The sequence below is a fragment of the Cronobacter malonaticus LMG 23826 genome (assembly GCF_001277215.2).
GTDB classification, from domain to species: Bacteria; Pseudomonadota; Gammaproteobacteria; order Enterobacterales; family Enterobacteriaceae; genus Cronobacter; species Cronobacter malonaticus.
Map to the genome: position 1 here is coordinate 3,827,177 of NZ_CP013940.1, position 57,671 is coordinate 3,884,847.

At 58.1% G+C, this 57,671-nt stretch carries 49 protein-coding genes, 4 tRNA genes and 1 pseudogene (1 of these 54 cut by a window edge); 16 read left to right on the top strand and 38 right to left on the bottom strand.

The window, feature by feature from the left end:
* The 4 genes in view from hemG to pepQ are tightly spaced (at most 39 nt apart) and all read right to left on the bottom strand, a layout consistent with a single transcriptional unit that may run on beyond the window.
* A protein-coding gene (gene hemG, locus AFK66_RS17955; RefSeq protein ID WP_007780208.1) for a menaquinone-dependent protoporphyrinogen IX dehydrogenase crosses the window boundary here: on the bottom strand, window positions 1-364 show its 5' portion. Its footprint begins 170 nt before the window's first position; 364 of the gene's 534 nt are visible here — the first part of the coding sequence; it begins with the start codon at window positions 362-364; the stop codon falls past the left edge of the window.
* Between the two features lie 10 nt (window positions 365-374).
* On the bottom strand, window positions 375-1,826 hold the full coding sequence (trkH, locus tag AFK66_RS17960) for a Trk system potassium transporter TrkH (protein ID WP_007704604.1): 1,452 nt from the start codon (window positions 1,824-1,826) through the stop codon (window positions 375-377).
* Between the two features lie 39 nt (window positions 1,827-1,865).
* A complete protein-coding gene (locus AFK66_RS17965; protein WP_032983049.1) occupies window positions 1,866-2,477 on the bottom strand; it encodes an IMPACT family protein in 612 nt (203 codons plus the stop codon).
* Window positions 2,477-3,808 carry a Xaa-Pro dipeptidase gene (pepQ, locus tag AFK66_RS17970; protein WP_023899610.1) on the bottom strand — a complete coding sequence of 444 codons (1,332 nt, stop codon included), beginning with the start codon at window positions 3,806-3,808 and terminating at the stop codon, window positions 2,477-2,479. The genes AFK66_RS17965 and pepQ overlap by 1 nt, the downstream gene beginning before the upstream one ends.
* A 189-nt stretch (window positions 3,809-3,997) precedes the next feature.
* On the opposite strand from pepQ, the gene fadB reads away from it, so the two are divergent.
* The 3 genes and pseudogenes from fadB to AFK66_RS17985 all read left to right on the top strand — a co-directional run bounded on the left by fadB (window position 3,998) and on the right by AFK66_RS17985 (window position 7,844).
* Window positions 3,998-6,187, top strand: coding sequence for a fatty acid oxidation complex subunit alpha FadB (gene fadB, locus AFK66_RS17975; RefSeq protein ID WP_023899611.1), 2,190 nt, complete (start codon window positions 3,998-4,000; stop codon window positions 6,185-6,187).
* 10 nt (window positions 6,188-6,197) lie between these two features.
* Complete coding sequence (gene fadA, locus AFK66_RS17980; RefSeq protein ID WP_007780194.1) at window positions 6,198-7,361, top strand: acetyl-CoA C-acyltransferase FadA; 1,164 nt, start codon at window positions 6,198-6,200, stop codon at window positions 7,359-7,361.
* Window positions 7,362-7,496: 135 nt separating this feature from the next.
* Window positions 7,497-7,844, top strand: a pseudogene (locus tag AFK66_RS17985) (hypothetical protein).
* A 27-nt stretch (window positions 7,845-7,871) separates the two neighbouring features.
* Here the strand turns inward: AFK66_RS17985 and fre are convergent.
* Together fre and ubiD are read right to left on the bottom strand one after the other, a co-directional pair.
* The gene (gene fre / locus AFK66_RS17990; protein WP_007780189.1) at window positions 7,872-8,573 is read right to left on the bottom strand and encodes an NAD(P)H-flavin reductase; all 702 of its coding nucleotides are present in this window, start codon (window positions 8,571-8,573) and stop codon (window positions 7,872-7,874) included.
* Between the two features lie 45 nt (window positions 8,574-8,618).
* The gene (gene ubiD, locus AFK66_RS17995) at window positions 8,619-10,103 is read right to left on the bottom strand and encodes a 4-hydroxy-3-polyprenylbenzoate decarboxylase (protein WP_014729800.1); all 1,485 of its coding nucleotides are present in this window, start codon (window positions 10,101-10,103) and stop codon (window positions 8,619-8,621) included.
* A gap of 183 nt (window positions 10,104-10,286) precedes the next feature.
* Here ubiD and rfaH point away from each other — a divergent pair, with 183 nt between their 5' ends.
* The gene (gene rfaH, locus AFK66_RS18000; protein ID WP_007766492.1) at window positions 10,287-10,775 is read left to right on the top strand and encodes a transcription/translation regulatory transformer protein RfaH; all 489 of its coding nucleotides are present in this window, start codon (window positions 10,287-10,289) and stop codon (window positions 10,773-10,775) included.
* Window positions 10,776-10,822: 47 nt separating this feature from the next.
* Here rfaH and AFK66_RS18005 read toward each other — a convergent pair whose 3' ends face one another.
* From AFK66_RS18005 to udp, 10 genes are all read right to left on the bottom strand, one after another.
* A complete protein-coding gene (locus tag AFK66_RS18005; protein ID WP_007780184.1) occupies window positions 10,823-11,155 on the bottom strand; it encodes a glycine zipper family protein in 333 nt (110 codons plus the stop codon).
* A 124-nt stretch (window positions 11,156-11,279) separates the two neighbouring features.
* Complete coding sequence (gene tatD / locus AFK66_RS18010; protein WP_032969103.1) at window positions 11,280-12,071, bottom strand: 3'-5' ssDNA/RNA exonuclease TatD; 792 nt, start codon at window positions 12,069-12,071, stop codon at window positions 11,280-11,282.
* 40 nt (window positions 12,072-12,111) lie between these two features.
* Window positions 12,112-12,873, bottom strand: a complete 762-nt coding sequence (tatC, locus tag AFK66_RS18015; RefSeq protein ID WP_007780179.1) for a Sec-independent protein translocase subunit TatC — start codon at window positions 12,871-12,873, stop codon at window positions 12,112-12,114.
* Between the two features lies 1 nt (window position 12,874).
* Entirely contained in the window at window positions 12,875-13,447 is a 573-nt protein-coding gene (gene tatB / locus AFK66_RS18020) for a Sec-independent protein translocase protein TatB (RefSeq protein ID WP_007780176.1), read from the bottom strand.
* A 3-nt stretch (window positions 13,448-13,450) separates the two neighbouring features.
* Entirely contained in the window at window positions 13,451-13,714 is a 264-nt protein-coding gene (tatA, locus tag AFK66_RS18025; RefSeq protein ID WP_007780174.1) for a Sec-independent protein translocase subunit TatA, read from the bottom strand.
* 78 nt (window positions 13,715-13,792) lie between these two features.
* The gene (gene ubiB, locus AFK66_RS18030) at window positions 13,793-15,433 is read right to left on the bottom strand and encodes a ubiquinone biosynthesis regulatory protein kinase UbiB (protein ID WP_007780172.1); all 1,641 of its coding nucleotides are present in this window, start codon (window positions 15,431-15,433) and stop codon (window positions 13,793-13,795) included.
* Window positions 15,430-16,035: a ubiquinone biosynthesis protein UbiJ gene (gene ubiJ, locus AFK66_RS18035; RefSeq protein ID WP_032983050.1), complete on the bottom strand. Its 606-nt coding sequence runs from the start codon at window positions 16,033-16,035 to the stop codon at window positions 15,430-15,432. The genes ubiB and ubiJ overlap by 4 nt, the downstream gene beginning before the upstream one ends.
* Before the next feature lie 11 nt (window positions 16,036-16,046).
* Window positions 16,047-16,802, bottom strand: coding sequence for a bifunctional demethylmenaquinone methyltransferase/2-methoxy-6-polyprenyl-1,4-benzoquinol methylase UbiE (gene ubiE / locus AFK66_RS18040; RefSeq protein ID WP_007704556.1), 756 nt, complete (start codon window positions 16,800-16,802; stop codon window positions 16,047-16,049).
* A gap of 89 nt (window positions 16,803-16,891) precedes the next feature.
* The gene (rmuC, locus tag AFK66_RS18045) at window positions 16,892-18,325 is read right to left on the bottom strand and encodes a DNA recombination protein RmuC (protein WP_007780169.1); all 1,434 of its coding nucleotides are present in this window, start codon (window positions 18,323-18,325) and stop codon (window positions 16,892-16,894) included.
* A gap of 146 nt (window positions 18,326-18,471) precedes the next feature.
* Window positions 18,472-19,227 (bottom strand): uridine phosphorylase, encoded by a 756-nt coding sequence (gene udp / locus AFK66_RS18050; RefSeq protein WP_007717145.1) that lies wholly within the window; start codon window positions 19,225-19,227, stop codon window positions 18,472-18,474.
* 259 nt (window positions 19,228-19,486) lie between these two features.
* Between udp and AFK66_RS18055 the strand changes: the two genes are divergently transcribed.
* Entirely contained in the window at window positions 19,487-20,305 is an 819-nt protein-coding gene (locus AFK66_RS18055; protein ID WP_007780167.1) for a dienelactone hydrolase family protein, read from the top strand.
* A gap of 442 nt (window positions 20,306-20,747) precedes the next feature.
* Here AFK66_RS18055 and metE read toward each other — a convergent pair whose 3' ends face one another.
* Window positions 20,748-23,009: a 5-methyltetrahydropteroyltriglutamate--homocysteine S-methyltransferase gene (gene metE / locus AFK66_RS18060; protein ID WP_007780164.1), complete on the bottom strand. Its 2,262-nt coding sequence runs from the start codon at window positions 23,007-23,009 to the stop codon at window positions 20,748-20,750.
* Window positions 23,010-23,284: 275 nt separating this feature from the next.
* On the opposite strand from metE, the gene metR reads away from it, so the two are divergent.
* Window positions 23,285-24,238: an HTH-type transcriptional regulator MetR gene (metR, locus tag AFK66_RS18065; protein WP_007780161.1), complete on the top strand. Its 954-nt coding sequence runs from the start codon at window positions 23,285-23,287 to the stop codon at window positions 24,236-24,238.
* On the opposite strand, the gene AFK66_RS21790 is transcribed toward metR, so the two are convergent.
* The 3 genes from AFK66_RS21790 to pldB all read right to left on the bottom strand — a co-directional run bounded on the left by AFK66_RS21790 (window position 24,126) and on the right by pldB (window position 26,979).
* Complete coding sequence (locus tag AFK66_RS21790; protein WP_032969099.1) at window positions 24,126-25,025, bottom strand: carboxylate/amino acid/amine transporter; 900 nt, start codon at window positions 25,023-25,025, stop codon at window positions 24,126-24,128. The genes metR and AFK66_RS21790 overlap by 113 nt on opposite strands.
* Window positions 25,026-25,136: 111 nt before the next feature.
* Window positions 25,137-25,937 (bottom strand): sugar/pyridoxal phosphate phosphatase YigL, encoded by an 801-nt coding sequence (gene yigL / locus AFK66_RS18075; RefSeq protein ID WP_004388405.1) that lies wholly within the window; start codon window positions 25,935-25,937, stop codon window positions 25,137-25,139.
* A gap of 49 nt (window positions 25,938-25,986) precedes the next feature.
* Complete coding sequence (gene pldB, locus AFK66_RS18080) at window positions 25,987-26,979, bottom strand: lysophospholipase L2 (RefSeq protein ID WP_032968542.1); 993 nt, start codon at window positions 26,977-26,979, stop codon at window positions 25,987-25,989.
* A gap of 109 nt (window positions 26,980-27,088) precedes the next feature.
* On the opposite strand from pldB, the gene rhtB reads away from it, so the two are divergent.
* Window positions 27,089-27,709, top strand: a complete 621-nt coding sequence (rhtB, locus tag AFK66_RS18085) for a homoserine/homoserine lactone efflux protein (RefSeq protein WP_007780156.1) — start codon at window positions 27,089-27,091, stop codon at window positions 27,707-27,709.
* Here rhtB and rhtC read toward each other — a convergent pair whose 3' ends face one another.
* The 3 genes from rhtC to pldA form a co-directional block, all read right to left on the bottom strand.
* Window positions 27,710-28,330, bottom strand: a complete 621-nt coding sequence (gene rhtC / locus AFK66_RS18090) for a threonine export protein RhtC (protein ID WP_023899619.1) — start codon at window positions 28,328-28,330, stop codon at window positions 27,710-27,712.
* 59 nt (window positions 28,331-28,389) lie between these two features.
* Window positions 28,390-30,219 (bottom strand): ATP-dependent DNA helicase RecQ, encoded by a 1,830-nt coding sequence (recQ, locus tag AFK66_RS18095; RefSeq protein ID WP_007780143.1) that lies wholly within the window; start codon window positions 30,217-30,219, stop codon window positions 28,390-28,392.
* Between the two features lie 67 nt (window positions 30,220-30,286).
* Window positions 30,287-31,156, bottom strand: a complete 870-nt coding sequence (gene pldA, locus AFK66_RS18100; RefSeq protein ID WP_007780141.1) for a phospholipase A — start codon at window positions 31,154-31,156, stop codon at window positions 30,287-30,289.
* 180 nt (window positions 31,157-31,336) lie between these two features.
* On the opposite strand from pldA, the gene yigI reads away from it, so the two are divergent.
* From yigI to AFK66_RS18120, 4 genes are all read left to right on the top strand, one after another.
* Entirely contained in the window at window positions 31,337-31,807 is a 471-nt protein-coding gene (yigI, locus tag AFK66_RS18105) for an acyl-CoA thioesterase YigI (protein ID WP_007780139.1), read from the top strand.
* Window positions 31,808-31,859: 52 nt separating this feature from the next.
* Window positions 31,860-32,753, top strand: coding sequence for an EamA family transporter RarD (gene rarD / locus AFK66_RS18110; RefSeq protein WP_007780137.1), 894 nt, complete (start codon window positions 31,860-31,862; stop codon window positions 32,751-32,753).
* A gap of 189 nt (window positions 32,754-32,942) precedes the next feature.
* Window positions 32,943-33,329, top strand: a complete 387-nt coding sequence (locus tag AFK66_RS18115) for a hypothetical protein (RefSeq protein WP_007780136.1) — start codon at window positions 32,943-32,945, stop codon at window positions 33,327-33,329.
* Window positions 33,330-33,388: 59 nt separating this feature from the next.
* Window positions 33,389-33,793: a DUF2628 domain-containing protein gene (locus AFK66_RS18120; protein ID WP_007780134.1), complete on the top strand. Its 405-nt coding sequence runs from the start codon at window positions 33,389-33,391 to the stop codon at window positions 33,791-33,793.
* A gap of 56 nt (window positions 33,794-33,849) precedes the next feature.
* Here the strand turns inward: AFK66_RS18120 and corA are convergent, their stop codons facing one another.
* From corA to lptM, 8 genes are all read right to left on the bottom strand, one after another.
* Window positions 33,850-34,800, bottom strand: coding sequence for a magnesium/cobalt transporter CorA (gene corA / locus AFK66_RS18125; RefSeq protein ID WP_023899622.1), 951 nt, complete (start codon window positions 34,798-34,800; stop codon window positions 33,850-33,852).
* A 152-nt stretch (window positions 34,801-34,952) separates the two neighbouring features.
* The gene (gene ysgD, locus AFK66_RS23265; protein ID WP_350338730.1) at window positions 34,953-35,009 is read right to left on the bottom strand and encodes a YsgD/CorL family protein; all 57 of its coding nucleotides are present in this window, start codon (window positions 35,007-35,009) and stop codon (window positions 34,953-34,955) included.
* Window positions 35,010-35,280: 271 nt separating this feature from the next.
* Window positions 35,281-37,443, bottom strand: coding sequence for a DNA helicase II (gene uvrD / locus AFK66_RS18130; protein WP_004388416.1), 2,163 nt, complete (start codon window positions 37,441-37,443; stop codon window positions 35,281-35,283).
* A gap of 139 nt (window positions 37,444-37,582) precedes the next feature.
* The gene (yigB, locus tag AFK66_RS18135) at window positions 37,583-38,299 is read right to left on the bottom strand and encodes a 5-amino-6-(5-phospho-D-ribitylamino)uracil phosphatase YigB (RefSeq protein ID WP_007780127.1); all 717 of its coding nucleotides are present in this window, start codon (window positions 38,297-38,299) and stop codon (window positions 37,583-37,585) included.
* Window positions 38,299-39,204: a tyrosine recombinase XerC gene (gene xerC / locus AFK66_RS18140; protein WP_007780124.1), complete on the bottom strand. Its 906-nt coding sequence runs from the start codon at window positions 39,202-39,204 to the stop codon at window positions 38,299-38,301. The genes yigB and xerC overlap by 1 nt, the downstream gene beginning before the upstream one ends.
* Window positions 39,201-39,905, bottom strand: coding sequence for a DUF484 domain-containing protein (locus AFK66_RS18145; protein ID WP_023899623.1), 705 nt, complete (start codon window positions 39,903-39,905; stop codon window positions 39,201-39,203). Before AFK66_RS18145 ends, xerC begins: the two co-directional genes overlap by 4 nt.
* Window positions 39,902-40,726 (bottom strand): diaminopimelate epimerase, encoded by an 825-nt coding sequence (gene dapF / locus AFK66_RS18150; protein WP_007780118.1) that lies wholly within the window; start codon window positions 40,724-40,726, stop codon window positions 39,902-39,904. Before dapF ends, AFK66_RS18145 begins: the two co-directional genes overlap by 4 nt.
* A 32-nt stretch (window positions 40,727-40,758) precedes the next feature.
* Window positions 40,759-40,962 (bottom strand): LPS translocon maturation chaperone LptM, encoded by a 204-nt coding sequence (gene lptM / locus AFK66_RS18155; RefSeq protein ID WP_004388423.1) that lies wholly within the window; start codon window positions 40,960-40,962, stop codon window positions 40,759-40,761.
* Between the two features lie 166 nt (window positions 40,963-41,128).
* On the opposite strand from lptM, the gene cyaY reads away from it, so the two are divergent.
* Window positions 41,129-41,449, top strand: a complete 321-nt coding sequence (gene cyaY / locus AFK66_RS18160) for an iron donor protein CyaY (protein ID WP_007704482.1) — start codon at window positions 41,129-41,131, stop codon at window positions 41,447-41,449.
* Here the strand turns inward: cyaY and cyaA are convergent, their stop codons facing one another.
* A complete protein-coding gene (gene cyaA, locus AFK66_RS18165) occupies window positions 41,450-43,996 on the bottom strand; it encodes a class I adenylate cyclase (RefSeq protein ID WP_007780112.1) in 2,547 nt (848 codons plus the stop codon). It abuts the gene before it with no gap.
* A 282-nt stretch (window positions 43,997-44,278) separates the two neighbouring features.
* Here cyaA and hemC point away from each other — a divergent pair, with 282 nt between their 5' ends.
* Genes hemC through hemY form a run of 4 tightly spaced genes read left to right on the top strand, consistent with a single transcriptional unit; the run spans window position 44,279 to window position 48,370 of the window.
* Complete coding sequence (gene hemC, locus AFK66_RS18170) at window positions 44,279-45,220, top strand: hydroxymethylbilane synthase (protein WP_007780110.1); 942 nt, start codon at window positions 44,279-44,281, stop codon at window positions 45,218-45,220.
* Complete coding sequence (gene hemD / locus AFK66_RS18175; RefSeq protein WP_032983052.1) at window positions 45,217-45,957, top strand: uroporphyrinogen-III synthase; 741 nt, start codon at window positions 45,217-45,219, stop codon at window positions 45,955-45,957. Before hemC ends, hemD begins: the two co-directional genes overlap by 4 nt.
* A 20-nt stretch (window positions 45,958-45,977) precedes the next feature.
* Window positions 45,978-47,174 carry a uroporphyrinogen-III C-methyltransferase gene (hemX, locus tag AFK66_RS18180; RefSeq protein WP_023899626.1) on the top strand — a complete coding sequence of 399 codons (1,197 nt, stop codon included), beginning with the start codon at window positions 45,978-45,980 and terminating at the stop codon, window positions 47,172-47,174.
* Window positions 47,174-48,370 (top strand): protoheme IX biogenesis protein HemY, encoded by a 1,197-nt coding sequence (gene hemY / locus AFK66_RS18185; RefSeq protein ID WP_023899628.1) that lies wholly within the window; start codon window positions 47,174-47,176, stop codon window positions 48,368-48,370. Before hemX ends, hemY begins: the two co-directional genes overlap by 1 nt.
* Before the next feature lie 941 nt (window positions 48,371-49,311).
* Here hemY and AFK66_RS18190 read toward each other — a convergent pair.
* From AFK66_RS18190 to thrP, 6 genes are all read right to left on the bottom strand, one after another.
* Window positions 49,312-54,909 (bottom strand): Ig-like domain-containing protein, encoded by a 5,598-nt coding sequence (locus AFK66_RS18190; RefSeq protein WP_023899629.1) that lies wholly within the window; start codon window positions 54,907-54,909, stop codon window positions 49,312-49,314.
* 630 nt (window positions 54,910-55,539) lie between these two features.
* Window positions 55,540-55,616: transfer RNA gene (locus AFK66_RS18195), tRNA-Pro, on the bottom strand.
* A gap of 36 nt (window positions 55,617-55,652) precedes the next feature.
* Window positions 55,653-55,738, bottom strand: a tRNA-Leu gene (locus tag AFK66_RS18200).
* A gap of 22 nt (window positions 55,739-55,760) precedes the next feature.
* Window positions 55,761-55,836: transfer RNA gene (locus AFK66_RS18205), tRNA-His, on the bottom strand.
* Window positions 55,837-55,890: 54 nt separating this feature from the next.
* A tRNA-Arg gene (locus tag AFK66_RS18210) sits at window positions 55,891-55,967 on the bottom strand.
* 102 nt (window positions 55,968-56,069) lie between these two features.
* Entirely contained in the window at window positions 56,070-57,455 is a 1,386-nt protein-coding gene (gene thrP / locus AFK66_RS18215; protein WP_007780079.1) for a bifunctional threonine/serine APC transporter ThrP, read from the bottom strand.
* Window positions 57,456-57,671 lie beyond the last annotated feature (216 nt).

Here is a 57,671-nt window from a genome sequence, read left to right on the forward strand (position 1 = left end):
AAACGGCGCAGCGATCGGGCTGCCAGGGCGAGTTCATCAGAAACTTGCGCGTATAGCTGTTGGTCTGCGGCGTTCGCTTCTCTGGCTTACGCGCCACAAGGTTCACCGAGAAGAACGCACCCGGCAGCGCGTTAAGCGCCTGCTGATGTTGTTTTACAAACGCGTCCAGCGTCGGGTGAAAATGGCCGTAGCGAATCGATGCGCCTATCACCACCTTCTTATATTGCGTCCAGTCTGGCGCTTCAGCGCGATGCAGGTTGACCACATCCACCGCTTCGCCCATTTCCTGTAGCTGAGACGCGATATAAAAAGCGATTTCGCGCGTTTGTCCATCACGGGTGGAAAACAGAATTAAGGTTTTCACGTTTATCTCCTTATTCGCGCCAGAACGTCGGGGTGAACAGCACCAGAAGCGTAAACACTTCCAGACGCCCGAAAAGCATATTGGCAATGAGTATCCACTTAGCGATGGGGTTCATACTGGCGAAGTTATCCGCCACAACGCCAAGGCCAGGCCCAAGGTTATTAAGCGTCGCCACCACAGAGGCGAATGCCGAGAAGTCGTCCACGCCGGTCGCGATAATCGCCAGCATGCTGACCAGGAACACCAGCGCATACGCCGAGAAGAATCCCCACACCGCTTCGAGGATACGCTCCGGCAACGCGCGGTTGCCAAGCTTAATACTGTAGACCGCGTTCGGGTGCACCAGCCTTTTCAGCTCGCGGTTGCCCTGTTTAAAGAGCAGCAAAATGCGAATAACTTTAAGACCGCCGCCGGTTGAACCGGCGCAGCCGCCAATAAATGCCGAGCAGAGCAACAGCACCGGCAGGAAAAGCGGCCACTTCGCGATACTGTCCGTCGTGAAGCCCGCCGTCGTCGCCATCGACACCACCTGGAAAAACGCCTGGTTAAGCGTCGTTATCGCCGAGTCGTACGTGTCATGGAACCAGAGCACCAGCGTACAGATAAAGACCAGCGTCAGTTGCACGCCGATAAACATACGAAATTCCGGATCGCGGGAATAGACTTTAAGGCTACGCCCGCTGAGCAGAGAAAAGTGCAGGCCGTAGTTACAGCCGGAGATCAGCAGAAAGATAGCAATAATAGTGTTAATGGTCGGGCTGGCGAAATACCCGACGCTGGCATCGTGAGTAGAAAATCCGCCGATAGCGATAGTGGCAAAGCTGTGGCCAATCGCGTCAAAGGCGGGCATTCCCGCAAACCACAGCGCCAGCGCGCACGCCACCGTCAACAAAACATAAATCAGCCACAGCGTTTTCGCCGTTTCGGCAATACGCGGGCGCATTTTATTGTCTTTGAGCGGCCCTGGCATTTCAGCGCGGTACAGCTGCATCCCACCGACGCCGAGAATGGGCAGAATCGCCACCGCCAGCACAATGATCCCCATCCCGCCGAACCATTGCAGCATCTGGCGATAGAAAAGGATGGCATGCGGCAGAGAATCAAGCCCCACCAGCGTGGTCGCGCCCGTGGTCGTCAGCCCGGAAAAGGATTCGAAAAAGGCGTCAGTAATCGTGAGGTTAGGCCGCTCGGAGAAGATAAACGGCAGGGCCCCGACGCTGCCCAGCACCGTCCAGAAGAGCACGACAATAAGAAACCCTTCGCGCGATTTCAGCTCGCGCTTCTGGTGACGGTTCGGCCACCAGAGCGCCGCGCCGATAGCCAGCGCGACAAAAAAGGTTTGAGTGAAAGCGCGTCCCGCGCCGTCGCGGTATAGCAGGGCCACCAGGCCGGGAATGATCATTGTCCCGGAAAACAGGATAACCAGTAGACCAACGATTCGGGTAATGGCGCGAAAATGCATCTGCCGTTTCCTTTGGAATCAAAATGAAGGAGAGGATTATTATTCAACCGACAACAAATGCAATGCACCACGGCTAAAGTCGGCAAGCTTTGCCGAAAAAGCCGCCACCTGCGTATACGGAAGCGCCACGCGCAACGCCACATTGGCCTGAAACGCGCTCTCCACCACCCTGCCGTTAAACTGACCGAGCAGCGTTTCCACACCTGCGAGCTGCGCGTAATCGCACAGCAAAGTATATTCCGTCAGCGGCACTTTGAGTGTGGTTTCAAGCTGCGTTAACGCCTGTTGAACACCGCCGCCGTAGGCTTTCACCAGCCCGCCGGTGCCAAGCTTAACGCCGCCGAAATAGCGCACCACCACGGCAGTAATCTCGCCGACGCCGCTGCCCATCAGCTGCGCCAGCATCGGTTTTCCGGCCGTGCCCGCCGGTTCACCGTCGTCCGAGAACCCGAGCTGCTGCGAATCATCGGGCGCGCCCGCCACCCATGCCTGGCAATAATGCCTGGCATCCGGGTAATCGGCGCGCGCCTGCACAACGAACGCTTTGGCCGCTTCCACGCCCTCGGTATGGCCGAGCAACGTAATAAAGCGGCTCTTTTTGATCTCTTCTGTAAAGATCACCGGCAAGGCCGGAACTAGCCAGCTCTCCATCAGGCGAGCTTCAGATCCCGGGTCATGTTTTCCACACCGTGTTCGTGAATGACCACGTTATCCTCAATGCGGATACCGCCGAACGGCTTCAGCGCCTCGATTTTCTGCCAGTTGAAGTGCTTACTGAACGGGCCTTCGCGCCACGGCGCCAGCAGCGACTCAATAAAGTAAATCCCCGGCTCAATCGTCAGCACCATACGCGGCTGCAATACGCGCGTGCAGCGCAGATAAGGATATTTCGCCGGTGCAGCCAGATGCGTGCCACTGTCGTCCTGCATAAAGCCCGCGACATCATGCACCTGTAAGCCCAGTGGATGCCCGATACCGTGCGGCATAAACGGCCCGGTAATGTCGGCTTCCACCATCGCTTCTTCGCTGATGTCCGTGACAATCTGATGACGGCGCAGCAGCTTCGCGATGCGCTGATGGAACTGAATGTGGTAATCGATATAACTGACGCCCGCTTTCATGGTGCCAATCAGCGCCAGCTGTTCTTCATTCACGTCTTTAATCAAAGCTGCGAAATCGCTGTCGCTGTCAGCTGCCCAAGTGCGGGTTAAATCGGCCGCATAACCGTTATATTCTGCACCCGCGTCCAGCAGGAAGCTGCGCATCTCAGACGGCGCGCGGTGATCGAGACGGGTGTAATGCAGCACAGCGGCGTGTTCATTGAGCGCCACGATATTGCTGTAAGGCACATCGGTATCGCGATGGCCGGTTGCGGTCAGGTAGGCAAGGTTTATATCGAATTCGCTCATGCCGGACAGAAACGCTTCATGTGCGGCGCGGTGGCCGTTAACCGCCGTCTTCTGCGCTTCGCGCATGCAGGCCAGCTCGTAATCCGTCTTATACGCGCGGTAGAAGTGCAGATAATCAATCACGCCTTTCGGGTTAATTTTATCAGCTGGCAATTCCAGTTTCAGCGCGCGCTCCGGCACCGGGCCGATATACGCGATATTGCCGCGCGCGGCAGGCAGCTGGCCGCCGATGTCGTCAGCTTTCGGCAGCGCGATAATGTCTATCTCGTCTGTCCAGAACGCACTCGGCAGCGGCTCGACGTTATGCCAGTAATCCACCGGCAGATAAAACCACAGCTTCGGCTTGTTCACGCCATCCACCAGCAACCAGCAGTTTGGCACCTGCGTCACCGGCACCCACGCTTTGAACTGCGGATTCACCTTAAACGGATAGGGATGATCGTCTAAAAAGACGTTAAACAGTTCCCCGGAGTGGATAAGCAGCGCGTCCAGATTAAAGCGGGCAAGGACGTTGCGGGTACGCTCCTGGAGCGTATCCAGATGATTTTTATAGAGGGTGGTCAGCGAATCCATACTTTACCTTTAAAGTTTGAGCTCTCAACTCCGGCATCTTAGCACACCGGTTTATTCCCTGAGCGTTTTCCACCATCCGTGATCGCGTTTGCAAATATTTAAACAGTAATTTGCATTTCATTAACATCAACTCCACACTCCGCTTCATCTGGTACGACCAGATCCCCTTGCTGGATTCAGGAGACCGACATGCTCTACAAAGGCGACACCCTGTACCTTAACTGGCTGGAAGACGGCATTGCCGAACTGGTGTTCGATGCCCCCGGCTCGGTGAATAAGCTTGATACCGCGACCGTAGCAAGCCTTGGCCATGCGCTCGACGTGCTGGAAAAACAGCACGATCTCAAAGCCCTGCTGCTGCGTTCGGAAAAAGCCGCGTTTATCGTCGGCGCCGACATTACCGAATTCCTCTCGCTGTTCCAGGTGCCTGCTGAGCAATTAAGCCAGTGGCTGCACTTTGCCAACAGCGTGTTTAACCGCCTTGAAGATCTGCCGGTGCCTACACTTTGCGCCATCAACGGCTACGCGTTAGGCGGCGGCTGCGAGTGCGTGCTGGCGACCGATTTCCGTCTCGCCACGCCGGATGCCCGTATCGGCCTGCCGGAAACGAAACTTGGCATCATGCCGGGCTTTGGCGGCTCGGTACGCCTGCCGCGTCTGTTGGGCGCCGACAGCGCGCTGGAAATCATCGCGGCCGGTAAAGACATCACCGCCGACGCGGCGCTGAAAGTGGGCCTGGTTGATGCGGTCGTGAAACCGGAAAAACTGATCGAGGGCACGCTGCGTATGCTGCGCCAGGCCATCGACGGCGAGCTCGACTGGAAAGCCCGCCGCCAGCCAAAACTTGAACCGCTGCGCTTAAGTAAAATCGAAGCCACTATGAGCTTTACCATCGCCAAAGGCATGGTGATGCAGACCGCGGGCAAACACTACCCGGCGCCGATGACGGCGGTGAAAACCATCGAAGCGGCCGCAGGGCTGGGCCGTGATGAAGCGCTGGCGCTGGAGAACAAAAGCTTTGTGCCGCTGGCGCGCTCCAGCGAAGCGCGCGCGCTGGTCGGCATCTTCTTAAACGACCAGTACGTCAAAGGCCTCGCGAAAAAACTGACCAAAGAGACCGAGACGCCGAAACAGGCCGCGGTACTGGGCGCAGGCATTATGGGCGGCGGCATCGCCTACCAGTCAGCCTGGAAAGGCGTGCCGGTCATCATGAAAGATATCAACGAGAAATCACTGACGCTCGGCATCAGCGAAGCCAGCAAGCTGCTGAATAAACAGCTGGAGCGCGGCAAAATCGACGGGCTGAAGCTTGCAGGCGTTATCGCCACCATCCATCCGACGCTGGATTACGCCGGCTTTGAGCGCGCTGACGTGGTCGTCGAGGCGGTGGTCGAAAACCCGAAAGTGAAAAAAGCGGTGCTGGCGGAAACCGAACAAAAAGTTCGCCCGGATACCGTGATTGCCTCCAATACCTCGACGATCCCTATCAGCGAGCTGGCAAGCGTGCTGAAACGCCCGGAAAACTTCTGCGGCATGCACTTCTTTAACCCGGTGCACCGTATGCCGCTGGTTGAAGTGATCCGCGGCGAGAAAACCTCCGACGCCACGATAGCCAAAGTGGTGGCCTGGGCCAGCAAAATGGGCAAAACGCCGATTGTGGTGAATGACTGCCCCGGCTTCTTCGTCAACCGCGTGCTGTTCCCCTATTTCGCCGGGTTCAGCCAGCTGCTGCGCGACGGCGCTGATTTCCGCCAGATAGACAAAGTGATGGAGAAACAGTTCGGCTGGCCGATGGGCCCGGCGTATCTGCTGGATGTCGTCGGCATCGATACCGCGCACCATGCACAGGCCGTGATGGCGGCGGGTTTCCCGCAGCGCATGCAAAAAGATTACCGCGATGCTATCGACGCGCTGTTTGACGCCGGTCGCTTCGGGCAGAAAAACGGTAAAGGTTTCTATGCCTATCAGGAAGACAGCAAAGGCAAACCGCGCAAAGTGCCGGATAACGCGGTGGACAGCCTGCTTGCGGAGGTGAGCCAGCCGAAGCGCGCGTTCAGCGATGAAGAGATCGTCGCGCGCATGATGATCCCGATGGTCAACGAAGTGGTGCGCTGCCTGGAAGAAGGCATTATCGCCAGCCCCGCCGAGGCGGATATGGCGCTGGTTTACGGTCTCGGCTTCCCGCCGTTCCACGGCGGCGCGTTCCGCTGGCTGGATACGCAGGGCAGCGCGAAATACCTCGATATGGCGCAGCACTATCAGCATCTCGGCCCGCTTTATGAAGCGCCGGCGGGGCTTCGCGACAAAGCGAGCCACAACGCGCCTTATTATCCCCAGGTTGAACCCGCCCAACCGGTGGGCGAACTGCAAACGGCTTAAGGAGTGACGAATGGAAAAGGTTGTAATTGTTGATGCTATCCGCACCCCGATGGGCCGTTCCAAAGGCGGCGCGTTCCGTCAGGTGCGGGCAGAAGATCTCTCCGCACACCTGATGCGCAGCCTGCTGTCGCGTAATCCGCAGCTCGAAGCCAGCGCCATCGACGACATCTACTGGGGCTGCGTGCAGCAGACGCTGGAGCAGGGTTTTAACATCGCCCGCAACGCCGCGCTGCTGGCGGAAATTCCGCACAGCGTTCCCGCGGTGACGGTCAACCGCCTGTGCGGTTCGTCAATGCAGGCGCTGCACGATGCCGCACGCATGATCATGACCGGCGATGCCAGCGTATGTCTGGTGGGCGGCGTGGAACACATGGGCCATGTGCCGATGAACCACGGTGTCGATTTTCATCCGGGCTTAAGCCGTAACGTCGCGAAAGCCGCGGGCATGATGGGGCTGACGGCGGAAATGCTTTCGCGTATGCACGGCATCAGCCGTGAAATGCAGGACGCTTTCGCCGCTCGCTCGCACCAGCGCGCCTGGGCCGCCACACAGGCCGGGCATTTTAAACAGGAAATCATTCCGACCAGCGGCCACGACGCCGACGGCGTGCTTAAGCGCTACGACTTTGACGAAGTGATCCGCCCGGAAACCACCGTTGAAGGGCTGTCGCAGCTGAAACCCGCGTTCGACCCGGCAAACGGTACAGTCACGGCGGGCACCTCGTCAGCGCTCTCCGACGGCGCGGCGGCGATGCTGGTCATGAGCGAATCGCGCGCCCGTGAACTCGGCCTGACCCCGCGCGCGCGTATCCGTTCTATGGCGGTAGTAGGCTGCGATCCGTCGATTATGGGTTACGGCCCGGTGCCGGCCTCGAAGCTGGCGCTGAAAAAAGCCGGTCTGACCGCGAGCGATATCGATCTGTTTGAAATGAACGAAGCCTTTGCCGCACAGATCCTGCCGTGCATTAAAGATCTGGGCCTGATGGAGCAGATCGACGAGAAGATCAACCTCAACGGCGGCGCGATAGCGCTCGGCCACCCGCTCGGTTGCTCCGGCGCGCGTATCAGCACCACGCTGATTAACCTGATGGAGCGCCGCGACGCGGAGCTTGGCCTTGCCACGATGTGTATCGGCCTGGGCCAGGGCATCGCGACGGTCTTTGAGCGAGTGTGAGTCAGACAACGCGCCTGGCATCAGGCGCGTTGGCGAAAAGTTTAGTTGCCGTTCTTCCCGCCTGTCAGGGGCGGGTTTTTTATTTTCCACATTTGTGCCAGGCTTTTTTAACGACTCTACACTTCAGGGAAAACCATGAAGGGATGCTTTATCTTCGCGCCGCTTGCCGCTGCGCTTTTTTGCACTACTTCTGCACGGGCAGAGCTGTCAGAGGAGACGCTGGCGCAGCGCTGCCTGACCTCGCTTATCAGCACATGGCAGGATCACGCGTATATGCAAAAAGTCCTGAATGAATCGCGCGTTGTGCCGGAGAGCGTGGTTGTGGAACGGTATGACGAAAACGTGGGGCAGCAGCATATCGCGACCTAGCTCACCGCCAAACTGGATCATCCAGTGCGCAAAAATATTACGCTGCTTTGCCTGCTGGAAAACGATAGACCGTTATATGTCTGGTCAGGAAGGGAGATTGCCGCCAGCCCGTAATCAGGGCTGGCGTTATGCGGGCACGACTCAGATAAACGCAAAGGCGTCGCCGAACAGGCGGTCTTCGCGCGCGCTGCGCTCGTTGCAGAACAGGTCGCGGGCGATCTTCGCCATCTCGAAACGTCCGGCGATGTAGATATCGTGTCCGGCAAGCGTACCGAAATCCTGCATCACTGCCGTCAGTACCGTGCCGCTGCGGCCGCGCCACGTCTCATCCGGCTGCTCAACCACCGGCACAATCTTCAGATTCGGGTGGTCAACCGACAGCGCTTCCAGCTCTGACAGATCGTAAAGATGCTTCTCTTCGCGGCCGCCCCAGTAAATCGTGATATCGCGATTCGGGTTGCGCGCCAGCGCCGTCAGCAGAATCGAACGCGCGTAGGAGAACCCCGTACCGCCGGCAATCAGGATCAGTGGACGCTCTTCGTCATCGCGCAGCCAGGCGTCGCCATGCGGAATATCGACCACAATTTCACGCTCTTTGAGAATGCGATCCATCACCGCCATCGCGTAGAGGTTAAGTTCCGACGCGCCGATATGCAGTTCGATAAAGCCCTGCTCATCCGGCGTGGAGGCCATAGAAAAAGGGCGCTTGTCCCGCTCATCCATTACCACCATCAGGTACTGACCTGCGCGAAACGAAAAGGCCGCTTCCGGCACTAAACGAACGCGATAAACGGTATCCGTGATGGCTTCTACCGAGGTCACTTTACAGCTTAAGGTTGTCATGCGTTCCCTCTGTCGGGTCAATAATGCAACTGCAACGGCGGCGCGTCAGGCGCCTTTTCCGTCATGAAAAATCGCGAGCTCATCCCAGATAGCATCGATACGCGCCGTCACGCTGGGATCTTTCTTGATGGGCGTTCCCCACTCGCGCTGCGTCTCGCCCGGCCATTTGTTGGTCGCGTCGAGGCCCATTTTGGAGCCAAGTCCCGACACCGGCGAGGCGAAATCCAGATAATCGATCGGCGTGTTCTCCACCATCACCGTGTCGCGCGCCGGATCCATGCGTGTGGTGATCGCCCAGATCACATCGTTCCAGTCGCGCGCGTTAATGTCATCATCACAAACGATCACGAACTTGGTGTACATAAACTGGCGCAGGAATGACCAGACGCCCATCATCACGCGCTTCGCGTGGCCCGCGTACTGCTTGCGCATTGTGACCACAGCAAGCCGATACGAGCACCCTTCCGGCGGAAGATAAAAATCCACGATCTCCGGGAACTGTTTTTGCAGGATGGGCACCAGCACTTCATTGAGCGCCACGCCCAGCACCGCGGGTTCATCAGGCGGGCGTCCCGTATACGTCGAGTGATAAATCGCGTTTTCACGCTGCGTCACGTGCGTCACGGTAAAGACCGGGAAATTATCTATCTCATTATAGTAACCGGTGTGATCGCCATACGGGCCTTCCGGTGCCATTTCGCCGGGTTCAATATAGCCTTCCAGCACGATTTCGGCGCTGGCCGGGATCTCAAGGTCGTTAGAAAGACACTTCACCACTTCGGTTTTTGTGCCTCGCAGCAGGCCCGCGAACGCGTATTCGGAGAGCGTATCCGGCACCGGCGTCACCGCGCCCAGAATCGTCGCCGGGTCAGCGCCCAGCGCGACGGCAACCGGGAAGCGTTCGCCCGGATGCGCCTGGCACCACTCCTGGAAGTCAAGCGCGCCGCCGCGGTGCGACAGCCAGCGCATAATGAGTTTATTTTTGCCGATTAACTGCTGGCGGTAGATGCCCAGATTCTGGCGCTCTTTATGCGGGCCGCGAGTGACCGTCAGGCCCCACGTAATAAGCGGCGCCGCGTCATCCGGCCAGCACTGCATGATGGGAATGCGGTTCAGGTCGACCTCATCGCCCTGCCACACTTTCTCCTGACAAGGCGCGTTACGCAGCCGCTTCGTCGGCATGTTCAGCACTTGCTTAAACTGCGGCAGCTTGTCGAAGAGATCGCGGAAACCGCGCGGCGGCTCCGGCTCTTTCAGAAACGCCAGCAGCTTGCCGACTTCACGCAGCGCGGAGATATCCTCCTGGCCCATGCCCATCGCCACGCGTTTCGGCGTGCCAAACAGGTTGCAGAGCACCGGCATGGTATGGCCTTTCGGGTTTTCAAACAGCAGCGCCGGGCCACCCGCGCGCAATGTGCGGTCGGCAATTTCCGTCATCTCCAGGTAAGGATCGACGGGCAATGTAATGCGCTTGAGTTCGCCTTGCTGCTCCAGCAGCGCCAGAAAATCGCGTAGGTCGTGGTATTTCATGCAGTTATTCGTGGCTTTAAAATAAGCTTTTTATTATACGGTGTTCGCCGAAGGCATGCCGTAATTTTGTTAAATTAACGTGAATCATCACCACAGGCTATAGCACTGCGCGGTATAATGCCCTTAGCGATCCTGAGGTGGTTTTGTTATGCTGGCGCGTCCGGCCATGTAAGAAGAGTCATTATGCAATCCTGGTATTTACTGTACTGTAAACGCGGGCAGCTTCAGCGCGCTAAAGAGCACCTTGAACGACAGTCGGTGAACTGCCTTACGCCAATGATTACGCTTGAAAAAATGGTACGAGGCAGACGCACCTCCGTCAGCGAGCCGCTGTTTCCGAACTACCTTTTCGTCCGCTTTGACCCGGAAGATATTCATACCACGACGATAAGCTCCACCCGCGGCGTCAGCCATTTCGTTCGCTTTGGATCGCACCCGGCCGTGGTGCCGCAGACGGTCATCGAGCAGTTGCTCGACTGGCACCCGGAAAACGTGACTGACCCGGATACGCCACATACCGGCGATATGGTGGTGATTACCGAAGGCGCGTTTGAAGGATTGCAGGCGATTTTTACCGAGCCAGATGGCGAAGCTCGTTCTATGCTGCTACTGAATTTGCTGAACAAGCAGGTGCTGCAAAGCGTGAAGAATACCGAATTCCGTAAAGTCTGACGCGAAAGGCAGAAAGTAAAACGGCGGCTCAGTGCCGCCGTTTGTCATTAATGCGTCGCTTCGCCGATAACGCCGCCCGCGCCTGCGCCAACCGCCGCGCCTTTCAGCACGCTTTTCCCGGTTGCCGCGGCAACGCCCGCGCCCACGACCGCACCGGCGACACCGCCTTTACGCGCGGCTTTGCCTTTATCGCCTTTTTTCAGCATCGCGCCGGTGCCCGCGCCAATGACCGCCCCGCCCACCGCGCTTTTGACATCTTTGCCTGCAATGGCACCCGCCGTCGCGCCAAGCACCGCGCCGGTCGCCGTTTTATCCATCGCTATCACCGGCGCGCTGGTGAGCAGCATCAGCACCACAATGCCCGTAATTGTCTTTTTCATCATCGTCCCTCAACTGTGTAAATCCGGGATAACTTCCCGGCGGGAAGGATATCACCGGGCTTTGAGAGGGAAAGGCACCAGCAGCGTGCAAAAATCCACACTCTGCCGGTTTCAGCAGGCAGCGTTACGCAGGCGACGCGTTTTTCAGAAACAGCCGTGCGGCATTGGCATCCGTCGTGGCCTCAAGCCAGGCGGGATCTTCACCACGCCACTGCGCGACTTGCTTAAGAATATGCGGCAGCCAGCATGGCTCGTTGCGACGCGATTTGGGCTTTGGTGAGAGATCGCGCGGCAACAGATAAGGCGCGTCTGTTTCCAGCAGCAGGCGATCGGCGGGAATGACCGGCAGAAGCGCACGCAGTTCGAGCCCGCGGCGCTCGTCGCAAACCCAGCCGGTAATACCGAGGTACAGACCGCGCTCAAGGACTTCACGCGCCTCCTGTTCGGTGCCGGTAAAACAGTGCAGCACCGCGCCTGGCAGTTTATCGAGCCACGGGTCGAGCAGCGCAAGAAAGCGCGCATGGGCATCGCGGCAATGCAAAAACACCGGTAGCGCCAGCTCTGCCGCCAGCCGCAACTGTTCGGTAAAAGCGTGCTCCTGCTCCGCGGGCGTTGAAAAATTCCGGTTGAAATCAAGACCGCATTCGCCAATAGCCACCACCTGCGGCTCGCCCGCCAGCGCACGCAGCCGCGCCGCGCTCTCATCATTCCAGGAACTGGCGTCGTGCGGGTGAACGCCCGCGGTCGACCAGCAGCCCTCGTAACGCCTGGCGAACGCGCAAGCCTGTACGCTTTCCTCAAGCGACGTGCCGGTAAAGAGCATATTGCTGACGCCTGCCGCACGGGCGCGGGCAATCATTTCATCCCTGTCATGGTCAAACTGAGAACTGGTTATATTTAGGCCAATATCAAACATCGCGCTTTCCATATGAAAACCGCCCTGACGGGCGGTTACGTTATTCTTCTGTTTCTTCTTCGGTATCCTGCTCTCGCGGACGTCGTTTACCGACGTAAAAGCGCGAGAAGAAAATGCCGACTTCAAACAGGCAGTACATCGGTATCGCCAGCAGTGTTTGCGAAAACACATCCGGCGGAGTAAGCAGCATCCCGACGACAAACGCGCCGACCAGCACATACGGGCGTTTGGCACGCAGATCTTCCGGTGTGGTCACGCCCATCCAGCACAGTAAGACGATAGCGACCGGCACTTCAAACGACACGCCGAAGGCCATAAACAGCGCCATGACGAAATCGAGATAGCTGGTGATATCGGTCGACACCACTACGCCAACAGGCGCGGTTTTCGTTAAGAAGCCGAATGCCAGCGGGAACACCACGAAATAGGCGAAGGCCATACCGATATAAAACAGCAGCGTACTGGAGACCAGCAGTGGGATAATCAGGCGTCGCTCATGCTTGTACAGCGCCGGAGCGACAAACGCCCAGACCTGATACAAAATCACCGGTGCGGAGAGGATCACCGACACCATCATGGTCAGCTTGATAGGCGTGAAAAACGGCGACGCCACGTCGGTAGCAATCATGCTGGCGCCGTGTGGCATCTGGCTTATCAGCGGGGCTGCGACCAGTTGATAGATGTCATTGGCGAAGTAGACCAGCGCCAGAAAAATCACCAGGACCGCGACGATGCAGTTCAGCAGCCGCTTACGCAGTTCAATCAGATGACTGATTAGGGGTTGGGTATCTTCAACAGCCATGTCAGGGTTTATCACTCACGGTGGATGCGGCTTCAGGTTTGCGCGTGCTGGCGGGCGCGTCCGGCGACGCTTCAACGTTCGTTGCAGGCTCAGCGTTTGCAGAGGCCGTTGATTGCGGGGCGGCGGTTTCTGCCGCTGGCGACACTTCCGGTTTCTGCGCAGGTGCCTGTGCCTGATGCTCAGCTTTCGCTGGCGTAACGCCTTCGTGCTGAGCCTCGTTGCCTTTCACCAGCGGGTTATGAATGGTGTGGGCGTCGTCGCTCGCTTTTTCCGGATCGTTAACGCTGTAAGAGCGCTTCATTGATTCCGCCGCTTCGCGCAGTTCGTCCATCGACGCTTTCAGCTCTGGCGTCAGATTATCGATGCTCGCTTTTTCCACTTTCTTCAGGCTTTCCTGAAACTCCTGCAGCTTCAGCTCCTGGGTCAGTTCATTCTGCACCGTGGTCGCAAGCGAACGCAGCGCGCGAACCCAGCCTGCGACAGTGCGGACAGCCACAGGTAAACGCTGCGGCCCCAGCACGATAAGCCCGATAACAAAAACCAGCAGCAGTTCGCCAAAACCAATATCAAACACGGATTACACCTGCTCTTTATCACGTTTTTTGGCGTCGTCAGCGTTGACGTCGCTTTTGGTTTCGCCGATTTGTTTATCCTGCGCGGAAGGCGCAGTGAAATCCGCATCCTGGTGATGCTTTTGCTTGTCGTCATCACCCATCGCTTTTTTAAAGCCTTTGATGGATTCGCCAAGGTCAGAGCCCAGCGAGCGTAACTTTTTGGTGCCGAAAAGCAGAACAACCAGAACCGCGATAATCAATAACTGCCAGATACTGATGCCACCCATACATTTCCTCAGTTACCAGTGATAATGGTATTCATCAGGCCACAGTATACCCGTGGCCATTACATAACAATGCCTGCGCTAGTCGGTACGTCGCCAGCCGATAAGCCAGACGAGAATACCGCCTGCCATCAGCCATCCGGGCGACATGCCCCAGTCAGGACGGTTGATAAAGAGCAGCGTGCCGCTCAGCATCAGCGTGGCGCCAATGCCGAACAGATAGCGCGACTGCCCCTGCTTCACACGATGCTCCTGCAGCTCATGGGCAATCTTATCAACACTTTGTTGCAGTTGTTTGCCTTGCCGCAGGCTGTTGTAGACCAGTTCAGGAATTTCCGGGATTTTCTCCGCCCAGAATGGCGCTTTCTCTTTAAAGGAGCGCACCAGCGCCGGGAAGCCCACCTGATCTTTGATCCAGGTTTCCAGAAAAGGTTTCGCCGTTTTCCATAAATCGAGTTGCGGATAGAGCTGACGCCCCACGCCCTCAATGTACAACAGCGTTTTTTGCAGCAGCACGAGTTGCGGCTGCACTTCCATATTAAAGCGGCGCGCGGTGTTAAAAAGGTTCAGCAGCACATGGCCAAACGAGATCTCCGCAAGCGGCTTTTCAAAAATCGGCTCGCAGACAGTACGAATGGCGGATTCGAACTCTTCCACGTTGGTATCCGGCGGCACCCAGCCCGAATCCACATGCAGCTCCGCCACTCGGCGATAGTCGCGGTTGAAGAAAGCGATAAAGTTTTCCGCCAGATAACGCTTATCTTCTTTATTCAGCGACCCCACGATACCGCAGTCGATGCCGATGTATTGCGGATCGTGCGGATGATCGTGGCTGACGAAAATATTCCCCGGATGCATATCGCCGTGGAAAAAGCTGTCGCGGAAGACCTGGGTGAAGAACACCTGGACGCCGCGTTCAGCCAGCAGTTTCATGTCTGTACCGTTGGCTTCCAGCGCCGCGACATCATTGACCGGGATGCCATAGATGCGCTCCATCACCATCATCGTCGGGCTGCAATAGTCCGAATAGACTTCCGGCACGTAGAGCATCGGGCTGTTTTCGAAATTACGGCGCAGCTGAATGGCGTTCGCCGCTTCGCGCAGCAGATCGAGTTCATCCAGCAGCGTTTTTTCATATTCGCGCACCACTTCCATCGGGCGCAGGCGGCGGCCATCCGGCAGCAGGCGCGGCACCCAGCGCGCGAGACGGTAGATAAGCTTCATATCCGCCTTGATGACCGGCAGGATATCGGGGCGAATCACCTTGATGACCACCTCTTTGCCGTTCTCTTTCAGGCGGGCGGTGTGAACCTGCGCGATTGAAGCGGAAGCGAGCGGCGTAATATCGAAATCATCAAACCACTCCTCGACGGGACGATCGCCCATCGCTTTTTCGATCTGCTGTTTAGCGAGCTTACCGTCGAAGGGCGCGACGCGATCCTGCAACAGCGCCAGCTGATCGGCGATTACCGGCGGGAAGAGATCGCGACGCGTCGACAGCATCTGACCGAACTTGATCCACACAGGCCCAAGCTCCTGCAACGCCAGACGAAGTCTCGTGCCAAGCTCCAGATCTTTGTGCCGGTTCGGCATCCAGAACAGCCCGCGACGCCAGATCCGCAGCGGCAGCGTCAGGCGCATGCGCGGAATCAACTCATCCAGACCGTAGCTCAGGAACGTTTTGATAATGAAATAAAGGCGCCGAATTTCACCTGGCGTCATTTGCCCTCCAGTTTATCCAACCGTTTGGTTAATTCTTCCAGCTGACGCCCGGCGGCCGAGATCTCTTCGGCGAACCAGGCGATTTCCAGCGCGCCCGGCGCGACGCGCCACTCTTCAGTAATTGCTTCCGCCAGATAGCGCTGATTACGCGTAAAGCCTTTTTGCAGTAGCTGCCCGCCGCGACGCATAACGCGCCCGATGCCTTCTGCGGCGATATCGCCGACCCACGGCGCCAGCAGCCCGGCGGGATCAAATTCGGCCATGTCCATCAGCGCCACAAAATTCTGCACCACCTGCAGATCGCCCTGCACTTCCAGCTCGCCGCTGCGGATAAGCGCGGTCAGCTGCTGGCGATCCTGAAGCTTCGGCAAAACGGAAAGGCGCGTGATAACGGTACAGTCCGCCTCGCCTTCCCATTTGCTGAGCACATCCAGTTGCTGCTCGCTGAACACCAGCACCAGCGGCGTGGAAAGCTCTTCAAGCGTGATGCGCAACACTTTGCCCTGCAAACGCTGGCGCGGCGCTTTCAGCGCGCTCTCGCGGTACAGAAATGTGTTCAGCGCGCCTTCAATGCCAGCCATCATTAGCGGTGTGAAAGGCATCCGGCACCTCCTCAGAATTTGTAGCCGCGATGCAGCGCTACGATCCCGCCGGTCATGTTGTAGTAGTTGACGTTTTCGAAGCCCGCGTCGTTCATCATCGCTTTCAGGGTTTCCTGATCCGGGTGCATACGGATAGATTCAGCGAGATAACGGTAGCTGCCAGCGTCTTTCGCCACCAGCTCGCCGACGCGCGGCAGAATATGGAAAGAGTAGGCGTCATAGGCTTTGTTCAGCGGCTCGAACACCGGTTTGGAGAACTCTAACACCAGCAAACGGCCACCCGGCTTCAGCACGCGGAACATGGAACGCAGCGCTTTTTCTTTATCGGTGACGTTACGCAGGCCGAAGGAGATCGTGATGCAGTCAAAGGTGTTATCCGGGAACGGCAGCGCTTCCGCGTTGGCCTGGACATACTCTACGTTGCCGACGATGCCGGTATTGCGCAGCTTCTCGCGTCCCATTTTCAGCATCGAATCGTTGATATCCGCCAGCACCACTTTGCCGCTCTCGCCCACCAGACGGGAGAATTTAGCGGTTAAATCACCGGTGCCGCCCGCGAGATCCAGGACTTTCTGGCCGCGGCGCACGCCGCTGCAATCGATAGTGAAGCGCTTCCACAGACGATGAATGCCGAACGACATCAGATCGTTCATGACATCATATTTCGCCGCCACGGAGTGGAAGACCTGCGCCACCATATCCGCTTTTTGCTCTTTCGCTACGGTCTGGAAGCCAAAGTGCGTTGTATCTTGTGAATCTTCAACCATCTCAGTGCCTGCTTATCAAGGAAATGTTTGTGAAGTGTAACAGATTGGCCGCAATTGCCCTACGATTCAAGGCGGCATTAGCGCGCCGCTCAGCGCTCGCCCGCGACGCGAAACGCCGCTAAGTGGCTGTTTTCATCAGGGGCGCTGGCAAGCGCTTCGGCATCGGGGAGCGTAAACGCTTCATCATCCTGCACCGCCTGTTCGGCCAAATCCGGATTAATCTCGCGCTTTACCTCAACGCCCATACCGCGAAACGCCTCCGCCTGCGCAAGCAGGTTGCCGCGCCCGCTGGCGAGTTTTTTCATCGCCTGGCGGTAGCTGTCGCTCGCTTTGTCGAGGTTCTGGCCGATGGCGCTCATGTCATCAACAAACAGCCGCATTTTGTCGTAGAGGCGGCTGGCGCGATCGGCTATTTGCTGGGCGTTACGGCTTTGATGTTCATAGCGCCAGAGGTTGGAAATGGTGCGCAACGCCACCAGCAGCGTGGTCGGGCTCACCAGCATAATATTGTTTTTTAACGCCTCGGTGATGAGCTCCGGCTGCTTGTCGATAGCCAGTAAAAAGGCGGGCTCGACCGGGATAAACATCAGCACGTAGTCCAGCGTGCGCAGCCCCGGCAACTGCTGATAGTCCTTGCGCCCCAGCAGGCGAATATGATTGCGAAGCGAAGCGATGTGTTCGTTGAGCGCCAGCTCGCGGCTGTAATCATCTTCGGCATTAAAGTAACGCTCATAGGCTACCAGCGTCATTTTGGCATCAATGACCACATCTTTGCCCTGCGGCAGACGCACAATGACATCCGGCTGCATACGGCTGCGGTCGGCAAGCTGAATATTAACCTGGGTTTCATACTCATGCCCTTCGCGCAGGCCCGAGGCTTCCAGCACGCGCGCGAGCACCACTTCGCCCCAGTTGCCCTGGGCTTTGTTGTCGCCTTTTAACGCACGAGTAAGGTTGATAGCTTCCTGCGCCATTTGCGCATTCAGTTGCTGGAGATTGCGGATTTCATGAGCCAGCGTGTGGCGCTCGCGCGCCTCCTGGCCGAAGCTCTCCTGCACCTGGCGGCGAAAACCGTCGAGCTGCTCGCGCAGCGGGGAAAGCAGGCCGTTCAGGCTCTGGCGATTTTGCTCATCGACCTGGCGGCGGCTCTGTTCAAAAATACGGTTAGCGAGGTTTTCAAACTGCTCGCTCAGGCGCTGTTCGCTGCTCATCATCTGGCGCAGTTTTTCTTCGGCATGGACCTGGGTGGCCTCCAGCCGCGTGGTGACTTCGCGCAGGTCAGACTCCAGCGAGCTGTTGATCTCCCGCAGGTTGCGCAGTTCGTTATTGAGCAGATCGCACTCATCACGCCAGTGCTGGTTATGCGCCAGCGCCTCGCGGGCCGCGCTGAGTTCGCCGTAGATATCGCGCTGTTCCGCCAGCAGATCCGCCTTTTGCTGGGCGGTTCGCAGGCCTGACATCAGCCAGCCCACCGCCACGCCCGCCAGTGCGACCACGGCTAACACCAGATATGAGATTTCCACCACGCCTCCTGCCTGAACTGCTCATCACGCCAGAGGGGATTGTGCTGTACATAATTCCAGACGAAAAGCGTTTTTCTGTAAGGATCGTCAATCCTGCGAGACATTACGCAAAAAGGCCGGCGGAGCGCCGGCCTGAAAGGAAGCTATCAGAGAAGACGGCGCGCCGCCTCCACCACGATTTTCACCGCGTGGCTTTCGGTTTGTTTCATGGTTTCCGCGTTCGGGATCTCTTGCTGGGTGCGGTTGACGATAACGCCCGCCACCATGCCCGCGCGCAGGCCCTGGCTTGAGCACATGGTCAGCAGCGTCGCCGATTCCATTTCATAGTTCATCACGCCCATCGACTGCCACTCTTTCATGGAGCCGTTAAAGCGGCTGACCACACGGCCGGAGAAGGTGTCGTAGCGCTCCTGGCCTGGGTAGAAGGTGTCGGAAGAGGCGGTCACGCCGATGTGCGTGGTCGCGCCGACCGCTTTGGCCGCTTCCACCAGTGCGGTGGTACAGGCGAAATCGGCAACGGCCGGGTATTCCATCGGCGCGAAGTGCAGGCTGGCGCCGTCAAGGCGTACGGAGGCGGTCGTCACCAGCACGTCGCCAACGTTGATGTGCGGCTGGATAGCGCCGGTGGTGCCCACGCGCAGGAAAGTACGAATGCCAAGCTGCGCCAGCTCTTCTACCGCAATAGACGTTGACGGGCCGCCGATACCGGTTGAGCAGATGATGACCGCTTTGCCATCAAGCTCGGCACGCCAGGAGGTGAATTCACGGTGGGAAGCCAGTTTGACCGGCTTATCCATCAGCGCGGCGATCTTTTCCACTCGCTCCGGGTCGCCCGGGACAATCGCTAATTCTGCGCCCTGAAGATCGCTTTTTTTAAGGCCGAGGTGAAAAACATCAGACATAGGTGACTCCTCTGTGGGTCGGTTTGTCAGGAGAAGCAAAACGGTACTTTACAGAACCTTTCCGGCGTTTTTCGTGACCGGATTCACTTCAAAAGAAAGGAGTTGCATTAATTTTCCATAATTTCGTGATTATGGTCACACATACAACGCAGTAATGGAAATCCCGCACGGCGAATGCCTGCTTTTCCCACCTCCACTCCCGCCGCACGCAGGCTATAGTTAGGGATGCGCTAAAACAATAACGGGTACGGAGAATGCCATGACCAACAACACTGACCATCCGGCGGGCTTTGCCGCTGCAGTTTCACCTGTCGCTTCAACGGTAGTTCATACGCCGCAGGATGCCATTATCGCGGGCGAAACCTCGATTCCCTCGCAGGGCGAAAACATGCCTGCTTACCACGCCCGCCCGCGCGCTGCCGATGGCCCGCTGCCGGTGGTGATTGTGGTACAGGAGATTTTCGGCGTACATGAACATATTCGCGATATTTGCCGTCGCCTGGCGCTGGAAGGGTACCTGGCGGTGGCGCCGGAACTCTATTTCCGTCAGGGCGATCCGAATGAGTACGACGATATTTCGTCGCTGCTGAGCAATCTGGTGTCGAAAGTGCCGGACGCGCAGGTGCTGGCGGACCTGGACCATGTGGCAAGCTGGGCGTCGCGCAACGGCGGTGACGCGCACCGTCTGATGCTGACCGGTTTTTGCTGGGGCGGGCGTATCGCGTGGCTGTATGCCGCGCACAATCCGCAGCTGAAAGCCGCCGTGGCGTGGTATGGCAAGCTGCTGGGCGACAAAACGTTAAACTCGCCGAAGCATCCGGTGGATGTCGCCACCGATCTGACCGCGCCAGTGCTGGGGCTTTACGGCGCGCAGGATACGGGAATTTCGCTTGAGAGCGTTGAGACCATGCGTCAGGCGCTGCGCGCCGCCAATGCAAAGGCGGAAATTATCGTTTACCCGGACGCGGGCCATGCGTTTAACGCCGATTATCGCCCGAGTTATCACGAGGCGTCGGCAAAGGATGGTTGGGAGCGCATGCTGGAGTGGTTCAACACCTACGGTAGTAAGAAAGGATAAAAAAACGCCCGGGAAACCGGGCGTTTTTTATTGCGGCGTATTTTTGGTGGCGCGGTGGATTGGTGGGTGCGCTACGCACCCTACAAAGCCACAAACCACACCATACCGTTTTCTTCGGGCTGCGATGGGTGCGCTGCGCGTACCCACCCTACAAATCACAAACCGCATCGCACTGTTTTCTGCGAGCTGCGGTGGGTGCGCTGCGCTTACCCACCCTACAAAATTACAAACCTCATCACACCGTTTTCTGCGGGTTGCGGTGGGTGCGCTACGCTTACCCACCCTACAAAACCATAAACCATTTCGCACCGTTTTCTTCGGACTGCGGTGGGTGCGCTGCGCGTACCTACCCTACGAATTACCCACCCTACGCAACGCATAACTGGCCTTATCGTAGGGCGGGTAAGCGTCGCGCACCCGCCATCGCCACAATCAGTAACCGTTACGCCTGACGCAGGTTCTGCGCCGCTTTCACCATGTTGGCGAGCGCCGCGCGGGTCTCCGGCCAGCCGCGGGTTTTCAGGCCGCAATCCGGGTTCACCCACAGACGCTCCTGCGGGATACGCTGCGCGGCTTTCTTCAGCAGCGCTTCAATCCACGCCACATCCGGCACGTTCGGCGAGTGGATGTCATATACGCCGGGCCCGATTTCATTCGGGTATTCAAACTCTTCAAACGACTCCAGCAGTTCCATATCTGAACGTGACGTTTCGATGGTAATCACGTCCGCATCCAGCGCGGCGATAGAATCCATGATGTCGTTGAACTCGCAATAACACATGTGAGTGTGGATCTGCGTGTCATCCTTCGCGACCGCCGCGTTCAGGCGGAACGCCTCCACGCCCCAGGCGAGATATGCGTCCCAGTCGCTGCGCTTGAGCGGCAGCCCTTCACGCAGCGCCGGTTCGTCAATCTGGATGATGCCGATACCTGCGGCTTCGAGATCCGCCACTTCGTCACGCAGCGCCAGCGCAATCTGTTTGGCGATGGTTTCACGCGAGACATCTTCACGCGGGAACGACCAGCAGAGAATGGTCACCGGGCCGGTCAGCATCCCTTTCACCGGTTTGTCGGTCAGCGACTGCGCGTACTTCGCCCACTCGACGGTGATTGGCACCGGGCGGCTGATGTCGCCGATAACCACCGGCGGCTTCACGCAGCGGGAGCCGTAGCTCTGTACCCAACCGTTCTGGGTGAAGACGAAGCCATCAAGATGCTCGCCGAAATACTCCACCATGTCGTTACGCTCGGCTTCGCCGTGCACCAGCACATCGAGACCCAGACGCTCCTGCTCGGCGATCGCCTGCTTAATGTGTTCGGCGATACCGGTGCGGTAGTTCGCCGCATCGAGATTGCCCTTTTTGAAATCCAGGCGCAGGCCGCGGATTTCGGTCGTCTGCGGGAACGAGCCGATGGTCGTGGTCGGCCAGGCTGGCAGGTTGAAGCGGGCGCGCTGCGCTTCGGCGCGTACCGGATATGCATGGGCGCGCTGGCTGTCCTGCGGCGTAATGGCCTGAAGACGCTGTTCTACCGCCGGGTTATGTACGCGGGCCGAATGTTTACGGGCCTGAATCGGCGCACTCCACTGCTCGATTTTTGTTGTGTCGCCGCTGTTCAGCGCATCGCGCAGCAGCGCCAGCTCTTCACATTTTTGCAGCGCAAAGGCGAACCAGCTTTTCACTTCCGCATCCAGACGCGTTTCGACGCTCAGATCGATAGGGCTGTGCAGCAGCGAGCAGGATGACCCTACCCACAGCTCACGCTGGCCCGCGATAGTTTTCAGTTGGGCGTATTTCTCGGTGAGATCGGCGCGCCAGACGTTGCGGCCGTTGATAACGCCTGCGGAGAGTAACCACTCCTGCGGCAGGCGGCGATGCAGTTCGTTGACATCGTCATGGCCGTGAACCAGATCGACATGCAGCCCCTGCACCGGCAGTGCGGTGATGGTGTCGAGATTATCACTCACGCCTTCAAAATAGGTGGTGAGCAGCAGTTTGGTCTGGCCTTTCAGCGCCTCGTAGGCCGGTTTAAATGCCTCCAGCCACGCCTGCGGCAGCTCAAGCACCAGCGCCGGTTCATCGATTTGCACCCACTGAATGCCGCGTTTCGCAAGCTCAGCTATCACCTGCTGGTACACCGGCAGAATGTCGTTGAGCAGGGAAAGACGGTCAAACTGTTCGCCCTTCACTTTGCCAAGCCACAGGTAAGTGACCGGGCCGAGCAAAACCGGTTTAACGTGATGGCCGAGCGCCAGCGCTTCGTCGACTTCATCCAGCAGTTGCGTCCAGGTAAGGCTGAACTGCTGGCCTTTGGTGAATTCCGGCACCATGTAGTGATAGTTGGTGTTAAACCATTTGGTCATTTCTGCCGCCGCAGCGGGTTCGCCGGTCGGCGCGCGGCCACGGCCGATGCGGAACAACGTGTCGATATCCACGGTGCCATCCGCATTCTGGTGGCGCGCCGGGACGTTGCCGAGCAGCAGGCTGGTGGTCAGAACATGATCGTACCAGGCGAAATCGCCCACCGGCAGCAGGTCGATGCCCGCCGCTTTTTGTTGTTCCCAGTGGCGGGCGCGCAGCTCGCGGCCCACCGCCAGTAATTCTTCACGGGTGCTTTTGCCCGCCCAGTAGCTTTCTTGCGCTTTTTTCAGCTCGCGACGCAGGCCGACGCGGGGAAAACCGAGGGTATGGTTATGGATAGTCATGATGTTCTGCCTCTCTTAAGAATGAATCCCGTGTCAGGAGATGAATCTGTTCGTCTAATTAGTAATCCGTATGTATTTCGGATTTCGGGAAGGCGGCAAGCTGGTGAATCCCCGGGAGCTTACTGAAGTAAGTGACCGGGGTGAGCCAGCGCCGCCAACGCACCAGAAATTCGAAAGACGTCGGATTTGGACGTCCAGATGTTTACACATCCATAATTGGCAGTTACTGTATATTCCTCAAGCGCAAATTATTCATGCTGAAGTGAAGGACATTCATGATCGAGATAAAACACCTGCGAACGCTTCAGGCGCTGCGTAATTGCGGCTCACTGGCGGCGGCGGCGGCATCGCTGCATCAGACCCAATCCGCGCTTTCACACCAGTTCAGCGATCTGGAGCAGCGTCTCGGCTTCCGGTTATTCGTGCGTAAGAGCCAGCCGCTGCGCTTCACACCGCAGGGCGAGATCCTGTTGCAGCTGGCAGCCCAGGTGCTGCCGCAGATAAGCCGCGCGCTGCAGGCGTGCAATGAGCCGCAACAGACCCGGCTGCGTATCGCGATTGAGTGTCATAGCTGTATTCAGTGGCTGGCCCCGGCGCTGGAGGCGTTTCGCGCCCGCTGGCCGCAGGTGGAGATGGATTTCAAATCGGGCGTGACGTTTGATCCGCAGCCTGCGCTGCAACAAGACGAACTCGATCTGGTGCTGACGTCAGACATTCTGCCGCGCAGCGGCCTGCACTATTCGCCGATGTTTGATTTTGAAGTGCGTCTGGTGGTGGCGCCCGATCATCCGCTGGCGACCAAAACGCAGGTGACGCCGGAGGATTTCGCCAGCGAAACCCTGCTGATTTACCCGGTACAGCGCAGTCGTCTTGATGTCTGGCGTCATTTTTTACAGCCGGCGGGTGTCAGCCCGACGCTGAAAAGCGTCGATAACACGCTGCTGCTTATCCAGATGGTGTCGGCGCGCATGGGCATCGCCGCGCTGCCGCACTGGGTGGTGGAGAATTTCGAGCGTCAGGGGCTGGTGGTCACACGTGCGCTGGGCGAGGGATTATGGAGCCGGCTGTACGCTGCGGTGCGCGATGGCGAGCAGCGTCAGCCGGTGACGGAGGCGTTTATTCAGCAGGCGCGTCAGCACGCCTGTGATTCCCTTCCGTTTGTGCGGAGCGCGGCGCGACCCAGCGTCGGTGGACCCACAGAGAAGCCACTATCACCGCTCCCCCAATGATAAAGCTTGGCCAGTGGGGCTGCTGCTGCCAGATGGCGAGGTTAACCAGCAGCCCGGCGGGCACGTGCATGTTATTCATGATGCCAAGCGTGCCGGCGTCTACCTGCGTGGCGCCATAGTTCCACATAAAGTAGCCAAGCCCCGAGGCTACCACGCCAAGCCACACCAGAATGCCCCATTGCAGGCCGGTGGTCGGTAGTTTCTGCGGGTTGCCGAGCGTAAACCAGGCGATCACCGCGACTACGAACGCGCCGAGATAGAACCACGAAAACGCAGTATGTTGCGGCATCGGATGCGTCTCCATCAGGCGTTTGTAGCCCACCATGCCGATAGCAAAACTGATATTCGCCAGTTGCACCAGCAGCAGCCCGGTCCAGAAGTGATCGCTCACTTTGTCATAGCGAATAATCGCCGCGCCGATGACCGCAAGCCCGGCGCTAAGCGCGTAGCCCCAGCGCAGCCGACGGCGGCTCAGCAGATCGTAAATCAGCGTGATATAGAGCGGCGTAAGCACCGTAAACAGCAGAAATTCCGAGACGGTCAGGTAGAGATACGCCCGGAAGCTGAACAGGTACATCACACCCAGTTGCAGTGCGCCCACCAGCATATAGAGCGCCAGCGTTTTCAGGCTCTGCCCGCGGGCGCGTAAGAACGGCAGGAATACCAGCGCCGCCAGCCCGACGCGCATCAGTACCGAGAAGGTGCTGTCCACATGCCCCGCCAGGTATTCGCCAATCAGGCTGAAAGAGAACGCCCACAGGATAGTGGTGATGATGAGTAACGCCACAATGATCATCTCAACAGAAAACAAGACGGGCATTGTAGCGAAGGCGCTGGCGAAAAGTTGCACTATTTGGTTGACAAGTGGTTAGCAATAAACCACTTGTCACCCTGATGATTAATCCAGAAACAGTTTACGCAGGTAGTGTGGAACGGCATCTTCGGCGTTGGTGCCGATGACTTCCAGCTCCGGCAGCAGATCTTTCAGGCGCTGGTGCGCGTTGCCCATGATGCAGCCTTTGCCCGCCATTGAAAGCATTTCCGCGTCGTTCATCCCGTCGCCAAATGCGATGCAGGACTCCAGCCCGAAGCCCATCGCTTTGGCAACCGCCTCCAGCGCGTGGCCTTTGGACACGCCGCCCGCCATCACTTCAAGGCAGGTGAGCGTCGAAAAGCTCACGTTAACGCGATCGCCCCAGCGGGCGTTGATGGCCTGCTCCAGCGGCAGCAGCTTTTCGTGAACGTCGCAGGTGAAGAAGACTTTACTGACGCCCTGCGGCTCCAGCAGCGCCGGTTCGAACAGCGAATATTTAAAAACCGCTTCTTTAAAATATTTCAGCTCGTCCGGGCGCTCGCGGCTCATAAACCATTCGTCGTCGCGATAGACGTTAGTGATGATGTCGGGGTTATCGCGCACCACGCCGAACAGATCGGCGGCGATGTCGGTATCAAGGTTATGGGTAAAGACCAGATTGCCGTCGGTGTCGTGTACCCGCGCGCCGTTGGAGGTGATCATATAAGCCTTAATCTCAAGGCCGTCGCGGATCTGGCCGACGTCGATATGGTGGCGGCCGGTGGCGAACACAAAGTTCACGCCGCGGGCGGTCAGTAATTTGAGCGTTTGTTTGGCAAACGGCGTCAGTGCATGGTCAGGGGCTAAGAGTGTGCCGTCTAAATCAGACGCAACGACCTGATACATAATAAAAAAAACCTCTGGTGGAGCGACCGAACGCTCCGGTCGCGGGTAATCAGTTATGCTCGTCGAAGAAATCGACAATGGCATTCAGCGCTTCGGCGCGCATAGCGTCCTGCTCAAACAGGATCTCATGGTACGCACCTTTGATGACGTAAGGTTTACCCCCCCAACACGGGTGGCCCGCCGCGGCGCGAAGTTCACAGAAGCGGTCGTGCGAGCGGTTATCCACCACACGTTCCAGCTCTGCCTGGAGTAACAATAGCGGCGTAGTGCTGTCGGTGGCCCCCGCCAGCACCTGTTCTCCTGCCTGGATGCCTTCCCGCACCCAGTGATACGTTGGCCCGCCGACGCGCAGCTGCGGTTCGTCGGCATAAAAACGCAGATTGCGCCGGTAGCGCTCATGGCTGTGCGTCAGCATGTTGAGGCTGAAGGGCAGCGGTCGCCAGCGTCCGGTGCCGATGGCGTAACCATCGCGCAGCGACGGGTACTCTTCCGCCCAGTCGAGAATCGAGCGCAGCATCCAGTCCGGCAGGCGGATAATAATGCCGAACATCGGCGCGCAGAGCGCCACGGCATCAAACGCTTTTGGGTTACGCAGCAGAAACAGCGTGCCAATGGCCCCGCCCATCGAATGCGCCAGCAGATAGCGTTTCCGCCACGGGCCGGTCGCGACCTCCTGCTGCCAGAAACGCTCGAAATCATCGACATAATCGCTGAAATTCACCACGTGCCCGCGGTGGGTATCTTCCAGCAGCCGCCCGGAACGACCCTGCCCGCGGTGGTCGATAATCAGTACATCAAACCCGCAGTGGAACAAATCGTATGCCAGTTCCGCATACTTAACGTAGGTTTCGATGCGGCCGGGGCAGACGACGATAACGCGATCGTGGTTTTCAGCACGAAAACGCACAAAGCGCACCGGAATATTATCGACGCCCAAAAACTCATCTTCTTCGCGCTGTTGCCAGAAATCCGTCAGCGCGCCCATGGTGAACGCCGCAAATCCGGCTTCCCGTGAAAACCAACTGTTCCTGTGTCTGGTCATGGTCCTTATTGCTCCGCATCCACGCCTGTCCGGGCTTTTTTGTGATTCGTAGCACATACCTCAACAATAGCGTATTGTGGCATAAAAGTGCGCAATCAGGGAGCTTCGCATGACCTTCGAGTGGTGGTGTACCTACCTTCTGACGACCCTTATTCTCAGCCTCTCGCCGGGTTCTGGCGCCATTAACACGATGAGCACCGCCATCAGCCACGGCTATCGCGGCGCAGCGGCGTCTATCGCCGGGCTACAGACCGGTCTTGCGCTGCATATCGTGCTGGTCGGCATTGGGTTAGGCGCGCTCTTCTCCCGCTCGCTGATGGCTTTTGAAATTCTGAAATGGGCGGGTGCGGCGTATCTTATCTGGCTTGGCATTCAGCAGTGGCGCGCGGCGGGCGCTATCGATCTCAACGCGCTCGCGCAGAGCCAGCCGCGCAGAAGGCTGTTTAAACGCGCGGTGTTTGTGAATCTGACCAACCCGAAAAGCATCGTGTTTCTCGCCGCGCTCTTTCCGCAGTTTATCGTGCCGCATCAGCCGCAGACGATACAGTATGTGGTGCTCGGGGTAACGACTATCGTGGTGGATATCATCGTGATGATTGGTTACGCGACGCTTGCGACAAGAATTCGCGGCTGGATCAAAGGCCCGCATCAGATGAAGGCCTTAAATAAAGTTTTTGGTTCGCTGTTTATGCTGATTGGCGCGCTGCTTGCCACCGCGCGCCGCGCCTGATTAGCGAGAGATAATAAGATGAATGCCGAAGCCGGTGAACAGCGCGCCGGCGGTGCCGTCGATCCACTTCGCGAGGCGCTGATAGCCACTGCGCATTTTCGGCAGCGCAAAGACGCTCGCCACCAGCGCAAACCACGCGAAAGTCTCCAGCGCTATCAGCACGAAAATGCCCCAGCGGGCGCTGGTGCCGACGCTGTCGCCAACAAACAGTGAAAAAACGCTGCCGAAGTAGATAACCGCTTTCGGGTTCGCCAGATTGGTCAGCATTCCTTTCAGGAAACTACGCCCGCGCGCCGCCAGCTCAACTGGCGGCGTCTCGCCCGAGGGCGCGCTTTTCTTCAGCGCGCCGCGCAGCATCTGATACCCCATCCAGCACAGATAAAGCCCGCCGCCCACCACAATGATGTTATGCAGCCAGGCCATTTTTTCGAGGATCAGGTGCAGGCCGAGCAGCGCCACGCCGGACCACACCATCACGCCTGCGGTAATGCCCAGCACGCCCATCAGCGCCTCTTTGCGCGAGCGGCTGGCCGCGGTTTGCGAGACAAAAAAGAAGTCGGGGCCGGGGCTTGCCAGCGCCACCAGATGTACCATCGCGACGGTAAAGAACAGCGTTAACATAGAGGTTTGCCAGGTCAGAATCAGAGAACATTCATCCTGGCATGTTTGGGCGGGGCTGACTACTCTTCGTCGTCGCCGTCAACGTGCTCGCGGATGAGCGTCATAAACGGTCTGCCGAAGCGCTCCAGTTTACGGGTGCCGACACCGTTAATGCCGAGCATTTCGCCGGGGCTAAGCGGCATTTGCTCGGCCATTTCAATCAGCGTCGCGTCGTTAAAGACGACATACGGCGGGATGTTCTCTTCGTCGGCGATGGCTTTGCGCAGTTTGCGCAGTTTCGCAAACAGCTTGCGGTCGTAATTGCCGCCGTACGATTTTTGCGCCACGCGCGGTTTGAGCGCCGCGACGCGCGGCACCGCCAGCATCAGCGGCGCTTCGCCACGCAGGAACGGGCGCGCGGCTTCGGTCAGCTGTAACGCCGAGTGCTGCGCGATGTTCTGCGTCACGACACCCAGATGAATAAGCTGACGGATAACGCTGACCCAGTGCTCCTGGCTCTGATCGCGCCCGATGCCGTACACCTTGAGCTTGTCATGGCCCAGCTCGCGGATGCGCTGGTTGTTCGCGCCGCGCAGCACTTCCACCACATAGCCCATCCCGAAGCGCTGCTCCACGCGCGCGATAGCCGACAGCGCCTTTTGTGCGTCCACCAGGCCATCGTAGCGGCGCGGCGGATCGAGGCAGATATCGCAGTTGCCGCACGGCGCCTGACGCCCTTCGCCGAAATAGTTCAGCAGCACCAGACGGCGGCAGGTTTGCGCCTCGGCGAACGCGCCCATCGCGTTCAGCTTGTGACGCTCGATATCCTGCAGCGGGCCTGGCGCTTTTTCTTCCAGGCAGCGGCGCAGCCACGCCATATCCGCCGGGTCGTAAAACAGCATCGCCTCGGCAGGCAGGCCGTCGCGCCCGGCGCGGCCCGTCTCCTGATAGTAGGATTCAATATTGCGGGGAATATCGAAGTGCACGACGAAGCGCACGTTGGGTTTGTTGATGCCCATACCGAACGCCACGGTCGCCACCACAATCTGTAAATCGTCGCGCTGGAATTTCTCCTGCACCGAGGCGCGCACCTCATGTTCGAGGCCCGCGTGGTAGGCGGCGGCGCTGATTCCGCGGCTTTGCAGACGCGCGGCGGTATCTTCCACTTTCGCGCGGCTGTTGCAGTAGATAATGCCGGATTTGCCGCGCTGCTCCTGCACATAGCGCATCAGCTGATCGAGCGGTTTGAATTTTTCCATCAGCATGTAGCGGATGTTCGGGCGGTCAAAACTGCTGATTTCAATCAGCGGATCGTCAAGACCCAGCAGACGCACGATATCGCGCCGCGTGGTGTCATCCGCCGTCGCGGTGAGCGCCATAAACGGCACCGCCGGGAAACGCGCGCGCAGCTGGCCGAGCGCCGCGTATTCCGGGCGGAAATCGTGGCCCCACTGGGAGATACAGTGCGCTTCATCTACCGCCACCATCGCCAGATCCCAGTAGCCCAGGGTGTCGATGAAGTTATCCATCATCAGTCTTTCCGGCGCGATGTAGAGCAGGCGCACCTGGCCGGTACGACAGCCCGCCATCACCGCCTGCTGCTCGTCACGGCTCTGCGTCGAATTGAGACACGCCGCGGCCACGCCGTTTGCCAGAAGCTGATCGACCTGGTCTTTCATCAGAGAAATCAGCGGAGAAACCACGATGGTCAGGCCGGTTTTCACCAGCGCCGGGATTTGATAACACAGCGATTTGCCGCCGCCGGTGGGCATCACCACCAGGCAGTCGCGCCCTTCAAGCACCGCGTCGATAATGGTGGCCTGGCCTGGACGGAACTGCTGATAGCCAAAGGTTTCCTGTAAAACCTGTTTAGCCAGCGTTTCCTGACTGTAAACTTCCGCCTGCGCCACACTCACTCCAGATACTGAAAATAAAACAGGCGCTATTTTCAGCGCCTGCGTCGGAAACTGCAATGCCTCAGAAGAGATCGTTAAGCATAACCCCAAAGCCAAAGCGAGTCTGGTTAAAGTTATAATCAATTAACGATTCGCCGTAGCCGCTGTAGAGCTGGGTGTAGAGGCGCACGTGTTTCGTAATCGGGTAGCTCAGGCCAAGCTCCGCGCCGCCGTAGCCGGTATTCCAGTTATACTGGCCCTTCACGCTCCAGATAGCCTCGCCCCACTGGTAACCCACCTTGAGCTGGTAATAACCCATGTATTTGGTGATATCCGGGTTGTCGTCGGTGTTGCCCAGCACATACCACGGCTTCACTTCCACCAGCCAGTCGCCATTCTGCGCCATCAGACGCGTATAGAGACGGTTCCAGCTGCGGGAAGTTGGGTCAGAGCGGCCGTTCGACTGGTGGTTATAACCAAATTCCACATCGCGCAGCGTCCAGCCCGCCAGGTCGTAGTCGGTCGCGAAGCCCAGGAACAGCTGCGGTTCGTAGTTGGTTTCACGAAACGGCGATGACTGACCGCTGTTAGAGAGCTGCCACCAGGATTTTTGGGTATAAGAGCCGCCCAGTACCGAATTCGGCCCCATGATCCCACGCCAGAACGGAAACGCCAGGCTCAGCTGGAATTTCACTTCGTCTTTACGCGCGTTGTCCGCCCAGTCGTAAGACTTGATGGCTTCTTTATTGAGATCGTCGGTCACCGTGTAAAGCAGATAGTTGCTCTCATACGGGTAAAGCGTAAACGGGTTATCGTGATCCTGAAGCAGGTTGGCGATGATGCTGCCGCGAACGGCAGGCGCATCATGCACCTCTTTGATCGTCGCTTCCTGTGCTAATGCTGTGCATGGCAGCAACGCTGCGGCCATAAACCAACCCAGAAACGTGCGCATTTGGCAGTGTTCTCCTGAACGAATATTTCGATGATGAATTATTATCCGGCAGACATTCTACATATTTATTTCGCGTCTGCTTAGTCCTGCTTTCTTAAACTGGAAAGCAACAAATGGGAAGCATAAAATCAACATTCATTTAACCTTATGTGCCCACTCTTTTTGGACGAGGAAACCATCATGTCCGCAACTCTGCTGACCCCGGAAGCGGCTCTGCAACTGGTCGGCGAAATCTTTGTTTATCATATGCCGTTTAACCGCGCCCTGGGGCTGGAGCTGGAACGTTACGAAAAAGAATATGCTCAGCTCGCCTTTAATAATCAGCCGATGCTGGTAGGCAACTGGGCGCAAAGCATTCTGCACGGCGGGGCGATTGCGTCGGCGCTGGATGTGGCGGCGGGCCTGGTGTGCGTCGGCAGTACGCTCACGCGCCACGATAGTATCAGCGAAGAAGAGCTGCGCCAGCAGCTCTCCCGGATGGGCACGATTGATATGCGCGTCGACTATCTGCGGCCCGGCCGCGGCCAGCGCTTTACCGCCTCCAGCACGCTACTGCGCGCGGGCAATAAAGTGGCGGTGGCGCGCGTCGAATTACATAACGAAGAGCAGGTTTATATCGCCAGCGCCACGGCCACCTACATGGTAGGGTAAGCGGCGCAATACTGATAAACTGCTCACACTTTTCTCACATCACGAGTTTCACATGGATGCTAAGCAGACGCGTCAGGGCGTGTTCTTTGCGCTTGCCGCTTATTTTATCTGGGGCATTGCCCCCGCGTATTTCAAACTGATTCAGGCGGTTCCGGCCGATGAAATCCTGACGCACCGCGTTATCTGGTCCTTCTTTTTTATGCTGGCGCTCATCAGCCTGAGCCGCCAGTGGGGATCGGTGAAGCGGCTGTTTTCGACGCCGAAAAAGGTCTTCAGCCTGGCGCTCAGCGCCGTACTGGTGGGCGGCAACTGGCTGCTGTTTATCTGGGCGGTGAATAACCATCATCTGCTGGAGGCGAGCCTGGGTTATTTCATCAACCCGCTGGTGAATGTGCTGCTGGGGATGATTTTTCTCGGCGAGCGTTTTCGCCGGATGCAGTGGCTGGCGGTGCTGCTGGCAGCCTGCGGCGTGCTGGTACAGCTCTGGACGTTCGGCTCGCTGCCGGTTATCGCGCTGGGCCTCGCGTTTAGCTTCGCGTTCTATGGGCTGGTGCGTAAAAAGATCATGGTCGACGCCCAGACCGGCATGCTGATGGAAACGCTGTGGCTGCTGCCGGTTGCGGCAATTTACCTGTTCGGCATCGCCGACAGCCCGACCAGCCATATGGGCAGCAATCCGTGGTCGCTGAATCTGCTGCTGATGGCCGCGGGCGTGGTGACAACCATTCCGCTGCTCTGCTTTACCGCGGCGGCGACGCGTCTGCGTCTCTCCACGCTCGGCTTTTTCCAGTATATCGGCCCGACGCTGATGTTCCTGCTGGCGGTCGTTTTTTATGGCGAAGTGCCGGGCCCGGATAAAATGGTCACCTTCGGGTTCATCTGGCTGGCGCTGGCGATATTTATTATGGACGCGCTTTATACCCAACGGCGTTTGCGCCAGCTTTAAGAAAGACTTTTATAACAGGGCGTTACTGACGTCCTGTTCTCTTCCCTTACACCAAATAATCCTGTTTCTCACCTACTGATATTAGCCGGGACGCGCGCCTTGCAACCCGATGCCCCTTACCTATAATCCCGCCTTTATGCACTACGCCATCTGCTGTTTCGCGATAACAGAGGCGCAAAAGGTATTTTCATGTCAGCCCTGTTTGCTTTCTTTTTCCCGCCGCGCACGGTCACCCTGCGCCGCCTGCCTTATCTGGGATGGCTGTTCGGTTTGCTGTTCGGTCTGGGCGTGATACTTGCGATCGCACCTGACGGTGTGGCGCTTGCGCTCGTTTTAATGGCTCTCTTTCTCTATTACCGCGCCAGCGCGCTGCGTGCCCGCGACGCCGGTCTGAAAGCGCGGAATTACCTGTTCTATTCACTGGCAATGTGGATTGCCGGGATAGTCTTCGCTTACCTCCGCGGTTTCGAGCCAGGCCGCATAGAATACCTTTCGCTCGGCGGCAGTTTTCAGGTTGTGATGACGCTACTGCTGCTGGCCGCACCGGCATCCGCCACGGCGAGGAAAGAAAAATAATCGTGGGCGGCAGCGTCGCCCGAACCCGCTACTCTTTCAGGCGCTAAGGAGCCTCTGGTATGTCCAATATGGAAAATGACAAAAAGCATTACGACTACATGGCCGACCCGAAATTAAGCGACAAGTGGAAGTTTCGCTTTAAGTTCATTGAAGACAATGGTTATCCGGCCGTTCTGGTTCCAACGCCTGCGTGGCGTGAGGCGCTGAAAAAATTAAGTATTATGGAACGCCTTAAGGTCTCCCTTAATTTCATCACTTATTTTTTCAGCTTCATTTATCTGGCCATTCTGGGGCTGTGGAAGAAAAGTATTCTTTGCGTGCTGGCAATCTTTGTCGTTGCGATTATCAGCAACCTGCTGAATATAAGGGCGCTGATGTATATCGTCCCGTTCTATTTCGCCTGCCGCACTAACGTCTGGTATTACGATCTCAAGGTCAAAGGCAAGCAGGACTGGAGCCTGTAAGGCTCTGCGCCTCGGACTATGAAAAAAGCCTCTTCATGGAAGAGGCTTTTTTGCTTTTATAACCAGTTCTTACGCTTGAAGTAGAGGTAAGGCGCCAGCCCCGCCAGCAGCATCGCAACAATCGCGCCGGGGTAGCCGTAACTCCAGTGCAGCTCAGGCATAAATTCGAAGTTCATCCCGTAGCTGGAGGCCACCAGCGTTGGCGGCAGGAAGACCACGGACACCACCGAGAAGATTTTGATGATGCGGTTCTGCTCAATGTTGATAAAGCCCATCGCCGCCTGCATCAGGAAGTTTACCTTCTGGAACAGCGATTCGTTATGCGGCAGCAGAGATTCGATATCGCGCAGGATCTCACGCGCCTGCTCCAGTTGACCACCCGGCAGACGCGCCTTGCGCACCAGGAAGTTCAGCGCACGCTGGGTATCCATCAGGCACAGACGTACTTTCCAGCCGGTATCTTCCAGCTCAGCCAGCGTCGAGAGCGCCTCGTCATACTCATCGCCCTGATGCCCTTCCATAATGACGCGGCTCAGGGTTTCGAGATCGCTGTAGATGTTTTCGATCTCGTCCGCCAGCTGTTCGATCTTGGTTTCAAAGAGATCGAGCAGCAGTTCATAGGCGTTGCCGTCCATCATCGACTGGCTGCGCGCGCGCATACGGTACAACCGGAACGCCGGCAGCTCGCGCTCGCGCAGCGTAAACAGCCGCCCGTTACGAATGGTGAACGCCACGGTGGAGTTGCCGCCGTGATCTTCCGCATCTTCATAAAAGAAAAACGAGTGAATATGCAGCCCGTCTTCATCTTCGAAGAAACGGGCGGAGGCTTCGATATCCTCCAGTTCCGGGCGTGTCGCCAGGCTTTGGCCAAGTTCCGTTTGCACGCGCTGTCGTTCGCTCTCTTCCGGCTCCACCAGGTCAACCCAGATGGAATCTTTCAGCGAAACGGCCTCGTCAACTTCGAGGCGGGACAGTTTGTTGTTTTCCAGTTGAAATGCGCTCAGCATGACCGGGACTCCCAAAAAAACAAATTCTGGACAGTTCGGTTGGGCACACAGAAACAGATTGGGTTTCAGACCATTAAACAGCCTGACTCAGCGCGACGGGAGAGAAAACGGTCGCTGACAACCACTAAGGCCATCAGCGTAAGAGGATAGCCTTAGGAGTTGTTCCTGTTTGACAGGTTTTTGAGCCAGCATCTACTGGGTGTGTCCAAGGCGAATGTCCTCTTAGCGTAATCGTGGGCGCATGTTACGCCACCAAAAATTAGGCGTCAACACGTACACTTAAGATAAAACACCTCAATGATTGACAGGAATTATAGTGCCTGCGGGCGCCTTTTGCCGGACCGTTTTCGCGCTCCGCTTCCTGCCATTCCCGGGGGATTATCGCCGCGCCAGATGACAGAAAATCCAGCGGGGCGTGAAGAAATAAAAAAGCCGCCGACGCGACGCGCCAGCGGCCTGGTAAGCTTTCTCAGAAACAGGTCAGACGGTTTCGAGGCGCGCGTAAGCGGCCACCAGCCATTTGATGCCCTGACCGTTGAACGCTACCTGCAGCCGGCTGTGTTCGCCGCTGCCTTCAAGATTCACGATGGTGCCTTCACCGAATTTCGGATGACGCACGCGCTGGCCGAGCTTATAGCCGGAGTCGTTCTGCGCTATCGGCGCGCCCAGTTGCTTATGGCTGACCGGACGGCTGACGCTCGCGCGCAGGCGCACCTCTTCCACACAGCCTTCCGGCAGTTCGGCGATAAAGCGCGACGGACGGTGATACGCCTCTTTGCCGTACAGGCGACGGGTTTCCGCATAGGTGAGCGTCAGCTTCTGCATGGCGCGGGTGACGCCCACGTAGGCCAGGCGTCGCTCCTCTTCCAGACGCCCGCCTTCATCGAGCGACATCTGGCTTGGGAACATCCCTTCTTCCATACCGACGATAAACACCTGCGGGAACTCCAGCCCTTTGGCGGAGTGCAGCGTCATCAGCTGCACCGCGTCCTGCCAGGCGTCGGCCTGCCCTTCGCCCGCTTCCAGCGCCGCGTGGGACAAAAACGCCTGCAGCGGCATCAGATCTTCGTCTTCTTCGTTGTAGCTGAACTGGCGCGTCGCCGTCACCAGTTCCTCTAAGTTTTCGATACGCGCCTGGCCTTTTTCGCCTTTTTCCTGCTCATACATCAGCCACAGGCCGGAATCTTTAATTACCCGGTCGGTCTGTACGTGCAGCGGCATATCGATGGTTTCATGCGCCAGCGCCTCGATAAGCTCAAGGAAACGCTGCAAAGCGCTGGCGGCGCGCCCTGCCAGGGCTTTCTCCTGCAACAGTTGACGGCACGCCTGCCAGAGCGTCAGCTGGCGGTCTCGCGCGGTCTGGCGCACAACATCCAGCGTGCGGTCGCCGATGCCGCGCGTCGGCGTGTTCACCACGCGCTCAAAGGCCGCGTCGTCATTACGGTTGGCGATAAGACGCAGGTAAGAGAGCGCGTCTTTGATCTCCTGGCGTTCGAAGAATCGCATACCGCCGTAGATACGATACGGCATGCTCGCCTGTAACAGCGCCTCTTCCAGTACGCGCGACTGGGCGTTGCTGCGATAGAGAATGGCGCAATCCTGCAACGCGCCGCCGTTCTCCTGCCACACCTTGATGCGGTTGACCACAAAGCGCGCTTCATCCAGCTCGTTGAAGGCGCAGTAAAGGGAGATAGGTTCGCCGTCGCTGCCGTCGGTCCACAGCTCTTTACCCAGACGCCCGGCGTTATTGGCGATCAGAGCATTCGCAGCGTTAAGAATGTTGTTGGTGGAGCGGTAGTTTTGTTCGAGACGAATAGTCTGCGCGCCCGGAAAGTCATTCAGGAAGCGCTGGATATTTTCCACCTGCGCGCCGCGCCAGCCGTAAATCGACTGGTCATCGTCGCCCACGATCATCACCTTGCCGGTATCGCCCGCCAGCAGGCGGATCCAGGCGTACTGAATGCCGTTGGTGTCCTGGAACTCATCCACCAGAATATTGGTGAAGCGCTCGCGGTAGTGGTTGAGAATATGCGGTTTGTTGAGCCACAGCTCATGGGCGCGCAGCAGCAGCTCGGCGAAATCCACCAGTCCCGCGCGGTCGCAGGCTTCCTGATACGCCTGATACACCTTCTGCCAGGTCTGCTCTACCGGGTTGCCGTAGCTCTGAATATGGTGCGGGCGCAGGCCGTCATCTTTTTTGCCGTTGATGTACCACATCGCCTGGCGCGGCGGCCACTGCTTCTCGTCGAGGTTCATCGCCTTGATAAGGCGCTTGAGCAGGCGCAGTTGATCTTCGCTGTCGAGGATCTGGAAATCCTGCGGCAGGTTGGCGTCCATATGGTGCGCGCGCAGCAGGCGATGAGCGAGACCGTGGAATGTGCCGACCCACATGCCGCCCTGACTGGTGCCCATCAGTTGACCGATACGGTGGCGCATCTCCGCCGCCGCTTTGTTGGTAAAGGTCACCGCCATGATGGAGTACGGCGAACAGTTTTCTACCATCATCAGCCAGGCGATACGATGCACCAGCACGCGCGTTTTTCCGCTGCCCGCGCCCGCCAGCACCAGCATATTGCTGCGCGGCGCGGCTACGGCTTCGCGCTGTTTATCGTTAAGGCTGTCGAGCAGGTAAGAAACGTCCATTGATTGGCACCGCCGCGTTAAAAACAGAAAAAACACAAAACGCCCGCAGGCGTCTCGCAGACCAGGCTTACGAGATATCAGGCAGCAATATGTATGCTGCCTGCCGAAAAGCCTGGAATTATATACAGAGTGGTGATGATTATATCAGCGAGGTCAGGGATGCCAACCGCGAAATCTCCAGATGCGGTAACAGGCGGCTGTCATCTATCTGCATCAGGTCGCCATCAAGCAGGTTTATCCAGCACGCCTGCACGCCGGAGCGAATAGCGCCCGCCACGTCGGTGGTCAGGTCGTCGCCCACGTGCAGAATAGCCTCGGGCGCGACGCCAAGTTTCTGCGCGGCCAGATGATACATATCGCTGTACGGCTTGGCGCGGCCGTGCGGCCCGGCGCGCAGCACAAACTGGAACAGACCGCCCAGGCCGAACTGTTCCGGCTCGGCATTGCCGTTGGTGATGGCCACCAGCGGCCACTTTTTCGCGAGCTGCTGCAACGCCTCAAGATTTTCCTCAGGCACCTCGATGCGGCTGCGCCAGCGGGCGAAATTCAGCATCGCCTCGTTCGCGCCTTCAGAGGCTTCATGAGCAGTAAGCCCGGCCTCCAGCATCACCTGTTCAATGGCGCGCCGCCGCCATTCGGTCACATCGTGATAGATCTCCGGCTCCTGCTGGCGCAGCGCCGTGCGGGCACGGTGCAAATCCGCGGCGGTGAACGCACTGAGCCGCGGATGATAGCGCTGCATAAACGCCAGCGTCTCTTGCTCGGTGCGGGCGATAACCGGGCGGTTATCGTAGAGCGTATCGTCAAGATCGAACGTCAGGGCGGCAATCGCGCCCAGCGGGCGGTAAAAGTACATTACGGTTTTCCTCGTCTGGCGCGTGGGTGCGCCGCGTCGTAGACCGAAGCCAGATGCTGGAAATCAAGATGCGTATAGATCTGGGTGGTCGAGAGATTCGCGTGGCCCAGCAGCTCCTGAACCGCGCGTAGATCGCCGCTGGATTCCAGCATATGTGTCGCAAAAGAGTGGCGCAGCTTATGCGGATGAACGTGGCTGTTCAGCCCCTGTTTGATGCCCCACTCCGCAAAACGTTTTTGCACGTTACGCGCCGAGATGCGCTTACCCTGCTTTGATAAAAACAGCGCGTCGTCGTCCGGGCCGAACAGCTCGCGCAGGTTCAGCCAGTGTTCAATCCAGGCAACCGCGCTGCGCCCTATCGGCAGGCGGCGCTCTTTGCTGCCTTTTCCCATCACCCAGACTTCACCGCTGGCGAGATCGAGATGATTGCAGTCGATATTGACCAGTTCGGACAGACGCAGCCCGGCGCCGTACATGATTTCGAGCATCGCGCGATCGCGGACCGCCAGCGGATCGTTAAGATCGATATCCAGCAGCCGGTTCACATCATCTACGTCGATGTTTTTCGGCAGATGGCGCGGCGTTTTCGGCGTGCTGACGCCTTTCGCCGGGTTCGCTTTGAGTTCGCCCTGGCTCACCTGCCAGTCGAAAAAGCTACGCAGCGCGGAAAGACGCAGCGCCAGGCTCGACGGACCCAGCCCGGCGCGACGGCTGCGTACCGCAAGCGATCGAACCATCGCGGCGTCGCACTGCGCCCAGCTTTTAAGCCCCGCCTCGCCCGCCAGCCCGACCATCGCCGCCAGCTGTCGCTCATAATTGAGCAGCGTCACGGGGCTTAACTGGCGCTCCACTTTCAGATAACGCAGAAAGCGCGCAATGGGCGGGTGCAGCGGTGAGTCGGTCATACGCGTTCTATCCAGCGTGCAAGAAGCTCCGGCAGCATCAGCGACAGCTCATGTAGCAGTTGCGTGCCCTGACCTTGCTGATAGTGCTGCGGGTCGCGGCTGCTGAAAATCAGCACGCCAAGCTCGCCATGTTCGCCAAGCAGCGACATCGCCACCGACCCGACGGCTTTCGCGTCCGGCAATACCACCAGCAGTTCCGGGCCGTTCAGCGGCCCCAGGTAGTGCATCTGCTGACCAAGGCGCTGAATGCGCACCGGCTCAAACGCCTGGCGTGACAGCGCCAGATGCGTAAAGCCGGATGGCGCGCCAAGCCGCCAGCGTTCCGGGAACAGGCGAATGCTAGCGCCCGCAAGGCCCATATCACGCGCCCAGCGGTTAAGGCGCTCCAGCATCTCCTGAAGACTGCCGGCGCAGGCGAGACGCCCCTGTAGCTTCAACAGGCGATAAAATAACCCTTCGTTGGCGCTCGCCTGCTCCATCAGCAACGTCATGTTTTCTTCCAGTTCGTTGATGTGGTTACGCGCGCGCGCCATGTGCCACTCCACCAGCGAGACGGTTCCACGCACCGGGTGCGGCACGCGGATCTGCTCCACCATCGCGGCGTTGCGGATAAAAAAATCGGGATGGCGCAGCAGATAGTCGAGCACCGCGTCGTCATCAAGCGTTGCCAGCGTCTCCTGCTGTTCTCCAGCCTTACTCATAAGTGAATAAATCCATCATAAACGTGGGTGGCGGGGCCGGTCATAAAGAGCGGATTGCCAGGCCCTTTCCAGGCGATGTCGAGACGACCGCCAGGCAAGTCGACACGCACCTGCGCGGCCAGCAACCCCTGCTGAATGCCGACCGCGACCGCGCCGCACGCGCCGCTGCCACAGGCCTGGGTTTCGCCGGCGCCGCGCTCAAACACGCGCAGCCGGATGTGTTCGGTATTCATCACCTGCATAAAACCGATGTTGGCGCGCTCCGGGAAGCGCTCATGGCTTTCCATTAGCGGCCCGAGCGTCTCCACCGGCGCGGTGGCGACATCATCGACCTGAATCACGCAGTGCGGGTTGCCCATCGATACCACGCCGCACAACACCGTTTGCTCGGCGGCGCGCATGATGTAGGTCTTCTCGGCTTTGTTGGCGCGAAACGGCACCAGCGACGGTTCGAAAACCGGCTCGCCCATATTTACACGCACCTGCTCGTCTTCGTTGACGGTTAACACCATGCGGCCATTCGCCGTGCTGACGCGGATTTCCCGCTTGTTGGTCAGCCCTTTGAGGCGCACGAAACGGGCGAAACAGCGCGCGCCGTTGCCGCACTGCGCCACTTCGCTGCCGTCGGCGTTAAAAATGCGGTAGTGAAAATCGAGATCGGGATCGTAAGGCGGTTCGACCACCAGCAGCTGATCGAACCCTACGCCCTGATGCCTGTCCGCAAGGCGGCGGATCATGTCAGGCGAAAAGAAGACGTTTTGCGTCACCGCGTCCACGACCATAAAGTCGTTACCCAGGCCATGCATTTTAGAGAACTGCATTGTTGTACTCCGTTTGCGCGGTTACGAGTCGGTTACTGCCTGCTGACCTGCGTCGGGCCATCGGTATCGCCACGGTTGTTGGTATCCGGGATGGTCGTCTCGGTTTGCTGTTCCGGCGCTTTCTGCGGCTGAGCTTTGCTGTCTGCTGGCGGGAAGTAAAGCGGGCCTTTCAGACCGCAACCGGTGAGGCTAAACAGGGTCAGCATCACTGCCAGAGAGCGGAAAATCGTTTTCATTTATCGGTGCCTGTTGTTCATTCATCTGTTTTCTATCATCGCAGGTGAAGATGCAAAAGCAAGAGTTTGCGTAACGCCGGATGACACAAAAGCCGTTCCGCCCGCCGGTTTCTATTCCCGGCTATTGCTTTTATACTGCCGCCATCGCGTACAACAGGAAACCAACATGAACGACAGTGAATTTCACCGCCTGGCCGACGGCCTGTGGATGACCATTGAAGAGCGTCTCGACGCGTGGGATGGCGACAGCGATATCGACTGCGAAATCAACGGCGGCGTGCTGACTCTCTCGTTTGAAAACGGCAGCAAAATCATTATCAACCGTCAGGAGCCGCTGCATCAGGTGTGGCTGGCGACCAAACAGGGCGGTTATCACTTCGATTATAAAAACGACGAATGGATTTGCGATCGCAGCGGCGAGCGGTTCTGGGATCTGCTGGAAACCGCCGCCACGCAACAGGCGGGCGAGGCGGTCAGCTTTCGTTAATCAGGACTGATATTGCTGTAACAGCGGCGTGGCGCTGTCGTCATCGTTGAGCGGCGTCACGGCTTTGATGGTCTGCGTGCGGAAGGGGATCACCTGCTGGCGGCCATCTACTTTCACAATCTGATAGAACTGCGGCAGGTTGAAGTTGACGAAGCTCGAACCGTACGTAAAGCGGTCATGCGATGACGAGTAGAACCGACTGACGTCGCGCACCAGCTCCTCTTTGCTGCCTTCGCAGTGGTGATAGACCTCAGCGCGGTTGCTTTCATCAAGAATATAGATGTTAAAGCCGTCGTCGTTGGTCTCTTCAAAGAAGAACTGAATAATCCCTTCACTCGCAAAGCCATCGACCACCGACGGCAGTTCGACGTGATCGGTTTCCACCTGCACGGACAGGCCGTGCAGTTTGTTGTGCGAAATCGCGCCGTAAAACTCGATGGCGTTTTCCAGTTTCTGTACCGAGACGTTAAGGCGCTCAAAGAACAGGCCCCAGGTCTGGCCCGCCACGCGCAGCGCTTTGAAGCGGCCCGGCTCCAGACGGGTGCTGGAGAGACGAAACTCAATACACTCAGACACCAGTTGCTGCACGCGGGTGCGGATAAGCCCGCGCAGATGCTGGCTGTAGCAGAAGACTTCGACACTATCCGGCGGCGCGGCGTCCTGATGCATTTTGCCAAGAATCGTTTTCAGCGCCTCGATCATCGCCTGCTCGCCGTTGAAATGCAGCGTACGCACTTCGTTCCACGAGTTGCGATACAGCAGGTCGATACTGCCGACCAGGCACTGCTGCTGCTCGCCGAAGCTGAATACATCAAGCTTGCGGAAATCGAAATGCACCACCTGGTTGCGGAACGCCGTCGTCGGGTCATATTCCAGGTTGACGATAATCGCCAGATGGCGAATTTCACACGGGCTGTAGAGCGCTTTTGGCGTCGGTGCCGGCAACCGCAGCGGGAAATGGTGCGACACATCGGCTACCAGTTCCTGCAGTTTCGGCAGATCGCAAATGCCGTTGCCCTTAATAAACAGGCGGGTGCGCGACGTCAGCAGGCCGTTAAACCAGGCCCAGGCCACCAGCTTATTAAGATAACGGTTATATTCCAGCGGCTGATGGCTGATGATGGAGTCCATGCTCGGCGCGCGGTTGTAGAGATACCAGCCGGTGCGGTTAGCGCGGCCCGGCGGCACATGAATAAAGGTCAGCGTCGGCTCGGAAAGATCCGGCGAAATCTGCGGGTTTACCAGCGTCACTTTCCCCGGCAACGCTTCAAACGCGGCATAGAGTTTGCGCGTCAGCACGCCGATATCCTGCGGGCTTGCGGAGACGCTCAGGTTATTGCGGCGCGCGAAGCGGATCAGGTTACGGTAGCTCTGCATCATCGCGTCGAGCAGTTCGTTATGCGCTTCGCGCACCTGGTCGATTTTCCAGTTGGCGCGGTTATCAAGCATTGTGAGGCGCGCTTCATCCCAGCCCCACTCTTTCACCAGCTGGCTTAACACCTCGCGGCGCCAGCCCACGCAGGCGCGCTCGCGGGAGAGTTTTTCACAGACTTTCAGATAGAAGCAGCGGCGCACGAGATCGAGGCGCGCGCTGTCGTCGATAGCCGTCAGATAGTGGGTAACGCGCTCCAGCATCATGCAGTAAGGATCCAGCCCGAACGAGACGATTTCGCCGTCGTGCAGACGCTGTTTGATGTCTTTCGCGAGCAGGCGGGTATTCGGATATTCCCAGGAATAGGCTTCCAGCAGCAGCGTTTTCAGCACGGCTTTATACGGGGAATCGATGCTTTTATAGAGCTGCCAGAGGCTCGCGCCGAAATATTCTTCGGCGGAAAGGGAGCTTAAGCCGCCCAGATCAAGCCATTCGTTTGGCGTCAGTACGCCCTGCGCGTAGAGCGTCATCACGTAATCGTCGTAATGCTCTTCTTCGTCACACGGCACCATGTTCCAGAGAATACGTTTGCCGGCCATACGCACGGCGGTGCGGTAGAACTCATCCAGCAGCAAAATGTGCTGCGTCGAGCCGCAGTCTTCGCCGCCGAGGCTGCCGCTTTCATTATGGCGGAAGCGGTTTTCATCAATCAGGAAGAAACTGACCTCGACGCCCAGCGACGCCGCCCAGCTTTCCAGCAGGCTGCATTTACGCTGCAGCAACTGGCGCTCGTCGTTATCAAGCCAGGCCTGATGGCAGACCCAGATGTCGAGATCGGATGAACAGCTCTGCCCCACGGAGGAGGTGCTGCCCATCGAATAGATGCCGGTAATCGGCAGTTCGCCCTGTACCGTTTGCTGCGCAGGCATACCGCGCTGGGTTTCCAGCTCGTTCAGGTAGTGGCGTTGGGTTTCATCAGGCGTGTAGAGGCAAATGCCGTAGGGAACGTTACCTTCAAGGTAACCTGGCATCAGCGGATGGTGATAATGCAGTAATGTAGGCAGCAGACTGTAGACCTGTTGGAAGGCAGGCCCCATGGCAGCAAGCGCGCGATCCACACGCAATTGATTGATGGCATCCAGTCTCTGCTTCAGAGTCTCAATATAGAGGTACAAGACGTATCGCCTGATGGTTACAGAATGTAAACAGTGTTCACCGTTGTGTCGCCCTTGTGATTATGGTGTGGCAGGCGAACAAATGGCTCAAAACGTGATCAATCTAACACCTTGTAGATTGACCGTAAAGAAAGATGCGCTACAGATAATTATAGCACCGTTCCCCTGCCCTTAACGCCTTTCTGTGTGGCGTCTGCGCGCCGCGCCTCGCCGCCGTTTGACCTGACAGCCTTCCGCTAACAGTGGTAGGATGATCGGCAGACGACATTTACGGTATCAAGCATGTTAGACAATGTATTAAGAATTGCCACCCGCCAAAGTCCGCTGGCGCTCTGGCAGGCACAATATGTGAAGCAGCGGCTGGAAGCCTGTCACCCGGGGCTGACCGTTGAGCTGGTGCCAATGGTGACGCGCGGCGATGTGATCCTCGATACGCCGCTGGCGAAAGTGGGCGGCAAGGGGTTGTTCGTGAAAGAACTGGAGCTCGCCATGCTGGATGGCCGCGCCGATATCGCGGTGCACTCGATGAAAGATGTGCCGGTTGAATTCCCGGAAGGGCTGGGCCTGGTCACGATTTGCGAGCGCGAAGATCCGCGCGACGCCTTTGTCTCCGGGCAGTATAAAAGCCTCGATGAAATGCCTGCGGGCAGCATCGTCGGGACATCGAGCCTGCGCCGCCAGTGCCAGATTGCCGCGCGCCGCCCCGATCTCATCATCCGCTCGCTGCGCGGGAACGTCGGGACGCGCCTGAGCAAACTCGATAACGGCGATTACGACGCCATTATTCTGGCGGTCGCGGGTCTCAAACGCCTGCAACTCGACGCGCGCATCACAAGCCCGCTCGCGCCGGAAATTTCGCTGCCCGCTGTAGGCCAGGGCGCGGTCGGCATTGAGTGCCGCCTTGACGATACACGCACCCGCGAACTGCTCGCGCCGCTCAACCACGAAGAGACCGCCGTGCGCGTCCGCGCGGAACGCGCCATGAACACGCGTCTGGAAGGCGGCTGTCAGGTGCCTATCGGCAGCTATGCGGAGCTGAAAGACGGCGAGCTGTGGCTGCGCGCGCTGGTGGGCGCGCCGGACGGCTCGCGTATCGTGCGCGGCGAACGCCGCGGCGCGCCAGAGGACGCACGCCAGCTTGGGATTTCACTGGCGGAAGAGCTGTTAAACCACGGCGCGCGGGAGATCCTCGCCGACGTTTATCAGGGGGATGGCCCCGCATGACGATTCTGGTCACCCGCCCCTCTCCCGCCGGGGAGGAATTAGTGAGCCGCCTGCGCGCACTGGGGCAGGAGGCCTGGAGTTTTCCGCTGATCGAATTCTGCCCTGGCCGGGAGTTGCCGCAGTTACCCGCGCTGCTCGACGCGCTCGCGCCGCACGATCTCCTTTTTGCGCTGTCGCAACACGCGGTGAGTTTTGCGAACGCGCATTTACAGCGTCTGGGGCTGCGCTGGCCTCGCGCCGTCGAAGCGTTCGCCATCGGGCGTACCACCGCGCTGGCGCTGCACCAGGTCAGCGGTTTACACATCCATTACCCGCGCGATCGGGAAATCAGTGAAGTCTTGCTACAATTACCTGAATTACAAAACGTTGCCGGTAAGCGCGCGCTTATCCTGCGCGGCAACGGCGGTCGCGAACTGTTAGGGGAAACCTTAACGGAGCGCGGCGCGACCGTGACGTTTTGTGAATGCTATCAACGTAGCGCGAAAATTTACGACGGCACCGAGGAAGCGCACCGCTGGCATACGCGCGGCATTACCACGCTGGTGGTGACCAGCGGCGAGATGCTGCGCCAGCTGCATGACCTGATGCCGCCGTGGTATCGCGAAAACTGGTTGCTGCGCTGTCGGCTGGTGGTCGTCAGCGAGCGTCTGGCGACGCTTGCCAGGGAGCTTGGCTGGCAGAACATTCTGGTCGCTGATAATGCCGATAACGACGCGCTGCTGCGCGCGTTGCAATAACTTTTAAACGGGAAGCCACAATGACGGAACAACAACACACCCCTGCTACGGTTGAAGAAACCCCGCAGGTTGTGGAGACAACGCCACAGCCGGAACCGACCGCGAAAAAAGACCGCTCCGGCAAAACCGCGCTGGTGCTGAGCGCTGTGGCCATCGCCATTGCGCTGGCGACGGGCGCGGGCCTGTGGACCTGGAGTAAAAAGCAGGCCGACACGCAAAACGCCAGCAGCGATACGCTCGCCACCCAGTTAACCTCGTTGCAAAATCAGCAGCAGGCGCAGAAAGCTGAGTTTGAGAAAACCCTCAAGGCGCAGGCTGACGCGCTCGCGGCCGCCACCCACCAGCAGGAAGCGATGGCGCGTGAACTGGACGAAGTCCAGAAGAAAGTCGCGACCATTTCAGGCAGCGACGCCAAAACCTGGCAGCTCGCCCAGGCGGATTTTCTGGTCAAACTCGCCGGGCGTAAGCTCTGGAGCGATCAGGACGCCACCACCGCCGCCGCGCTGTTAAAAAGCGCCGATGCGAGCCTCGCCGACATGAACGATCCGAGCCTTATTACCGCCCGCCGCGCGCTGACGGATGACATCGCCGCGCTGGCGAGCGTCACGCAGGTCGATTACGACGGCATCATTCTTAAGCTGAATCAGCTCTCCAACCAGGTCGATAACCTGCGCCTTGCGGACAACGACAGCGACGATGCGCCGATGGACAGCGACGGCAGCGAGCTTTCCAGCTCGCTGAGTGAATGGCGTCAGAATCTGGTGAAAAGCTGGCACAACTTTATGGACAGCTTTATTACTATCCGCCGCCGCGACGATACCGCTGTGCCGCTGCTGGCCCCGAATCAGGACATCTACCTCCGCGAGAATATCCGCTCGCGCTTGCTGGTCGCCGCCCAGGCTGTACCGCGCCATCAGGATGAGATTTACAAGCAGTCGCTTGATAACGTCTCTACGTGGGTGCGGGCCTACTACGACACCAGTGACGCCGGCACGAAAGCGTTTCTCGAATCTGTCGACAATCTGGCCCAGCAGAACATCAGCATGGATCTCCCGGAAACCCTGCAAAGCCAGGCGATTCTTGAAAAACTGATGCAGACGCGCGTGCGTAACCTGATGGCGCAGCCGTCGGTGCCGGGCGATGCTGCCGCCCCGCAGGTTGACGACCCACGCACGCAAGCCCCGGCAGACGCGGCGCCGACGCAGGGAGAACAGTAATGCTGAAAGTCTTATTGCTGTTTCTGCTGTTGATCGCCGGGATCGTGGTCGGCCCGATGGTGGCCGGTCACCAGGGGTATGTGCTGATCCAGACCGATACCTGGAATATCGAAACCAGCGTCACCGGCCTTGTGATCATATTGATCCTCTCGCTGGTGGTGCTGTTTGCTATTGAGTGGCTGCTGCGACGCCTGTTCCGCACCGGCGCACGCACCCGCGGCTGGTTCGCGGGCCGCAAACGCAGCCGCGCGCGTAAGCAAACCAAACTGGCGCTGCTCAAACTTGCCGAGGGCGACTATCAGCAGGTTGAAAAGCTGATGTCGAAAAACGCCGATCACGCTGAACAGCCGGTGGTGAACTATCTGCTGGCTACGGAAGCCGCCCAGCAGCGCGGCGACGAAGCCCGCGCCAATCAGCATCTTGAGCGTGCGGCGGAGCTGGCGGATAACGATCAGATCCCGGTTGAGATCACCCGCGTGCGTCTGCAACTGGCGCGCAATGAAAACCACGCGGCCCGTCACGGCGTTGACCGTCTGCTGGAAGTGACGCCACGCCACCCGGAAGTGCTGCGTCTGGCGGAACAGGCGTATATCCGCACCGGCGCGTGGAGTTCGCTGCTCGATATCATCCCTTCGATGCAGAAAGCGGGCGTGGGCGACGACGAACACCGCGACGCGCTGACGCGCCAGGCGTGGATCGGGCTGATGGATCAGGCGCGCGCCGATCAGGGCAGCGACGGTCTGAAAGCCTGGTGGCGTAACCAGAGCCGTAAAACGCGCCATCAACCGGCGTTGCAGGTGGCGATGGCGGAGCATTTGATCGAGTGCGACGATCATCAGACCGCGCAGGAGATTATCCTTGATGGCCTGAAACGTCAGTATGACGATCGTCTGGTGTTACTGATGCCACGCCTGAAAGCCGGTAACCCGGAACAGCTCGAAAAAGCGCTGCGCCAGCAGATCAAAACCTACGGCGATCGTCCGCTGCTCTGGAGCACCTTAGGCCAGCTGCTGATGTCCCACGGCGAATGGAAAGAGGCGAGCCTCGCGTTTCGTGCCGCCCTCAAACAGCGCCCCGACGCCTTCGATTACGCCTGGCTTGCAGATGTGCTCGACCGGCTGCATCAGCCCGAAGAGGCCGCCACGATGCGCCGCGACGGCCTGCTGCTGACGCTACAGCAAAATACCCCGCAATAATTCTCACCCCTCTTCGGAGGGGTTTTTTATGTCTGCGATTTGAGCGAGTCATTAACGGCAGTGACCGGGGTGATCGCGCGCAGCTACCACCGCCACGGCGCGAAAGCCCCTTCGACCTGTGGGTCAGATTTCGTGGTGTGGCAAGGCGGCAAGCAAGTGAATCCCCGGGAGCTTACATCAGTAAGTGACCGGGGTGAGCGCGCGCAGCCAGGGCCGCCACGGCGTGAAAGCCCCTTCGGCCTGTGGGTCAGATTTCGTGGTGTGGCAAGGCGGCAAGCAAGTGAATCCCCGGGAGCTTACACCAGTAAGTGACCGGGGTGAGCGCGCGCAGCTAACGTAGCCACGCCGCGAAAGCCCCTTCGGCCTGTGGGTCACATTTCGTGGTGTGGCAAGGCGGCAAGTAAGCGAATCCCCGGGAGCTTACATTAGTAAGTGACCGGGGTGAGCGCGCGCCGCTAACGCAGCCACAGCGCGAAAGATGACCCACAGCGCAGGCAAAAAAATACCTGCCCGAGGGCAGGTATTAAAACAGGTCTGTTTGACAACAAATGTGGTGCTTCACTCAACGTTATGTCCATGGTGTGTGATGAGGCCGAAGCGACATCTGTCTGTGGACGATAAGCACCGTAAACGGCTCTGCGTCATTCCCGGGTTTATGAAGCCGGAGCAAACATAAGAGATGGAATGAGCATCTACGCCGTTATTGTAGCATTTATCGTGCCAGGTATGCAGCGTTTGTCTGCAACGGCTAATCCCTTGTTTCAACGCTATTGTGACCGGGGCCGTAGGCGCATTTCCCTGGCAGGCGCAGCCTTCAGGTGTCATCAAATAGCGACACGGTTTCCAGCCCGGCATCTTTCCTTATAGATATTAAAAACTTATATGTCTCCTGTGGGCGACACGTATAACGCGGAGTGTCGCTAAAAACCATCATTTCTTTCTTACATCAGTTTTACGTGGACATTTTCCTGAATCAGCAAGTCGCCCAGCGTATTTGCCGCCCCCAGCGCGCTGTTGTGATAAACCTCAAACACACGATCGCCGATAGTCTCGAAGCCGCTCACCGACCAGATGCCTTCCGGCGTATTAAGCAGCGTCACTTCGCCGCCATTTTCACCCGTGATACGCAACGGTTCGTGCGGATCGTCTTTCAGGTTGAGCGCGTTATCGAGGTCTAACGTCAGGCTCCCTTTTCCGCTGGTGCCCAAATCGAGCACATCGATATGCGCCACTTTAAAGCCGAGCTGCGCCAGATTAAGCGTCGGCAGCTTTTCGCCGAGCGTTAAGGTATCGACGCCTGCGCCGCCATCAATCCGGCTGAAATCCAGGCTGTTGAGAATAAAGTAGTCGTTGCCGTCGTTGCCGTCGGTGCCTGTCAGTGCCATGTCGCTGGCGAGCAGCGGCTCAGCGAATAGCGCCATCAGCGCGGGCTGCGGCACGCCGTTTTGCAACTGAACCGTGTGCTGTGTGGAAACCTCGTTACCGGCGTCATCGCGTGACGAAATATCGAGCGTATAACTCCCTTCCGGCTGGGCAAGCGCATCGGGCGATATCGCCACGCTCCAGCTGCCATCGCCAAGCACTGTTGTCGTCAGCGTTTCATTGCCAAACACCACGGTCACCTGCGCGCCAGGTTCGGAATCACCGCTGATCACCAGCCCGCCGCCCGCTATCTCCGTCTGATCGATAATGTCATCGCCGGTCACGGGCGAAACGTCGATGGTGGGGATAACAGTATCAACAGTAGAGAAGGTCTGTCGGCTGCCCGCGTTACCCGCCACATCGGTCACGTCAACGCGGATCGGTACTGACCCTTGCGGCAGCGCCTGAAGCTGCTCCGGCGTTAGCGTAACGCTCCAGGTACCGTCGCTATTAATAACTGGCGTATAACCCACGTCCCCGATAGTCACCGTCGCGGTCTTTACCAGCGCCCCGGCACTCAGGCCCGTGGTACCGGTAATGGTCTGCTCCGTTTGCGCTTCCGCCTGGCTCAGGAAACCGTCGCCATAAGCAAGCGTAATCGTCGGCGCGGGCAGTGTTCGCAGTACGCTGATCGGCGCGGTGTCGCTGCCGCTGTTACCGGCGGCATCTGTCTGCGTTGCGCTGAGCGTGTAATCGCCGTTTGGTACGGCGCCCAGCGCGCTGGCGGGCAACAATATGCTCCAGGTGCCGTTCGCCAGCACCGTGGTGTTATACGAAACGCCGTTAAGCGTCAGCGTTAATGGCAGGTCGGCTTCGCCGGTGCCGGTGATCGTCACGCCGCTTTGCGCTTCCGCCTGGCTGATGTAACCATCCAGCGCCAGCGGCTCATTAATCGTGATAACCGGCGCGGTGAAATCAATCGTCAACGGCACCGTTTCCGTGACGGTATTTCCCGCATCATCTTCCGCGGTGACCACCATGTCGTACACATCATCAGCCAGTGATGCGAGCTGCCCGGCGGGAATATTGATACTCCAGTTGCCGTTACCCGCGGTCGTGACCGGGCCATAGTTTTCACCATTTAAAGTGAACGTAATGACACTGCCCGGATCGGAGGTGCCGGAGACGGCGATGACACCCGCCGCCTCGGTCGGGTTAATCAGGTTATCGCCGGTCACGTCATTGACCGTGAGCGACGGCGGAACAAAATCCACGCTAAAGCTGTTATCACCGCTACCGGTATTCCCTGCGGTATCGGTGACCGTCACGGTGATCGGAATTTGCGAGCCATCAGCGGGCATCGCCTGCAAATCTGCCGCAGGTACGGTGATTTGCCAGTTGCCGCTGGCATCAAACGTGGCGGTATAAGTGATGCCGTTAATCACGACTTCCACGTTTGCCGCGTGGGCGGTGCCTGTTGTGCCCGTCACGATTTGATCGGTTTGCGATTCCGCCTGCGATAAAAATGCGTTACCGAAGGGCAGCGCTTCGACCGTTGGCGCAGGCGGTGTTGCCAGCATTTCAAACGGGCGGCTGTTGCTACCGCTGTTGCCCGCCGCGTCGGTCGCCACCACGTTTGCGGTATAGTCACCGTCTGCAAGCGCGGCAAGCGACACGTCCGTCGTCCAGACGCCGCTGGCGTTGGTCGTGGCGTTAAAGGTCAGCGAGCCAATAGTAATCACCACGCTGCTGTTGGCCTCCGCCGTACCGCTCAGCGTCACCAGTGCGCCAGCTTCCGCCTGGCTGACAATATCATCGACCGCTATCGGATTGATGGTGACGACCGGCGCGGTGGTGTCGAGCGTCACCGGGCGATCGACAGAAACGGTATTGCCTGCGGCATCGGTGAGCGAGGCAGTGACGACCAGTGTGTCGTCGGCCAGCGCCTGAACATCTGCTGCGGGCACGTCGAGGCTCCAGGTACCATCCGGCTGTACCGTGGCGCTGTAGGTGTTGCCGCCAAATGTCACCGTAACGGTACGCCCGGCGTCTGCATCAGAGGCGGTACCGGAGATTGTCACGTCGCTTTGCGACTCCGCATCGCTGATGATGTCATCCACCGCAATAGTGTCTATCGCCAGCGTGACAGAGGTATCGACCGTCACCGCCTGTCCAACGGAGACCTGATTCCCGGCGATATCCTGGGAGCCAGCCACCACGTTCAGAGATCCGTCGTTCAGGCCGCTCAGTGCCGCGGCAGGGATGGTAACGCTCCAGCTACCGTCGCTGCCCACCTGTGCGTCGTAGGTCACGCCATTAAAGAGCACTGTCACTGGCTGGCCGGCTTCTACTCTGGTGGTGTCTCCGGTAATGGTCAGGTCGCTGCCTTTTTCCGTCGCGTTAATAATGTTGTCTGTAGCAATCGGATCGACCGAAATCGTCGGGTTCGTCTGGGCGACAACCGTGAGATCGCTGCTGGCGTTAGCCGGGTTACCGCTGGTATCTGTGACGCTGGCGCTAACCGTCCACTGTTGATCGGTAAGCAGCAGCACATCCGCTGCGGGTACCTCCACGCTCCAGCTGCCATCGCTTTGCGTGATAGCGGTATACGTTTTGCCATTCAGCGTCAGCGTGACGGTCTGTCCCGCTTCAACGTTAGTACTGGTGCCGCTAAGAAGGAGCGGCTGGGTATGTTCGAACGCGTTCAGGTAGCCATCGCCGGAGAGCGTATTGATGGAAATCACCGGCAGCGTCGCCGCATCGGCGTCGATAGTCACCGGGTGGCTGACCGTGATGCTGTTGCCTGCGGCATCGGTTAACGACACCGTCAGCGGCTGCTGGCCGTCGCCGAGCGCCTGAAGTGCGGCGGCAGGTAAATTCACGGTCCAGCTGCCGTCCGGCTGAACGGTGGTGGTGTAATCCAGGCCGTTAAGCGTTACGGTCACCGTCTGCCCGGCATCTTCTACGGATGCCGTGCCGCTCACCGGCACATCCCCCGTGATCTCCAGCGAGTTGATAATATCGTCGGTCGCGACGGGGCTGACCGTCAGCGTGACTTCGGTATCGACGGTTATCGTACTGACCACATTGCCGCGGTTGCCCGCCGCGTCGCTGGCGCTCACCGAAATGGGCACGTCGCCCTGCGGCAGCGTCTGTACATTCCCGGCCGGTATTGTCACGCTCCAGCTACCGTCTGGCCCGGCCGTTGTCACGTAGGTCACACCGTTGATCAGCACATCAACGCTTTGTCCGCTTTCCAGCCCGCTGCTGGTGCCGCTCACCACCACGTCCGCCCCGCTCTCCTGCGCCGTAATGATGTCATCACCGGTCACTGGGGTAACGGCAAGCGTCGGCGGTGTGGTATCTACCTCAAAGGTTTGCTGCGGCGCGGCCCCGAAGTTTCCGGCACCATCGACGGCCACGACGGTTATCGTAATTTCACCATCAGCAAATTGCTGGAGCACCTCGGGCGGCAGCGCCAGTTGCCAGTTGCCGTTTTCATCCACGGTCGCCAGATAATTATTGCCGCCGGCGACGGGATCGACATTCAGCGTCCATTTGCCGTCGCTGCCCCGTACCGGCGTGGCGTGATTGAGCACATCCAGGCCGCCAATATTGATGATGACGCCTTGCGATTCACCGAACGCACCGGTTTTCCCGGTAAGCAACTGGGTGACTTTGGTGTCGTTATTGTTCAGCAGATCGTCGCCAAACGGCGTATTGAGCGTCGGCGCAGGCGGCGTGAGCGCCATAGTGACGGTTTCGCTGGTGGTGCCCGTATTTCCGGCGGCGTCTTTGGCGGTGACGGTGAGTGGGTAGTTACCGTTCGCCATGCCATCCAGCGCATTAGCAGGAATTTGCACGCTCCAGTTACCATCAGCATCTGTTGTGGTGGTGTATTGCTGGTTGTTGTAATTAACCGTGATTTGCGCGCCAGGCTCAGAAGTGCCCTTTATTTCAATCGGCAATTTGCTTTCGATAGCGTTGACCAGGTTATCGCCGGTGAGCGCTTCAACCGTCACTGGCGGCGGGATGGTATCTACCGTGGCGATAATCGTATTACTGCCGGTATTGCCCGCCGCGTCGGTGACGATAACGCTTATCGGCAGTTCGCCCTGCGGCAGCGTGCTGAGTTGCTCTGGCGTCAGAGTCAGGCTCCAGTTGCCCTGGCTGTCAACCTCCACCGGGTAAGAGACGTTGTTGATAATAACGACGGCGCTCTGCCCGTCACCGGTGATGCCGGTCGTGCCGCTGATAGTCTGGCTGCCCTGGCTCTCGGTCAGTACCAGCATGTCGTCGCCAAATACCGGAGCGATTTGCGGGTCGGGCAGGAATTCTGCCGCGACGTCTAACGACGATTCGGCGCTGATGGTATGCCCGGCTGTATCCGTCGTGGTAACGCGCACCGGCAGCGGGCCATCCGGGAAAGCCTGCACATCGGCCGCCGGAACGGTTAGCGACCAGGTATTATCCGCGCCGACTGTCGTGGTGTAGGTTTTACCGTTAATCGTGACGGTCACCGTCGTGCCGGACGCCACGTTCAGTGTCTGGCCGCTGATGACCAGCGCGTTTTGCGCCTCTTCGGCGTTGAGCATACCGTCGCCGGAAAGGGTATTCAGTTTGATAGTGCCATTGCTGCCATTATTTCCGCCGTTGTCGCCGCCCCGGTCGCTATCGCCGCCACCACCTCCACCGCCGGAGCCCGCCGCCGCAATCACGCCGCCCAGCGCCGCTGCGCCGAGAATCGAACCCCAAATCGCCATATGATTACTGTCGCCGATAAGCAGCGGTTCAATACTCTCTACCGCCTGATATTCCGGCGTCAGCCCTGGCGCACTGACGGCCAGCGTTTCATTTGAGGGGAAAACAGCATGGACGGGCGGATGTTTTCCGTCATCAAACAGTAATTCGCTGTGATACCCGTCCTGTTCGGCAAAATAGTTTTTACAGACGACGGTACTGCCATCGCGCATATGCAGAATTAAGTCCTCGCCCTGCCGCTCATAATGCAGCACCACATCAGGTGTTGCCTGAATACGTACTACGGAAGGCTCCGACAGAATTAACGTCCGTGTACCTTGTGCCTGTACAGTGGTAATTAATTCACCGCCATGACGCGCCAGCGTTTGAATGGTTACTGCCTGTGTGGTCGCGCTACCATCGAGAATTGATGCCATAACTCCTCACTTATTCTTGTCACGCATGCCAAAACAGAATTGTTCCGCAAACAACGGGAAGAGAAAAAATGGGCGATGCGCAAAAAAGCGCACAGCGCAGGGAAGACAACAACGCAAGGAGAACTCCAGGCATTCAGTCCCGATGACTTAATTTTCAGATATGTAATAGGTGTAATGGGTGTTGGCAAAAAAACAAATTTATTAGCGAAAATATTTCATCCTGAATTTTTATGATTATTTTACTTTGTTTTATTAAAAATCAACAGGTTGAGTTAACTTCATCATTACCGAAAATTATATAAAATCGAAAATGTTAATATTGATTCGCCATCATAAATAATAAACCTCGCTTTAATTCATCAGCCAACAATAGCGATATCCCATCCTTTCTAAAAAACCCTCTTTTTTAAATAAAAAAAGCAAATAAAAGCGCAGCGGCAGCCCGGATAATTAGCAAAGTAACAGATTAATGATGCTAAACGAATTTTGTGAGCAGGATAACACTATATCCTGTTGTAAAAACCACCAGGAAATGAATTGAGAGAAGAAAGTAGCGGGAGAAATAAAACAGCGAAATCAATTCGGAAAGAGGCAGAAAACAAAAAACCTCGCCGAAGCGAGGTTCAAAAGTGGTCGGCGAGAGAGGATTCGAACCTCCGACCCACTGGTCCCAAACCAGTTGCGCTACCAAGCTGCGCTACTCGCCGTATACTGCTTTTTGACTTTTTTGTTCAATCAAGTAGTGGTGCGAGGGGGGGGACTTGAACCCCCACGTCCGAAGGACACTAACACCTGAAGCTAGCGCGTCTACCAATTCCGCCACCTTCGCATCGCCACAAACTCTTAAATAATGGGGTGGCTAATGGGACTCGAACCCACGACAACTGGAATCACAATCCAGGGCTCTACCAACTGAGCTATAGCCACCACTGTATTCTTTCACGCGGTATCAAAACCACCGCAGCTCAAGCGCCGGTTAAATGGCGCGCCCGACAGGATTCGAACCTGAGACCTCTGCCTCCGGAGGGCAGCGCTCTATCCAGCTGAGCTACGGGCGCGTAGCGCCGTTGCGGGTGGGGATACTACGGACTTCGCGCCCTGCTGTCTAGTGCTTTTTTGAAGAAAATGCGCGTTTGGTTATGCTTTGCGCATTCTGGCGGTTATCCGTCCACTTTGGGGGTCGAACCGTAGCGATCGAACCCGAAAAGCTTATAAATAACGCTCACCAGCACCAGGAAAATCGCGCCGACAATCAGCGACATCCGCGTATCATCGTTGAAACCCATGCCCACCAGCACGCAGACCAGAAACGCCATCGTCAGGTAATTCGCCCACGGGAACAGCACAGAACGGAACGGATGCCCCGCAATCGCCGCCTGATGCGTCTGGCGGAAGCGCAGCTGGCTAATCAGGATAACAAACCACGGCACCATACCTGGCAACACGCTGGCGCTATAGACATAAACGAACACGCGCTGCGGATTCGGAATGATGTAGTTCAGGCACGAGCCCACCAGCAAGATAACAATGGAGAGCGCGACACCCGCCACCGGTACGCCGTTGCGGGAGACTTTACCCATCGCCGCCGGTAACTGGCGGTTTTTCGCCAGCGCATAGAGCATACGCCCGCAGCTGTACATGCCGCTGTTGCAGCCGGAGAGCGCCGCGGTCAGCACCACGAAGTTGATAATGCCTGCCGCTGCGGTGATCCCGATTTTCGCGAAGGTCAGCACAAACGGGCTGCCGTTGCTGCCGATTTCATCCCACGGGAAGATAGTCACGATAACAAAGATCGCGCCTACATAGAAAATCAGGATACGCCACAGCACTTTGCCGACCGCGCTGCGCAGCGTCACCTGAGGGTTTTTCGCTTCGCCCGCGGTAATGCCAATCAGCTCAACGCCCTGATAAGACGCCACCACGATACAGAGCGCCGTCAGGAAGCCCTTCCAGCCGCCCGCAAAGAAACCGCCGTGCGAGGTCAGGTTATCAAAGCCAATCGCATGGCCGCCGTTGCCGAAACCAAAGAAAATCACGCCAAGCCCGACCACGATCATGACGATAATGGTGGTGACTTTAATCATCGCGAACCAGAACTCGATTTCGCCATACAGCCGCACCGCCGCGAGATTCGCGAGCGCGACCAGGCCCACGGCAATCAGCGCGGGTATCCACTGCGCCATCTCCGGGAACCAGAACTGGACGTAAACCCCGATGGCGGTGATTTCTGAAATGCCTACCGCCATCCACATAAACCAGTAGGACCATGCGGTGAGATAGCCGAAGAACGGGCTCATGTAGCGATGCGCGTAAACGGCGAACGAACCGGTCACCGGCTCAAGGAACAGCATTTCGCCCATGGAGCGCATAATGAAAAAGACAAACAGCCCGGCGATGATATAGGCCAGCAGCACCGACGGCCCCGCCCATTTCAGCGTGCTGGCGGCGCCCATAAACAGCCCCACCCCGATAGTGCCGCCGAGCGCAATCAGCTCGATATGTCGGGCCTCCAGCCCTCGCTGTAGTTCCGGTTTATTCTCTGCCATAGATCCTCTGTGTTGTGTTTCACGTGCGTCCAGGTGAACCTGGTTATTGTGATGGTGAATGCCTGAGCCCCTGCGGGCAGCGTAACCCTGCCGCGTCCTGTAAAGGGGCGGGCGAATGGTTCCGCAATTTGAGAGAAATGGCAAATAATGCGTGGTAAAAATGCGCTTACTGCGCAATAAATCATCAGAAGAGAAACGGCGGCGTCGGCTGACGCC

What these genes read in the sequence shown, in the direction of transcription:
- trkH (WP_007704604.1), bottom strand. Translation starts at nt 1,826, where the DNA reads ATGCATTTTCGCGCCATTACCCGAATCGTTGGTCTACTGGTTATCCTG.
- AFK66_RS17965 (WP_032983049.1), bottom strand. Translation starts at nt 2,477, where the DNA reads ATGGAGAGCTGGCTAGTTCCGGCCTTGCCGGTGATCTTTACAGAAGAG.
- pepQ (WP_023899610.1), bottom strand. Translation starts at nt 3,808, where the DNA reads ATGGATTCGCTGACCACCCTCTATAAAAATCATCTGGATACGCTCCAG.
- fadB (WP_023899611.1), top strand. Translation starts at nt 3,998, where the DNA reads ATGCTCTACAAAGGCGACACCCTGTACCTTAACTGGCTGGAAGACGGC.
- fadA (WP_007780194.1), top strand. Translation starts at nt 6,198, where the DNA reads ATGGAAAAGGTTGTAATTGTTGATGCTATCCGCACCCCGATGGGCCGT.
- fre (WP_007780189.1), bottom strand. Translation starts at nt 8,573, where the DNA reads ATGACAACCTTAAGCTGTAAAGTGACCTCGGTAGAAGCCATCACGGAT.
- ubiD (WP_014729800.1), bottom strand. Translation starts at nt 10,103, where the DNA reads ATGAAATACCACGACCTACGCGATTTTCTGGCGCTGCTGGAGCAGCAA.
- rfaH (WP_007766492.1), top strand. Translation starts at nt 10,287, where the DNA reads ATGCAATCCTGGTATTTACTGTACTGTAAACGCGGGCAGCTTCAGCGC.
- AFK66_RS18005 (WP_007780184.1), bottom strand. Translation starts at nt 11,155, where the DNA reads ATGAAAAAGACAATTACGGGCATTGTGGTGCTGATGCTGCTCACCAGC.
- tatD (WP_032969103.1), bottom strand. Translation starts at nt 12,071, where the DNA reads ATGTTTGATATTGGCCTAAATATAACCAGTTCTCAGTTTGACCATGAC.
- tatC (WP_007780179.1), bottom strand. Translation starts at nt 12,873, where the DNA reads ATGGCTGTTGAAGATACCCAACCCCTAATCAGTCATCTGATTGAACTG.
- tatA (WP_007780174.1), bottom strand. Translation starts at nt 13,714, where the DNA reads ATGGGTGGCATCAGTATCTGGCAGTTATTGATTATCGCGGTTCTGGTT.
- ubiB (WP_007780172.1), bottom strand. Translation starts at nt 15,433, where the DNA reads ATGACGCCAGGTGAAATTCGGCGCCTTTATTTCATTATCAAAACGTTC.
- ubiJ (WP_032983050.1), bottom strand. Translation starts at nt 16,035, where the DNA reads ATGCCTTTCACACCGCTAATGATGGCTGGCATTGAAGGCGCGCTGAAC.
- ubiE (WP_007704556.1), bottom strand. Translation starts at nt 16,802, where the DNA reads ATGGTTGAAGATTCACAAGATACAACGCACTTTGGCTTCCAGACCGTA.
- udp (WP_007717145.1), bottom strand. Translation starts at nt 19,227, where the DNA reads ATGTCTGATGTTTTTCACCTCGGCCTTAAAAAAAGCGATCTTCAGGGC.
- AFK66_RS18055 (WP_007780167.1), top strand. Translation starts at nt 19,487, where the DNA reads ATGACCAACAACACTGACCATCCGGCGGGCTTTGCCGCTGCAGTTTCA.
- metE (WP_007780164.1), bottom strand. Translation starts at nt 23,009, where the DNA reads ATGACTATCCATAACCATACCCTCGGTTTTCCCCGCGTCGGCCTGCGT.
- metR (WP_007780161.1), top strand. Translation starts at nt 23,285, where the DNA reads ATGATCGAGATAAAACACCTGCGAACGCTTCAGGCGCTGCGTAATTGC.
- yigL (WP_004388405.1), bottom strand. Translation starts at nt 25,937, where the DNA reads ATGTATCAGGTCGTTGCGTCTGATTTAGACGGCACACTCTTAGCCCCT.
- pldB (WP_032968542.1), bottom strand. Translation starts at nt 26,979, where the DNA reads ATGACCAGACACAGGAACAGTTGGTTTTCACGGGAAGCCGGATTTGCG.
- rhtB (WP_007780156.1), top strand. Translation starts at nt 27,089, where the DNA reads ATGACCTTCGAGTGGTGGTGTACCTACCTTCTGACGACCCTTATTCTC.
- rhtC (WP_023899619.1), bottom strand. Translation starts at nt 28,330, where the DNA reads ATGTTAACGCTGTTCTTTACCGTCGCGATGGTACATCTGGTGGCGCTG.
- pldA (WP_007780141.1), bottom strand. Translation starts at nt 31,156, where the DNA reads ATGCGCACGTTTCTGGGTTGGTTTATGGCCGCAGCGTTGCTGCCATGC.
- yigI (WP_007780139.1), top strand. Translation starts at nt 31,337, where the DNA reads ATGTCCGCAACTCTGCTGACCCCGGAAGCGGCTCTGCAACTGGTCGGC.
- rarD (WP_007780137.1), top strand. Translation starts at nt 31,860, where the DNA reads ATGGATGCTAAGCAGACGCGTCAGGGCGTGTTCTTTGCGCTTGCCGCT.
- AFK66_RS18115 (WP_007780136.1), top strand. Translation starts at nt 32,943, where the DNA reads ATGTCAGCCCTGTTTGCTTTCTTTTTCCCGCCGCGCACGGTCACCCTG.
- AFK66_RS18120 (WP_007780134.1), top strand. Translation starts at nt 33,389, where the DNA reads ATGTCCAATATGGAAAATGACAAAAAGCATTACGACTACATGGCCGAC.
- corA (WP_023899622.1), bottom strand. Translation starts at nt 34,800, where the DNA reads ATGCTGAGCGCATTTCAACTGGAAAACAACAAACTGTCCCGCCTCGAA.
- uvrD (WP_004388416.1), bottom strand. Translation starts at nt 37,443, where the DNA reads ATGGACGTTTCTTACCTGCTCGACAGCCTTAACGATAAACAGCGCGAA.
- yigB (WP_007780127.1), bottom strand. Translation starts at nt 38,299, where the DNA reads ATGTACTTTTACCGCCCGCTGGGCGCGATTGCCGCCCTGACGTTCGAT.
- xerC (WP_007780124.1), bottom strand. Translation starts at nt 39,204, where the DNA reads ATGACCGACTCACCGCTGCACCCGCCCATTGCGCGCTTTCTGCGTTAT.
- AFK66_RS18145 (WP_023899623.1), bottom strand. Translation starts at nt 39,905, where the DNA reads ATGAGTAAGGCTGGAGAACAGCAGGAGACGCTGGCAACGCTTGATGAC.
- dapF (WP_007780118.1), bottom strand. Translation starts at nt 40,726, where the DNA reads ATGCAGTTCTCTAAAATGCATGGCCTGGGTAACGACTTTATGGTCGTG.
- lptM (WP_004388423.1), bottom strand. Translation starts at nt 40,962, where the DNA reads ATGAAAACGATTTTCCGCTCTCTGGCAGTGATGCTGACCCTGTTTAGC.
- cyaY (WP_007704482.1), top strand. Translation starts at nt 41,129, where the DNA reads ATGAACGACAGTGAATTTCACCGCCTGGCCGACGGCCTGTGGATGACC.
- hemC (WP_007780110.1), top strand. Translation starts at nt 44,279, where the DNA reads ATGTTAGACAATGTATTAAGAATTGCCACCCGCCAAAGTCCGCTGGCG.
- hemD (WP_032983052.1), top strand. Translation starts at nt 45,217, where the DNA reads ATGACGATTCTGGTCACCCGCCCCTCTCCCGCCGGGGAGGAATTAGTG.
- hemX (WP_023899626.1), top strand. Translation starts at nt 45,978, where the DNA reads ATGACGGAACAACAACACACCCCTGCTACGGTTGAAGAAACCCCGCAG.
- hemY (WP_023899628.1), top strand. Translation starts at nt 47,174, where the DNA reads ATGCTGAAAGTCTTATTGCTGTTTCTGCTGTTGATCGCCGGGATCGTG.
- AFK66_RS18190 (WP_023899629.1), bottom strand. Translation starts at nt 54,909, where the DNA reads ATGGCATCAATTCTCGATGGTAGCGCGACCACACAGGCAGTAACCATT.
- thrP (WP_007780079.1), bottom strand. Translation starts at nt 57,455, where the DNA reads ATGGCAGAGAATAAACCGGAACTACAGCGAGGGCTGGAGGCCCGACAT.